At 51.5% G+C, this 57,671-nt stretch carries 50 protein-coding genes and 1 other annotated feature (1 of these 51 running past the window's edge); of the genes, 40 read left to right on the top strand and 10 right to left on the bottom strand.

From position 1 onward, the window contains the following. The 5 genes from ACAN56_RS07040 to ACAN56_RS07060 all read left to right on the top strand — a co-directional run. Positions 1 to 217 (top strand): hypothetical protein (locus tag ACAN56_RS07040; protein WP_379141580.1); only part of this gene is annotated, 217 nt, incomplete at its 5' end. A gap of 251 nt (positions 218 to 468) precedes the next feature. Next, positions 469 to 2,355: a glucose PTS transporter subunit IIA gene (locus ACAN56_RS07045; RefSeq protein ID WP_379141583.1), complete on the top strand. Its 1,887-nt coding sequence runs from the start codon at positions 469 to 471 to the stop codon at positions 2,353 to 2,355. Further along, complete coding sequence (gene ptsP / locus ACAN56_RS07050; RefSeq protein ID WP_038590450.1) at positions 2,352 to 4,118, top strand: phosphoenolpyruvate--protein phosphotransferase; 1,767 nt, start codon at positions 2,352 to 2,354, stop codon at positions 4,116 to 4,118. The genes ACAN56_RS07045 and ptsP overlap by 4 nt, the downstream gene beginning before the upstream one ends. Before the next feature lie 205 nt (positions 4,119 to 4,323). Continuing rightward, complete coding sequence (locus ACAN56_RS07055) at positions 4,324 to 4,845, top strand: sigma-70 family RNA polymerase sigma factor (RefSeq protein WP_379141587.1); 522 nt, start codon at positions 4,324 to 4,326, stop codon at positions 4,843 to 4,845. Then, a complete protein-coding gene (locus ACAN56_RS07060) occupies positions 4,835 to 6,247 on the top strand; it encodes a DUF4179 domain-containing protein (protein ID WP_379141590.1) in 1,413 nt (470 codons plus the stop codon). Before ACAN56_RS07055 ends, ACAN56_RS07060 begins: the two co-directional genes overlap by 11 nt. An 83-nt stretch (positions 6,248 to 6,330) precedes the next feature. On the opposite strand, the gene ACAN56_RS07065 is transcribed toward ACAN56_RS07060, so the two are convergent. Then, on the bottom strand, positions 6,331 to 6,855 hold the full coding sequence (locus ACAN56_RS07065) for a type 1 glutamine amidotransferase domain-containing protein (RefSeq protein ID WP_379141592.1): 525 nt from the start codon (positions 6,853 to 6,855) through the stop codon (positions 6,331 to 6,333). A 213-nt stretch (positions 6,856 to 7,068) separates the two neighbouring features. Between ACAN56_RS07065 and ACAN56_RS07070 the strand changes: the two genes are divergently transcribed. From ACAN56_RS07070 to ACAN56_RS07080, 3 genes are all read left to right on the top strand, one after another. Further along, positions 7,069 to 7,521 carry a hypothetical protein gene (locus ACAN56_RS07070; protein ID WP_038590461.1) on the top strand — a complete coding sequence of 151 codons (453 nt, stop codon included), beginning with the start codon at positions 7,069 to 7,071 and terminating at the stop codon, positions 7,519 to 7,521. Between the two features lie 334 nt (positions 7,522 to 7,855). Beyond that, positions 7,856 to 8,866, top strand: coding sequence for a catabolite control protein A (ccpA, locus tag ACAN56_RS07075; RefSeq protein WP_379141595.1), 1,011 nt, complete (start codon positions 7,856 to 7,858; stop codon positions 8,864 to 8,866). 93 nt (positions 8,867 to 8,959) lie between these two features. Then, positions 8,960 to 9,655 carry a 5'-methylthioadenosine/adenosylhomocysteine nucleosidase gene (locus ACAN56_RS07080; RefSeq protein WP_038590467.1) on the top strand — a complete coding sequence of 232 codons (696 nt, stop codon included), beginning with the start codon at positions 8,960 to 8,962 and terminating at the stop codon, positions 9,653 to 9,655. A gap of 19 nt (positions 9,656 to 9,674) precedes the next feature. On the opposite strand, the gene ACAN56_RS07085 is transcribed toward ACAN56_RS07080, so the two are convergent. Next, entirely contained in the window at positions 9,675 to 10,307 is a 633-nt protein-coding gene (locus ACAN56_RS07085) for a GNAT family N-acetyltransferase (RefSeq protein WP_038590470.1), read from the bottom strand. 161 nt (positions 10,308 to 10,468) lie between these two features. Here ACAN56_RS07085 and acsA point away from each other — a divergent pair, with 161 nt between their 5' ends. Further along, a complete protein-coding gene (acsA, locus tag ACAN56_RS07090) occupies positions 10,469 to 12,193 on the top strand; it encodes an acetate--CoA ligase (RefSeq protein WP_342439760.1) in 1,725 nt (574 codons plus the stop codon). 101 nt (positions 12,194 to 12,294) lie between these two features. On the opposite strand, the gene ACAN56_RS07095 is transcribed toward acsA, so the two are convergent. Further along, the gene (locus ACAN56_RS07095; RefSeq protein ID WP_379141600.1) at positions 12,295 to 15,204 is read right to left on the bottom strand and encodes a transglycosylase domain-containing protein; all 2,910 of its coding nucleotides are present in this window, start codon (positions 15,202 to 15,204) and stop codon (positions 12,295 to 12,297) included. A gap of 137 nt (positions 15,205 to 15,341) precedes the next feature. Continuing rightward, positions 15,342 to 15,597 (top strand) — a binding site (T-box leader). Between the two features lie 68 nt (positions 15,598 to 15,665). On the opposite strand from ACAN56_RS07095, the gene tyrS reads away from it, so the two are divergent. Next, the gene (gene tyrS, locus ACAN56_RS07100) at positions 15,666 to 16,919 is read left to right on the top strand and encodes a tyrosine--tRNA ligase (RefSeq protein ID WP_379141602.1); all 1,254 of its coding nucleotides are present in this window, start codon (positions 15,666 to 15,668) and stop codon (positions 16,917 to 16,919) included. A 22-nt stretch (positions 16,920 to 16,941) separates the two neighbouring features. Here tyrS and ACAN56_RS07105 read toward each other — a convergent pair whose 3' ends face one another. Together ACAN56_RS07105 and rpsD are read right to left on the bottom strand one after the other, a co-directional pair. Further along, positions 16,942 to 17,475 carry a GNAT family N-acetyltransferase gene (locus tag ACAN56_RS07105; RefSeq protein ID WP_379141606.1) on the bottom strand — a complete coding sequence of 178 codons (534 nt, stop codon included), beginning with the start codon at positions 17,473 to 17,475 and terminating at the stop codon, positions 16,942 to 16,944. A 170-nt stretch (positions 17,476 to 17,645) separates the two neighbouring features. Beyond that, entirely contained in the window at positions 17,646 to 18,245 is a 600-nt protein-coding gene (gene rpsD / locus ACAN56_RS07110; protein WP_038590482.1) for a 30S ribosomal protein S4, read from the bottom strand. 391 nt (positions 18,246 to 18,636) lie between these two features. On the opposite strand from rpsD, the gene ACAN56_RS07115 reads away from it, so the two are divergent. The 5 genes from ACAN56_RS07115 to ACAN56_RS07135 all read left to right on the top strand — a co-directional run bounded on the left by ACAN56_RS07115 (position 18,637) and on the right by ACAN56_RS07135 (position 23,694). After that, a complete protein-coding gene (locus ACAN56_RS07115) occupies positions 18,637 to 20,649 on the top strand; it encodes a sensor domain-containing diguanylate cyclase (RefSeq protein ID WP_379141610.1) in 2,013 nt (670 codons plus the stop codon). Between the two features lie 139 nt (positions 20,650 to 20,788). After that, entirely contained in the window at positions 20,789 to 21,679 is an 891-nt protein-coding gene (locus ACAN56_RS07120) for a hypothetical protein (protein WP_379141612.1), read from the top strand. A 98-nt stretch (positions 21,680 to 21,777) separates the two neighbouring features. Then, positions 21,778 to 22,893, top strand: a complete 1,116-nt coding sequence (locus ACAN56_RS07125) for an aminopeptidase (protein WP_038590487.1) — start codon at positions 21,778 to 21,780, stop codon at positions 22,891 to 22,893. A gap of 104 nt (positions 22,894 to 22,997) precedes the next feature. Then, positions 22,998 to 23,243, top strand: coding sequence for an HPr family phosphocarrier protein (locus ACAN56_RS07130; RefSeq protein WP_038590490.1), 246 nt, complete (start codon positions 22,998 to 23,000; stop codon positions 23,241 to 23,243). Between the two features lie 148 nt (positions 23,244 to 23,391). Next, complete coding sequence (locus tag ACAN56_RS07135; protein WP_038590492.1) at positions 23,392 to 23,694, top strand: Fpa/YlaN family protein; 303 nt, start codon at positions 23,392 to 23,394, stop codon at positions 23,692 to 23,694. 104 nt (positions 23,695 to 23,798) lie between these two features. On the opposite strand, the gene cax is transcribed toward ACAN56_RS07135, so the two are convergent. Then, a complete protein-coding gene (gene cax, locus ACAN56_RS07140) occupies positions 23,799 to 24,869 on the bottom strand; it encodes a calcium/proton exchanger (RefSeq protein ID WP_038590495.1) in 1,071 nt (356 codons plus the stop codon). Positions 24,870 to 25,024: 155 nt separating this feature from the next. On the opposite strand from cax, the gene ACAN56_RS07145 reads away from it, so the two are divergent. Next, positions 25,025 to 25,390 (top strand): Asp23/Gls24 family envelope stress response protein, encoded by a 366-nt coding sequence (locus ACAN56_RS07145; protein ID WP_019911482.1) that lies wholly within the window; start codon positions 25,025 to 25,027, stop codon positions 25,388 to 25,390. A 166-nt stretch (positions 25,391 to 25,556) separates the two neighbouring features. Here ACAN56_RS07145 and ftsW read toward each other — a convergent pair whose 3' ends face one another. Together ftsW and ACAN56_RS07155 are read right to left on the bottom strand one after the other, a co-directional pair. Beyond that, positions 25,557 to 26,801 carry a putative lipid II flippase FtsW gene (gene ftsW / locus ACAN56_RS07150; protein WP_052092025.1) on the bottom strand — a complete coding sequence of 415 codons (1,245 nt, stop codon included), beginning with the start codon at positions 26,799 to 26,801 and terminating at the stop codon, positions 25,557 to 25,559. After that, positions 26,798 to 27,145: a YugN family protein gene (locus ACAN56_RS07155; protein ID WP_038590497.1), complete on the bottom strand. Its 348-nt coding sequence runs from the start codon at positions 27,143 to 27,145 to the stop codon at positions 26,798 to 26,800. Before ACAN56_RS07155 ends, ftsW begins: the two co-directional genes overlap by 4 nt. A 239-nt stretch (positions 27,146 to 27,384) precedes the next feature. Here ACAN56_RS07155 and ACAN56_RS07160 point away from each other — a divergent pair, with 239 nt between their 5' ends. From ACAN56_RS07160 to ACAN56_RS07215, 12 genes are all read left to right on the top strand, one after another. Beyond that, on the top strand, positions 27,385 to 28,554 hold the full coding sequence (locus ACAN56_RS07160; protein WP_379141618.1) for a M20 family metallopeptidase: 1,170 nt from the start codon (positions 27,385 to 27,387) through the stop codon (positions 28,552 to 28,554). A 78-nt stretch (positions 28,555 to 28,632) separates the two neighbouring features. Next, positions 28,633 to 29,064: a CBS domain-containing protein gene (locus tag ACAN56_RS07165; RefSeq protein WP_038590501.1), complete on the top strand. Its 432-nt coding sequence runs from the start codon at positions 28,633 to 28,635 to the stop codon at positions 29,062 to 29,064. Positions 29,065 to 29,189: 125 nt separating this feature from the next. Then, on the top strand, positions 29,190 to 30,893 hold the full coding sequence (locus ACAN56_RS07170; RefSeq protein ID WP_379141620.1) for a DNA repair helicase XPB: 1,704 nt from the start codon (positions 29,190 to 29,192) through the stop codon (positions 30,891 to 30,893). Next, a complete protein-coding gene (locus ACAN56_RS07175) occupies positions 30,890 to 32,878 on the top strand; it encodes a helicase-associated domain-containing protein (protein WP_379141622.1) in 1,989 nt (662 codons plus the stop codon). Before ACAN56_RS07170 ends, ACAN56_RS07175 begins: the two co-directional genes overlap by 4 nt. A gap of 46 nt (positions 32,879 to 32,924) precedes the next feature. Continuing rightward, positions 32,925 to 33,365: a YlbF/YmcA family competence regulator gene (locus ACAN56_RS07180; protein ID WP_038590509.1), complete on the top strand. Its 441-nt coding sequence runs from the start codon at positions 32,925 to 32,927 to the stop codon at positions 33,363 to 33,365. A gap of 39 nt (positions 33,366 to 33,404) precedes the next feature. Next, a complete protein-coding gene (locus ACAN56_RS07185) occupies positions 33,405 to 33,668 on the top strand; it encodes a YlbG family protein (RefSeq protein WP_020432997.1) in 264 nt (87 codons plus the stop codon). A 585-nt stretch (positions 33,669 to 34,253) separates the two neighbouring features. After that, a complete protein-coding gene (locus ACAN56_RS07190) occupies positions 34,254 to 35,090 on the top strand; it encodes an EAL domain-containing protein (protein ID WP_379141625.1) in 837 nt (278 codons plus the stop codon). After that, positions 35,071 to 36,039, top strand: a complete 969-nt coding sequence (locus tag ACAN56_RS07195) for a GGDEF domain-containing protein (protein ID WP_379141627.1) — start codon at positions 35,071 to 35,073, stop codon at positions 36,037 to 36,039. Before ACAN56_RS07190 ends, ACAN56_RS07195 begins: the two co-directional genes overlap by 20 nt. Before the next feature lie 115 nt (positions 36,040 to 36,154). Then, complete coding sequence (locus ACAN56_RS07200) at positions 36,155 to 36,592, top strand: hypothetical protein (protein ID WP_076111283.1); 438 nt, start codon at positions 36,155 to 36,157, stop codon at positions 36,590 to 36,592. Between the two features lie 87 nt (positions 36,593 to 36,679). Further along, complete coding sequence (locus tag ACAN56_RS07205) at positions 36,680 to 37,579, top strand: selenium metabolism-associated LysR family transcriptional regulator (RefSeq protein WP_038590524.1); 900 nt, start codon at positions 36,680 to 36,682, stop codon at positions 37,577 to 37,579. A gap of 85 nt (positions 37,580 to 37,664) precedes the next feature. Then, positions 37,665 to 38,234: a GNAT family N-acetyltransferase gene (locus tag ACAN56_RS07210; protein ID WP_379142044.1), complete on the top strand. Its 570-nt coding sequence runs from the start codon at positions 37,665 to 37,667 to the stop codon at positions 38,232 to 38,234. Between the two features lie 22 nt (positions 38,235 to 38,256). Continuing rightward, entirely contained in the window at positions 38,257 to 39,144 is an 888-nt protein-coding gene (locus ACAN56_RS07215) for a PHP domain-containing protein (RefSeq protein WP_379142046.1), read from the top strand. A gap of 192 nt (positions 39,145 to 39,336) precedes the next feature. Here ACAN56_RS07215 and ACAN56_RS07220 read toward each other — a convergent pair whose 3' ends face one another. Beyond that, positions 39,337 to 41,250: an Rqc2 family fibronectin-binding protein gene (locus tag ACAN56_RS07220; protein ID WP_379141630.1), complete on the bottom strand. Its 1,914-nt coding sequence runs from the start codon at positions 41,248 to 41,250 to the stop codon at positions 39,337 to 39,339. 192 nt (positions 41,251 to 41,442) lie between these two features. On the opposite strand from ACAN56_RS07220, the gene ACAN56_RS07225 reads away from it, so the two are divergent. The 5 genes from ACAN56_RS07225 to ACAN56_RS07245 all read left to right on the top strand — a co-directional run bounded on the left by ACAN56_RS07225 (position 41,443) and on the right by ACAN56_RS07245 (position 49,483). After that, a complete protein-coding gene (locus ACAN56_RS07225; protein WP_379141632.1) occupies positions 41,443 to 44,259 on the top strand; it encodes a calcium-translocating P-type ATPase, SERCA-type in 2,817 nt (938 codons plus the stop codon). A gap of 140 nt (positions 44,260 to 44,399) precedes the next feature. Next, on the top strand, positions 44,400 to 45,236 hold the full coding sequence (dapF, locus tag ACAN56_RS07230) for a diaminopimelate epimerase (RefSeq protein ID WP_379141634.1): 837 nt from the start codon (positions 44,400 to 44,402) through the stop codon (positions 45,234 to 45,236). Between the two features lie 270 nt (positions 45,237 to 45,506). Continuing rightward, complete coding sequence (locus tag ACAN56_RS07235) at positions 45,507 to 47,159, top strand: spore germination protein (RefSeq protein ID WP_379141636.1); 1,653 nt, start codon at positions 45,507 to 45,509, stop codon at positions 47,157 to 47,159. After that, complete coding sequence (locus ACAN56_RS07240; RefSeq protein WP_379141638.1) at positions 47,149 to 48,360, top strand: Ger(x)C family spore germination protein; 1,212 nt, start codon at positions 47,149 to 47,151, stop codon at positions 48,358 to 48,360. The genes ACAN56_RS07235 and ACAN56_RS07240 overlap by 11 nt, the downstream gene beginning before the upstream one ends. 22 nt (positions 48,361 to 48,382) lie before the next feature. Further along, positions 48,383 to 49,483, top strand: a complete 1,101-nt coding sequence (locus tag ACAN56_RS07245) for a GerAB/ArcD/ProY family transporter (RefSeq protein ID WP_379141640.1) — start codon at positions 48,383 to 48,385, stop codon at positions 49,481 to 49,483. Here ACAN56_RS07245 and ACAN56_RS07250 read toward each other — a convergent pair. Next, the gene (locus ACAN56_RS07250) at positions 49,456 to 49,713 is read right to left on the bottom strand and encodes a hypothetical protein (protein WP_038590548.1); all 258 of its coding nucleotides are present in this window, start codon (positions 49,711 to 49,713) and stop codon (positions 49,456 to 49,458) included. The two genes, ACAN56_RS07245 and ACAN56_RS07250, sit on opposite strands and share 28 nt — an antisense overlap. Before the next feature lie 384 nt (positions 49,714 to 50,097). Between ACAN56_RS07250 and ACAN56_RS07255 the strand changes: the two genes are divergently transcribed. The 7 genes from ACAN56_RS07255 to priA form a co-directional block, all read left to right on the top strand. After that, positions 50,098 to 51,972, top strand: coding sequence for a bifunctional homocysteine S-methyltransferase/methylenetetrahydrofolate reductase (locus tag ACAN56_RS07255; RefSeq protein ID WP_379141642.1), 1,875 nt, complete (start codon positions 50,098 to 50,100; stop codon positions 51,970 to 51,972). Positions 51,973 to 52,010: 38 nt separating this feature from the next. Then, entirely contained in the window at positions 52,011 to 52,907 is an 897-nt protein-coding gene (locus tag ACAN56_RS07260) for a YicC/YloC family endoribonuclease (protein ID WP_379141644.1), read from the top strand. 51 nt (positions 52,908 to 52,958) lie between these two features. After that, on the top strand, positions 52,959 to 53,219 hold the full coding sequence (gene remA, locus ACAN56_RS07265; protein ID WP_006209218.1) for an extracellular matrix/biofilm regulator RemA: 261 nt from the start codon (positions 52,959 to 52,961) through the stop codon (positions 53,217 to 53,219). Positions 53,220 to 53,237: 18 nt separating this feature from the next. Beyond that, a complete protein-coding gene (gene gmk, locus ACAN56_RS07270) occupies positions 53,238 to 53,807 on the top strand; it encodes a guanylate kinase (protein WP_038590557.1) in 570 nt (189 codons plus the stop codon). Positions 53,808 to 53,861: 54 nt separating this feature from the next. Beyond that, positions 53,862 to 54,062, top strand: coding sequence for a DNA-directed RNA polymerase subunit omega (rpoZ, locus tag ACAN56_RS07275; protein WP_038590559.1), 201 nt, complete (start codon positions 53,862 to 53,864; stop codon positions 54,060 to 54,062). Positions 54,063 to 54,402: 340 nt separating this feature from the next. Then, the gene (coaBC, locus tag ACAN56_RS07280) at positions 54,403 to 55,638 is read left to right on the top strand and encodes a bifunctional phosphopantothenoylcysteine decarboxylase/phosphopantothenate--cysteine ligase CoaBC (protein WP_379141647.1); all 1,236 of its coding nucleotides are present in this window, start codon (positions 54,403 to 54,405) and stop codon (positions 55,636 to 55,638) included. Then, a protein-coding gene (priA, locus tag ACAN56_RS07285; protein WP_038590563.1) for a primosomal protein N' crosses the window boundary here: on the top strand, positions 55,638 to 57,671 show its 5' portion. Its footprint extends 498 nt past the window's final position; only the first 2,034 of its 2,532 coding nucleotides appear in the window; the start codon lies at positions 55,638 to 55,640; its stop codon lies beyond the right edge, outside the window. The genes coaBC and priA overlap by 1 nt, the downstream gene beginning before the upstream one ends.

A 57,671-nucleotide genomic window follows, 5' to 3' on the forward strand; every position in this document is an offset into this window, starting at 1 on the left:
AGCTGGAGTAGCTGGAGTAGCTGGAGTAGCTGGAGTAGCTGGAGTAGCTGGAGTAGCTGGAGTAGCTGGAGTAGCTGGAGTAGCTGGAGTAGCTGGAGTAGCTGGAGTAGCTGGAGTAGCTGGAGTAGCTGGAGTAGCTGGAGTAGCTGGAGTAGCTGGAGTAGCTGGAGTAGCTGAAGTAGCTGAAGTAGCTGAAGTAGCTGGAGTAGCGGAGTAGCTGGAGTAGCTGGAGTAGCTGGAACGATTCCCTATGCCCACGCATGCTCACTAATGATCGTTATAATTCCTTATAGGGCCTACTTCTCTGTTGCCTTCACAGCAGCGAACACCACATCCAGACCACACTAAATTACGAATAAAGTTTCCCATAATCACGGGAACCGTGGTATCCTAATTCTTGCCGCATTCTTTTGACAAAAGCTGTCGCAGCGCGTACCATTCAATATAGAATGAAAGGAGAGGGTCACCTTGAATTGGCTCGGATCATTGCAGCAGTTGGGCAGAGCCATAATGCTTCCTACCATGGTGCTTCCGGCGGCCGCCATCCTGCTTAGTCTGGGCAGCTTACCGTGGTCTGCATGGGGACTTTCTTCGGTATCCGAAGTGACTACATATGCGGGGCAGGGAATATTTTATTTCATGCCTTATTTGTTTGCTGTCGGCGTAGCGTGGGGGTTATCCAATCAGGCCGGACCGGCTGGGCTGGCTGCACTGGCTGGAATGTTCACTTATGACCGGATTGTTACCCATATGGGGAACGGGGATGTTCAGCCTGCTACATTAATCGGAATCATACTCGGGATTGTCGCCGGCGTGGCGCATAACCGGTTTAAAAATATCAAGCTTCCAGAAGCCATACAATTCTTCGGAGGTTCGCGGTTTGTCCTGCTGTTCATGGGCCTGTTCTCAGCCTTATTTGCTTGGGTGATGCTCGGCGTTTCTCCGCTGCTTCAGCAAGGGCTGGACGTGCTTTTCCGGGATATACAGGCGACCGGCGGATATGGCGTGTTCGTCTACGGGGTGCTTTACAGGGTGCTTACGGCCTTTGGCCTCCATCATATTTTAAATAATTTGTTCTGGTTTCAGCTGGGGAGCTTTGCTACTCCTGACGGCAACGCGGTCGTCCAGGGGGATTTGCCGCGGTTTTTTGCGGGAGATCCTACTGCGGGCATCTTTATGGCCGGACTTTTTCCGATCATGATGTTCGCATTGCCGGCGATTGCCTTAGCTATTATTCAGGAAGCGCGGGAGGATTTGAAGCCGAAGATCCGCAAAACTTTTTTGCGTGCCGCAATGGTCTGCTTTTTGACCGGCGTGTCGGAGCAAATTGAGTTCGCTTTCCTGTTCGCTTCGCCATATTTATTCGCGCTGCACGTAGTCATGTCCGGTCTTGCAATGGTGCTGACCTACTCACTTGGCATCCATCATGGATTCTCTTATTCGGCGGGGGTCATTGACTTTATCCTCAACCTGCATCTGTCGCAGCGCGCCTGGCTGCTGATCCCGATCGGGATCGGTTATGGGGTTGTGTATTATAATGTCTTCCGCTGGGCGATCCGCCGTTTCCAGATTCCGACACCGGGGCGTGAGGAAGGCTCTGAACTGGGCGACTGGGCAGGGAATATCCCGTATCAGGCTCCGCTTATTCTGGAGGCGCTGGGGGGCAAAGAGAACATCGTACAAGTTCAGGCTTGCATCACCCGTTTAAGATTAACGGTGCATAATGACCGATTCATTGATACCGGGGCGCTCAAGGGATTGGGCTCGGCCGGAATTATAAAGCTGGGCGGCGGGAACGTGCAGGTGGTATTCGGCACCTACTCAGAGCTGATCCGTGAGGAGATTGACAAGCTGATGCTTCGTGATCTGCCGCAGGTGCTGTTCAGTTCTCCAATGCAGGGCCGAATGATGCCGATTGAGGAAGTGCCGGACCATATTTTTGCCGCGAAGCTGGTTGGGGACGGGGTGGCCTTTTTCCCGGACAAAGGGGAGCTGGTCTCACCCGTGTTTGGCAAGGTGATGCACGTATACCCTACAATGCACGCAGTGGGCATCTCAACGCCCGAAGGGCTGGAAGTGCTTATGCATATCGGGATCGACACTTCACAGCTTAAGGGGCCGTTTGAGGCGCTTGTGCAGGAAGGGGACAGTGTGGAGCCGGGCCAGTTGCTGGTGAGATTCGATCTTACCTTTTTGCGTGAACATGCGGCTTCGCTTGCTACACCGATGGTGATTACCAACCCTGACCGTGTGAAATCCTGGAGCTATGCTCCATTTAAAACTGTGAAAAAGGGGCAATCGTCCGTAATGTCCGTGGTATTACATGAAAGCAATGTTGGAGGGATTGAAGCATGATACAAGGCATAGGCGCTGCAGCAGGTGTTGCCATCGGGAAGGCCTTTGTCTTGCCGAACTGGGAATGGAGCCTGCCGGATACGCAGGTAAATCCGGTGGATCTGGCCAAGGAATTTGAGCGTTTATACGAAGGAATCCGCACCTCGAAAGATGAAATTGAGTTTATCAAAAGAGAATTCAGGGAAGTCGTGGGGCCGGAGGAATCGAGTATTTTTGACGCCCATCTGGCAATTCTGGATGATCCCGTGTTCATGAGTGAAATCCGTGGCATTATCGAACGCCAATACAAGGCGGCTGAAGTGGCGGTCAAGGAAGCCATTGACCATTTTGTAGCGATGTTTGATCTGCTGGACGATGAATATATGAAAGAGCGGGCAGTTGATATCAAGGATGTCGGCAACCGTCTGCTGAAGCATTTGCTGGGTGCACCTGAGGTAACTCTGCCGTCTGATACACAGCCCTATATACTGGTGGCGAAGGAGTTATCTCCCTCTCAGTTGGTTCATTTGAATCCGGTCTATGTGCTGGGAATTGTCACCATGATGGGCGGCAAAACTTCCCATTCCTCCATAATGGCCCGGGCGCTTGGGATTCCGCTGGTGGCTGGCTTGGAGAACAAACTGCCCAATCCGATTCAGACCGGAGATCTGCTGGTGCTCGACGGTGAAACCGGGATTCTGCAGCTTCATCCGGATGAGCTAACGGTAAGAGACTACGCAGCAAGACGCGATAAGCAGCAGCGTAAGAAAGAACAGCTGGAGCTGCTTGCTACAGTGGAGGCCATTACCAAAGACGGTGTATCTCTGCGGCTGGCCGGTAATATCAGCTCGGTCAAAGAGCTGGATATGGCCCTGAAGTACGGAGCGGAGGGGGTTGGTTTGTTCCGTACGGAATTTTTGTACATGGACCGCCATTCCTTTCCGACAGAAGAAGAGCAGTTTGAGGTCTATAAGCTTGTCGCCGAGAAGGTTGGCAGCAACACCGTTGTAATCCGTACCTTGGATATCGGGGGAGACAAGCATCTGGATTATTTCCAGCTTCCTGACGAGCAGAACCCATTCCTGGGCTACCGCGCCATCCGGATCAGTCTCGACCGCAAAGATATGTTCAAAACACAGCTGACTGCGATCCTGCGTGCCAGCCACTACGGCAATGTGAAGATGATGTTCCCGATGATTTCTTCCGTAGAAGAAGTACAAGCTGCCAAAGCAGTGCTGAACGAGGTCAAGGCAGAGCTGGACGAGCAAGGCATTCCGTATAACCGCAATGTACCGGTAGGCATTATGATTGAGGTTCCGGCTGCCGTTATGATCGCGGATCTGCTGGCGGAAGAAGTGGACTTTTTCAGCATTGGGACAAATGATCTGGTGCAATATGTGCTGGCTGTTGACCGGATGAATGAACAGATCGCCCATATGTATCACCCTTATCATCCAGCGGTATTGCGCATGATTCGTATGACAGTGGAAGCTGCACGGCAAGTAGGCATCGGTGTGAGTATCTGCGGTGAAATGGCTGCCGATGAACGGTCTCTGCCGCTCTGGCTGGAGCTGGGAATCAGCGAGCTGAGTATGTCGCCGCAGGCGCTGCTCCGGGTGAAGCACCGTACACTGAACACACTGGCGTCGGAAGCCAGAGAGATGGCCAAAGCATGTTTCCGGCACCGTACCAGTCTACAGACAGAAGAGATGCTAAGCACATTTGCAGGACGGAGCGGCCTATCGCTGAATGCGGGTGTAGATCCGAAAGAGAAGACATCCTAGTCTTTGGCAATCAGAATAATATTCGATAAAGTGAAGGGTCCGGCGAACGCGCCGGGCTTTTTGCGTTACTGGTCTTGAACCGCCATTTATAAAAAAAGTAAAACCGTTTTTCCCTTGGGAGAGTCAGTATAGATGAAAGTATAAAAAGGCGCTTTTTGAGGCTGCTGTATGAGGGAGGCAAAGTAAGCGGAGAATGGAAAATCTAATGGAGTCTGAACGGGTCCAGTTTGGTGATGAGAGTGGACAGGCTTTTATCCGGCTCGTATCAGAGCAGAAGAAAATACTATACGGGATCGCTTTCAGTTACTTCCGCAGTGAGTCAGATGCACTCGAAATGCTGCAGGAAGCTACGTACCGGGCGTGGAGCAAACGGAAAAGTCTCAAAGATCCGGAACGGTTTGCACCTTGGGTGACACGAATTCTGATCAACTGCTGCAACGATGAACTGAAGCGGAGAAAACGGTTAGTTTCCGTAGAGCCTGCGAATGCAGGCAGTACTGGAGTGATGGAAATGACCAGTGACCGCAAGCTGGACATGGAGCAGGCCCTCGACAGTGTGAAATTGAAATACCGTCAGGTGCTTGTACTGAAATATTACCGTGATATGACACTTACAGAGATTGCTGAAGTGCTCGGCAAGCCGGAGGGGACGGTCAAGACCTGGCTGAATAAGGGCTTAAAGCAGCTGCGTGACCAAATGAAAGGGGGACTTGTACATGGCCGGTAGCGAGGAGAATTTGCTGAAGGAATATTTTGACGGGTTGTCTGGGCAGGTAGAGGAGATATCGGAGATCAAATTGAATGCGGCGATACGCAGCGGGATGTCTGGACCCCGAAGTTACCGTATATCTGCAGGCAAGCGGTATTCGATCGGTATAGCAGCGGTATTGGCAATTGTGATATTGTTTGCCTTCCCTTGGATCGGTAAGCAGGCAGAGCCGCAAAATGCCCAGAGTCCGCTGGTATCAGCCCAGAGCAGCAATGCATTTGAGGCATACCGTAAAGTGGCAAGCGGCAATATTACGGTATCGTCGGCAATCGATGCGGGATTAGTACAGCGCATCAGCGGTGCTTCAGCACAGCAGAATGGGTACGTGCTAACGGTGGATGGGATCGCCGCCGACCGCAAGGGAATCCTCATATTGTATTCGCTGCAAAACAATACGAGCCGTAAGTCGCAGGTGAACCGTCTGCAGCTTGCGGGTGAAGGATATTCAGCCGTGAACTATCCTAACGGGTGGTCTCCTAAAGATGTGCAGCCAGGTATTACCCTCGGTTATGAGGTATTGCAGTGGGGTGGCGATTTTAGGTCACTGCCTGATCAGATCACATTCGAACTGAATCTTGGTGAGAAGACAAAAACAGCTACTTCAAGTGGAGTAAAGCCTTTGGCACAACTGTCTGTACCGATCACCCTTGATCACGATAAAATGGCCAAAACAGGAGAACTCATCCATGTAGACCGTACTCTGACCATTGCAGGACAAGAGGTCGATGTCAATGAGGTATACATTTCAACAACCGGTATTTATGTGGAAGAGGAGTATAATCCGCAGAATTCAAAGCAAATCTTCGGACTGCTTAATCCCAGAATGTTATTAGGCAGTGAAGATCAATTTATGAGTCTAAGTTCATTCCGTACACTAGTTGTAGAAGGCAAGAAGAGTCTGGTATTTGCAAATGATAACAATTCCAAGCAGCCGCTCAGACTGCAGATTGACGGAATTCATGCGCTAGCCAAGGATGCAACGGAATTGATTATCGACACAGAAAAGCAGCAGATTATTAAAGCACCCGATAAAAATTTAAAAGTCTCCGTAAACAGTACTGCAGAAGGTTCCACCATGATTCTGGAATATTATACACCGTTGCCAACGACCAGATTTTCTGATTCAATTATTCTGTTATTAGACGATGAGTTTAAGGATGCCTCAGGCCAGGTGTACTCCACTATTATGTCCGATATCAGTATTCCGGCGCGCAAGGAGTCATCAGACAAGGCGGCCTTACCGCCAACATTGTATTATTATGCTTTAGGCAAAGCTAAGCTTCCTCAGCCATTGACATTCACTTTGAACGGCTACCCGAATCCGCTGAAGGAAACGGTATCCCTCTCCATCCGCAAATAGCTGCCTTAACGCGGCAACAAGCCCTGCACCTCGGTAAGTTGAGAGGCAGGGCTTATTATCTTTGTGAAGAGATTGCTTTCAGCTTATTCTCCGGCTAGTGCATCGCAGAAGGCTTTGCCGTAAGGCGGCAGATCCGGCGGCCGGCGGGCAGAGATAATATGCCCGTCAGTAACCACGGGCTCATCTTTCCAGATGGCGCCGGCATTTTCCATGTCATCACGGATACCGGGCGTAGAAGTAACGGTTACGCCTTCCAGGATTTTGGCTGAAATCAGCACCCAGCCTGCATGGCAGATTTGGCCGATCGGCTTCTTGGCTTCATTGAAATCCTGTACCAGCTTTAGTACCGCGCTGTAACGGCGGATCTTATCGGGCGCCCAGCCTCCCGGTACCAGAATGCCGTCGTAATTGGCTGCGCTCAGCTCATCCCAGGAATATTCAGCTGTGGCGGGAACTCCGTATTTGCCGACATAAGTTTTGTCCTTTGTTAGGCCTGCCAGATGCACCTCGGCTCCTTCTTCTCTTACCCGGTATACGGGATACCAGAGCTCCAAATCTTCGAATTCATCGTCTACAAGTGCGATGACCTTTTTACCGGCCAGTCTCATGTTCAGCAGCTCCTTTCAGGAATGTGATTCTTGTCCTGTACATTCTATCAAATTTGAAATATGAAGTCATCTTAAGGCATTGAAAACACTGGATTAATTACCAAATAAATCTTTATATGCAAATCAGCAGGGATTATGGAGAGAGAGGTCGAATATAGCTATTGAAAAGGCGGACTCTCGTGTTGTTTCAATATTATTCCTGAGGTGTGGGAGATGAAAAAAGACAATCTGGTAAAGAAGACATGCGGCTGCGGCGGAGTTATGACTATACATATGCATACATTGATTTATAGCGGTAAGATAAAGATTACCCATGTTCCGGTCTACACCTGCGGAGTATGTGCCCGTTACGAACCCTTGCCCTTTATCAAACGGGATCTGGGCGAATTGATCGGTGAGATGGGGGAGCATCCTGCCAAGCTCCATCTTTCTCTTGCTGACAGAAATGAATGGGCCAATGTGCTGAAGGAAACTTTTTCCACGGGCTTTTTCCACGGCGGTATCTCTGAGCTGGAAGAGAGCATCCGCTCGGCTATTCAAAGCCGTATTGATCTGTTGCTTGATGTCTATCGTGTTGCCGGGGATCTGGCTGACCTGAAATGGATGGAAGAAACGGCTCAAAGATTGTCACAATTGACGTTACAATGTACAAAAAGCGCTAAATGAAAAAGTTTTTCTGCAAAATCATTGAAAATTTTTCACGAATGTTGGATTTTTCACGCGCTTTTTGTTACGATAGTACTAGGTTAGTTGAATTGTGGCTGTGCGGATGAGAACTATTGCTGATTTTCAAACCTCCCTTGCTGCTGATATTTCAGTTTTGCGAGTGGAGAGCTATATTGAAGCATTAGTGAATACAGCCCGCGTCAGGATGATGTGTTCAGCCTTTGAAAGAATTTTGAAAGGAAAATGAAGCGTTATCATTGCACAATTGTACAAAGTGTCGTATCATAATTTTAATTAGTCGAACGATAAAATTTATCGCAATGGAGAGAGTAATTTGACGGTAACCATTTACGATGTAGCTCGAGAAGCAGGCGTATCTATGGCTACGGTATCACGGGTTGTGAATAATAACCCCAATGTGAAACCGCAGACTCGGAAGAAGGTTTTTGAAGCGATTGAGCGTTTGGGCTATCGTCCAAATGCCGTGGCGAGAGGACTCGCCAGCAAGAAAACGACAACTGTTGGGGTTGTCATCCCCGATATCTCAAACTCGATTTTTGCTGAAATTGCACGCGGGATTGAAGATATCGCCAATATGTATCATTACAATATTATCCTGTGTAACGCAGACAAGCGCAAAGAGAAGGAAATCCGGATCATCAACACCCTGCTTGAGAAACAAGTGGACGGGCTGCTCTTCATGGGCGGAACAGTGACGGAAGAACATATCCAAGCCTTCCAGACTTCTGCCGTACCGATTGTTCTTTGCGCAACGCGTGATGAGAAGGGAACCTATCCTTCAGTTGATATCGATCATGAGAATGCTGCATTTGACGCTGTCAACACACTTATCCGCCACGGTCATCGTGAGATTGCAATGATCAGCGGAACGCTGCAGGATCCTGCAAACGGTTATGCACGTTTCCATGGCTATAAGAAAGCACTGGAAGCTGCAGGTATTGAGTATCAGGAGGATCTCGTGCGAATCGGTAATTACCGGTACGAATCCGGTGTCGAAGCCATGAAGTACTTCCTGGGCCTTAAGAAGAAACCAACTGCGATCTTTGCCGCAACAGATGAAATGGCAATTGGCGCCATTCACAGCATACAGGATGAAGGCCTTAAGGTGCCGGATGATTTCTCGATCATCAGTGTGGATAACATCCGCATGGCTTCGATGGTTCGCCCTCTATTAACGACTGTAGCCCAGCCAATGTATGACCTGGGTGCGGTAGCTATGAGACTGCTCACGAAGCTGATGAAGAAGGAAACCGTTGAGAATCCACGCGTCATTCTGCCGCATGAAACGATTCTCCGCTTGTCCGTCAATCATGTAAACAAATAATACAGGCTTACAAGTTGCATATAAGATCATAAAAAGCTCCTTTTGGGGCTTTTTATGCTGTATGCATATATTTAATGATCAGGAGGAGTACCGATGAGTGAAGTGTTCGGATTAATCGGAGCCATGGATGAAGAAATTAAACTGCTGCTGGAGAGTATGGACAATAGGGTGACAACGGTTAAGGCAGGCATAAAGTATTACACAGGAACGGTGTTTGGCAAATCGGCAGTGTTGTGCAAATCAGGGGTAGGCAAAGTTAACGCGGCGGTCACGACGCAAATTCTGCTGGACACCTTCGGCGTCTCGCGGGTATTATTCACAGGAGTAGCCGGTGCAGTTCATCCAGGACTGAACATCGGTGATATCGTGATTTCTTCGCAGTGTATTCAGCATGATATGGATGTATCTGCATTGGGATACCCCAGAGGGGTTATTCCTTATCAGGAGATTTCCGCCTTTCCGGCAGATCAAACACTGGTGCAGCTTGCTGAACAAGCCTGTCATGACCTTAAGCAGCAATCGGTGACCGGAGTTGTGTTGTCCGGTGATCAATTTATAGCCAGTGCGGAGTTGGTCGCCAAGCTGCGGCTGGAGCTGAACGGCGCCTGCGCCGAGATGGAAGGGGCTGCTGTTGCACAGGTGTGTTTCATGAATGAAATCCCCTTTGTCATCCTCCGTTCAATGTCAGATAAGGCTGACGGATCGGCGAATGTCAATTACCACGAATTCACAGTAGAGGCTTCCGAGCGTTCCCATGCCATACTTGAATATATGCTGAAGGCAATGTGATCAGGCAGGGCAGGTTATTCTAGTACATAAAGCGCTGTCTGAAGCGCACTCTGTCAAAGGTTTCCTGAGACGACATCGGAACTTCCCGTCCGATACGGACCATAAGGCAGTTGGCCGGATGAGAGCAGATTTCCGGATCATCCGTAGCATACCATACCATATCTACGGTTTTCATCAGCTTCTCCATCATTTTCCGGTAGGCCCATACATCAAGCCCGCTGCCTTTCAGGTCCCAGTGCCAGTAATATTCCGTGGTGTATACGATGCAGTTCTCCAACTGTTCCCGCTCAAAGGCGGTGGAAATCAACAGCTTGCCAAGCCCGCTCCCTCTATACCCGTTAGCCACCTCTACAGCCCCCAGCTCAATGAGATCCATCATTCCCCCCTGTGACCAAAGCTCCAATTCATCCGGATAGTGAAAGGTTACATAGCCTATAACAGTTTGGTTCTCGACAGCGGCGATCACCCGCCCCTCAGGCAGTCCTGCGATGTCTATGAGCGCTTCCAGCTGTTCGCTTGGTTTGCGGAAGGCATCCAGATCAGGATGCATAAGCAGGCCCTCCAGCAGGCTTGGAGATAAAGGTCCACTGACTGTAATGTTCTTGCTGTTATATACAAAGGTATGGGAAACGCGGATTTTGCGGTGCTCCATGAATGGGCTCCCTTCGCTTAACTAAAATATGGAATGTAACCGCTTGCTGTGATATACTAATTCCGACATAAAAACTTCACATTTAATACATTGACAGGATTTTGATGGAAATCAATCTCGCCCTTAAAGCTTAAATCAAACGAGTAAGGGAGGCAAGAGTAATGGGGCAAGTCCACAGCGAAATTTTGCCGGGCCGCGTGCAAAACGCAAATATGGCGGATTATTCCCAGGCAGTCAGCGAATTCCGGTGGGAGGATGTAGAGAGGGACTTCTCCTGGTATAGTACCGGCAAGGTGAATATGGCCCATGAAGCCGTGGACCGTCATGTGCAGGAAGGCCGTGGGGCGTCAACCGCCTTACTTTACAGCGATTCGTCGAGAGAGGAAAGATATACCTTTTCCGATTTGCAGGAACGCTCGAACCGGTTCGGTAACGTTCTGCGCAAGCACGGCATTGGTAAAGGAGACCGCGTGTTTATTTTTATGCCGCGGAAGCCGGAGCTGTATTTCAGTCTGCTGGGTATTCTTAAGATCGGAGCAGTGGCTGGTCCGCTATTCGAGGCATTTATGGAAACGGCGGTTAAGGACCGGCTTGAGGACAGCGGCGCAGTGGCGCTGGTGACTACACCGGAGCTCCTACACCGGGTGAAGCAGAGTGAGCTGCCGGAACTGCGCCATATTATTGTTGTCGGCGGTGCAACCGATGTGGAGCAGGGGATATTGGGCTTTGAACAAGAGATGGTGGCAGCTTCAGCTGAACTTGAGCCCGAGTGGCTCAGTTTGGATGACGGGCTGATTATGCATTACACCTCGGGTTCCACAGGTAAACCCAAAGGTGTCTATCATGTACAAAGAGCAATGATCCAACACTATTATAGCGGCAAAATCGTACTGGACCTGCAGCCTGACGATGTCTATTGGTGTACGGCTGATCCAGGCTGGGTCACCGGCACTTCTTATGGCATCTTTGCCCCTTGGCTGAACGGAGTAACCAATGTCGTGCGGGGCGGGCGTTTCAGCCCGCAGGACTGGTACAAGACGATTGAGCGTTTCGCCGTTACTGTATGGTACAGTGCCCCTACCGCTTTCCGCATGCTGATGGGAGCAGGGGAGGCTAGCCTGGAGGGCATCGACCTAAGCAGCCTGCGCCATGTGCTGTCCGTAGGGGAGCCGTTAAATCCGGAAGTTGTCCGCTGGGGTGACAAATTCTATCATCAGCGCATTCATGATACGTGGTGGATGACAGAGACAGGCGCGCAGTTAATCTGCAATTACCCGCGGATGGATATTAAGCCGGGTTCCATGGGACGTCCGCTGCCGGGCATTGAAGCAGCGATATTGGACGACAGGGGCAATGTACTGCCGCCTTATTCCATGGGAAATCTTGCGATTCGAACCCCTTGGCCGTCCATGATGGGCGCCATTTGGAACAATAAGGCCAAATACGACGAGTATTTCCGGATTCCCGGATGGTATATCTCGGGTGACTCAGCCTACATGGATGAGGATGGTTATTTTTGGTTCCAGGGCCGGATAGATGATGTAATCAATTCCTCTGGTGAACGGATTGGTCCATTTGAGGTGGAGAGCAAGCTGGTAGAGCATCCGGCGGTAGCCGAGGCTGGGGTCATCGGCAAACCTGATGTGCTGCGGGGAGAGATCATCAAGGCGTTTATTTCCTTACGGGAAGGTTATTATCCGACCACGGAGCTTAAGGAAGAGATCGCCGCTTTTGTCAAAGCCGGTTTATCTGCTCATGCAGCGCCCCGGGAGATCGAATTCAAAGATAAGCTGCCCAAGACACGCTCCGGCAAAATTATGCGCCGGGTGCTGAAAGCCTGGGAGCTGCATCTGCCTGAAGGGGATTTGTCGACCATTGAGGACTAAGCCATGCGGCAGCATAACAAAAAACACCGTTTCCCGCGAATCCGCGGAAACGGTGTTTTTGCTGTTCTGTATGGATCGCCTCAGGCAATCCGCTATTGCGGTTATTGTCCGTTGCCGGTAGCATTTCCTCCGGCAGCGTTACTTCCACTTCCGCTGTCAAGAGGTATCTCCGTTCCGTTCACTGGCGGAACGATGATCATGCCGGGATCTTCGGTGGCACCCGGTATAATCTCCCCTTCCGGCGTTGGTTCTGTCCCCGGCAGTTCTGTCGGAGCAGGCGTCGCTTCGGGAGTCGGGGTAGCACCTCCGGCTACACTGCCGGAAGCTGACTCATGATCGGCCACATCAACGGCAGCCACGTAGAAGGCGGCATTCACACTGGAAGGTGTGCCTGACGAGAAAGCGTTGCCTTCACCGGCTGAAAGCACAAGCTGTTTCTTGAATGGGCCTCCGTTCATGGAACGGTACAGCCGGTAGCCTACAACGTCTGATGAGCTGCTAGGCGTAAAGCTGATTATGGCTTTGCCGCTGTTGTAGGACACGCTTACTTCGCCTGGAGCAGCAGGAGCCGTACCGTCGTCGACACGCGGATCCACCTCGGTCGGGAAATCGGTTTTGGCATCAGCCGGCATATAATATGACAAATCCTTGTGCTCTTTCATTGCAGGGAAAGCGGCGAGCAGCTCCTTGACCAGATCCTGAATCGGCTTCTCGCGTTTCACCACGATCTTCTCCTTCAGGAAATCCTCAGGGGTTCCTTCCAGCGGAATATAATTCACGCCTTTGTATGTGATGTATTTAGCTTTGGATATACCATCATCACTTTCCGTCGGTACATACTTGGCATTGAACATGTCTGTAGTAAACTTGTCGGTTAAAGAGGTAGGCAGCTTGCCGCTGTACGCCGAAACCGTCTTTTTGACGATGCCGTCAGGCTTACTGAACTCTTTCGTTACGAACAGCTCAGGCCGCTTGTCAATAACCGCATTCATGACCTTGGTCCATAACGTCTGGGCCTGCCGTTTCTGGGCATCTCCCTGGAGCGTATTGATCTGCTCCTTATAGCCAACCCACATTCCGAGAGTGACATCCGGTGAATAGCCCATAAACCACACATCGCCGTAATTCTGGGTAGAACCAGTCTTGCCGACAATAGGTACGTCCTTGAAGTGTTTATAATTCTTTCTGACAGTGCTGGCAGTTCCGTCGGTAATGACTGTGCGCAGCATATCCGTCATGAGGTATGCCGTCTGTTTGGAGTAGACCTGCTCCGGATTGACCTTATGCTGGTAAACGACTTTTCCTTCCGAATCGACGATCTTCTCGATCATATAGGCATCGGTAAAAGCGCCATTGTTCGCGATGGAGGAGTAGGCATTGGTCAGTTCCTCGACAGATACACCATAACGCAGACCGCCGATTACGCCGGTTTTTGCACTGTAGTCTTCATCCTGGATGGTCGTAATCCCCAGCTTCTTGGAAAAAGCCCAGGCGTCTTCGATGCCAACCTTCTCATTAAACAGCTTGAGCGCAGGAATGTTCAAAGACTTGTTAAGCGCATAGCGGGCGGTAACCAGACCCTGATAACGGTTGTTGGCATTCTTCGGGATGTGGAATCCCTTGGAACCATCCTTCAATATGATTGGAGCATCGTCGAGGATGCCGGCAGGCTGGATCAGACCCGCATCAAGTGCAGGCAGATAAGCAGCAATCGGCTTCATGGTCGAGCCCGGCTGACGGACCATCTGCGTAGCATAGTTCATCTGTTCAATGTTGAAGTCCCGGCCTTCGATCATCCCCAGGATGGCTCCGGTCTTGTTCTCAATCATCATCCCGGCTGTCTGTTCCTTGCCTCTGGCCTTGCTGTCTTTTGTGAAATTATCACTGTTCTCGGAGATGCTGTGCATAGCGCTGTATACTTTTTTGTCAATCGTAGTGTATACACGGTATCCGCCGGTCATTAGCTTCTGACGGGCTTCCTCCAGAAGCACTGTGTCTTCTGCCGGACTCGTGGTATCTTTCGCTTTTTTCTTGTCTTCGTTGATCGACAGTAGGATCTCTGCCGCCTTGCGTTCGGTTTCCAGCATCAAGTAAGGGAATGTAGCATAGGCCTTCTTAGAATGCGGTGCCAGAGAGCCTTTGATGTCAAAGAGGCGCGCTTCATCATACTGGGAGGAAGTGATTTTGTTCTCCTCCAGCATCCGCCGCAGTACGAGCTGCTGGCGCTCCATGGCTCTGTTAAAGGCCGTCTCGTTGAATTCACCCACTCCGTTAAATGCGGAATACTTGGAAGGAAGCTGGGGCAGACCGGCCAAATAGGCAGCTTGCGCAACATTCAGCTTCTCCAGGTCCTCCACACCGAAGATGCCCTTGGATGCGGCTTTGATACCGAACACATTATAACCGTTGGAGCCGTTCCCAAAGGGAACCTTATTGAGATATGCGGTAATAATTTCCTGTTTGGATAAAAAACGTTCAAGCCGCAGGGAGAGCAGGATTTCCTTCACTTTGCGGTCTTCCGTACGGTCCAGATTCAGAAATACACGTCTTGCGAGCTGCTGGGTAAGCGTACTGCCCCCGGTCTGGACCGATTCGTTGAGCAGCTTCTGCTTGACGGCACGAAGGGTACTGCTGAAATCCACTCCTTTATGGTCATAGAAGTTATTGTCCTCTATAGCGAGGACGGCATCAATCACAAGCTGTGGAATATCGTTGAATTCAATTAGCCTGCGGTCTTCTTCGGTGCGAAGCTGACCGATCGGTTGCCCATCCCGGAAATAGGCAAACCCGGTGACGGCGTTCAAGCTGACTTGCTGCTGAATCAATTCTTCGGTGCGCACAGGATCATCTTTCACAATGGAAGTTATGTAGCCTGCCAAGGCACCACCAGCAAACAGAATGCCTAGTATGCCGAGTATAAACATCCACTTTACGACTGAACCGAACCTGCGGAGCCAGGATCTTCGGGGTGGATGCTGTTTTACGGTCTTCTTTTTGTTCTCCTCAACCATCGACGATAATCCTCCTTTTAACGGAACTATTATAGCACAATTTGGCGTATTTGAATGCGCTTCTGCCTGAAAGTCGAATTCATGAGGTGTTGACTTTTTAAAAGGTCCTATGGTATAAGTTTACTCAATTGGATATTCGAAAAGCGTGGAAAGGCATCAGTAGAAGGAAAGCCATGTGTTTCAGAGAGCCGGTGGGTGGTGCGAACCGGCAGCAGGCCCCTTTGAATTACAGTCTGGAGCTGTCCGGAGGAACTACAAGCGCATTTCGCTTGTTCAGTAGTCCTGGACCGGGTGCAAGCCCGTTATGGCAATGAAGTGAAAGAGAATGCTTGTGCTCCGGCACGGCAAATCTTTAATTAGGGTGGTACCGCGAGCCTCTTACTCGTCCCTTGGGATGAATGAGAGGCTCTTTTTGCGTTCTTTGGATTGATTAGTGTTGAAAAACTGGGAGGAATAAGGAAATGACTTGGGAAGAGCTTTCAATCAGCCAACAGCAGGAAGTCGAGCGTCAGATGGAAGTGATCACGCGCGGTGCCGTGGAAATAGTGCCAGAGGGGGAAATGAAGCGCAAAGTGATCCAATCCGTTGCTGCGGGTATTCCGCTAAACATCAAACTGGGTCTTGATCCGTCGGCGCCGGATATTCATGTGGGACACACTATTGTGATTCATAAGCTGCGCCAGTTCCAGGAGCTCGGGCATCAGGTGCAGCTGGTCATCGGAGATTTCACCGGACGTATCGGGGATCCTACGGGCAAATCCGAGACACGGAGGCAGCTTAGCGAAGAAGATGTGCAGCGTAATGCCGAAACCTACAAGAAGCAGATTTTCAAGATTCTTGACCCGGAGAAAACAAAGATCTTCTGCAACTCGGAATGGCTCAGCCCGTTGTCCTTTTCAGATGTTGTAAATCTGGCGGCAAAAGTAACCGTAGCCCGGATGATGGAACGCGACGATTTCTCCAAACGCTTCCAGGGCGGTCAGGCCATCAGTATTCATGAATTTTTCTACCCGCTGATGCAAGGGATGGATTCCGTTGCTCTTAAGACCGACGTGGAGATTGGAGGCACGGACCAGAAGTTCAATGTGCTGATGGGCCGTACACTGCAGAAGGAATATGGCCTGGAACCGCAAGCTGTTATACTGATGCCGCTGCTGGAAGGAATCGACGGTGTGCAGAAGATGAGCAAGAGTCTGGGGAATTACATCGGCATTGATGAGGAGGCTAATGAAATCTATGGCAAGGCGATGTCCGTGCCGGACGAGGTGATGCTGAAATATTACGAAATGGCTACAGATATCAGCAATCAGGAGCTCGCTGCCTTGAAAGCGGGTCTGGCCGACGGGACGGCCCATCCACGGGATGTCAAAATGCGTCTTTCATATACATTAGTACGAATGTACCATGGAACAGCAGCCGCGGAGGCCGCGCAGCAGCACTTCATTACGGTGTTCCAGCAGCGTGCGCTCCCGGAGGATATTGAGACAATCGGCATACCGGCTAAAGAGCTGTTGAGCGGCACAATTAAGCTGGTCAAGCTGTTAACGCTGCTTGGTTTTGCAGGCTCCAAAGGCGAAGCTAAACGTTCGATCCAGCAGGGCTCAGTGAAGCTGAACGGGGTGAAGCAGGAGGATCCGAACGGGGAAATCCAGCCTCAGGAGGGCGACATTGTCCAGGTAGGCAAGCGGAAGTTTGCCAAATTAACATTAGCTTAGGGGTTATTTTGCATAATGCAGCCTAATCTGCCGAAGCTTTCATTACATAATTCTCTTTAGTTAACTCGTAGTCAACTGAAGATTGCAGTTCCCCGAGCTGATTTCTCCAGGAGTCATGATGAACCGCAACTTTGCGAAAGCCGAGCTTCTCATAGACATGCTGCGCCCTGTAGTTCTTGAGGTTGGTATCCAGAATGATTTTTTGAACCTCCAGCTGCTTAAACAGGGAGCTGATAAGCATAGTAAGAAACGCACTCCCAAATCCTTGATTATGGTGATTGAAATTGCAGATTTTAATACCAATCTCTGCACAGTGCCCGGCTAATATTCTGAAGTTCATTTCCCCAACGGGCACATCATCGATTTCCAGGATCAGGCGATGGTTGCAGCCGGTAGCATTCTGAAGCATCTCCAGAGTCTCTTGGACTGTAGTACCGAGACCTTCAGGATATCCGGCATGGGCCATGATCATTCCATCGTTCCACCAGTTGCACAAGGTTTGCGCATCGTTGGCAGTTGCTTCACGAATGACTAAATTATCTTTTAATAGATGCATTCAGGTTCCTCCGATTCAGTAGTTATCCTGAATTTACCACAGAAGCTAATTCAGAAGGAATGGAAAAGACTTGTTAAATAGAATTATCTCGCCTGGCACAAGAACATGCATACAAAAAAGCCTCCGGAATTCTCCGGAGGCTTTGCTTTGCATTCGCTGTTCGCGAAATCTTAACGGTTGTAGAACTCGACGATTTGTTTCTCATCGATGTCTTGGGAAAGCTCAGCGCGTTCTGGCAAACGGATGTATTTACCTTCGAAAGATCCGTCAGCATATTCCAGGTAAGCTGGAAGGTGGGAGCGGTTTTCCAAAGCTTCTTTGATAGAAGTCATAGCGCGGCTTCTTTCGCGAAGTCCGATAACGTCGCCCACGCTTACACGGTAAGAAGCGATGTCGACTTTTTTGCCGTTAACGGTTACGTGTCCGTGGGATACCAACTGACGTGCACCTGCACGGGAGTTAGCGAAACCAAGACGGTAAACCAGGTTGTCCAAGCGGCTTTCGAGCAGGAACATGAAGTTTTCGCCCGCGATACCTTGGATCTTTTGTGCTTTAGTGAAAAGAGTTTTAAACTGCTTTTCGCCCAAGCCGTACATGTGGCGCAGTTTTTGTTTTTCCAAAAGCTGCATTCCGTAGTTACTTACTTTTCTGCGTTGGTTAGCGCCATGCTGTCCTGGTGGGAAAGGGCGTTTCAGGTCTTTGCCTGTACCGCTAAGGGAAATGCCCAGACGGCGGCTGAGTTTGAATTTAGGTCCGGTGTAACGTGCCATGTTATAGTAGACTCCTTTATAGTTGAAATTTCATTGTAGGGCCTATTTGCGCCGCAATCCGTATCCGTGAAAGCGTCAAATGGTTTCACACTGCCAGGGAAGTTCAGCCGCTGCCCTGGCAGTAACGAAATGCGTAGAGGGTGACACAACGTTACGCCCAATTAAGACTTCTTACAGTCTTGTTCAACAATAAATATTATATGAAAACAACAGTTAAAGTCAAGTGCATCTTTAAGGAGATTTTGTCTATCTTTGTCGTTAGTTCTTTGGTCCTAAAAAAAATCCCTGAAATCAGGAAAATATAATGCAATACAGGAAAAAAGAGAGTAAAATATAGCTAATTAGATGTTATCGGAAGATTAATAATATGAGACGCAAAGGGGATCCGCTTATGTCAGTTCAGGAAGCATACGGCCGCAAAGACACTCGTATGCTGTTGCAGGACACTATGCAGTCAAGCGGAGATATGATAGATCCCGCCGCATGGCTCAGGGAAACGGATATTGTATCCTATGATTTCCCGTATGCAGCCAATTTGATTGCGGAAAGCTTCGCGGACTGGCGTGGACTGGCTGTTCCTCCCTTCGCGGAATCATGGAACTGGGGTCTGCTGGATTTTGAAGGGAAGTGGATTGAACCTTTAGACTCAGATTCCGGCAATATCCGAGAGGAGGGCTGGGATGCGCAATGGGCGGAAGCCGCAGGGCTAAGCCTGCTTTCCGGAGATGCCAATGCCGTCCCGGAGCAGAAGAACGGACAAGCTGTGTACCTTTTGACCTTGCCGGTGTTTACCCGAGGTCAACGGGAAATCTTTGCTCTGCTTGCCTGCTCCATGACTGCCGTGGAGTATGAGCAGGGCGGAAAGAATACGGCTGAAGCAATGGCCATGCATTTCCAGACCTGCTTTTACCGCAGGTTTGAGCATGTTTTTGTATCAGATCTAGCGGGAGTGTACCAGCATGCCGAGCGGGAGAGCATCCGCCGTTCGCTCCTGTTCCAGATTGTCCAGCGGATGCACGACAACATTGATGTCGATGCCGTGCTTACCGAGGTCATTGAGAGTATTGCCGCGATGTATCCGGGTGCCAGACTGGAGCTGTTTATGTCACAGGACCACCGCAGCACGCATCCGCAGGTAAAGCCGCTTCCGCTGCTTTGGGATAGTGATGATGTCTGCGCGCGTGCCTTCAAGGACGGCCGGGTAGCACTGCATGCCGGGCGCGAGGACAGTCAGCATGTGGAGGTCGGCCTCCCGCTCGGAGGGAAGCAAGGCGTATATGGTGTCTTTCATATGATTATGGATAAGCCGGTTTTCTCGGAGGTTGACCTGCGTTTCCTCTCGATGGTTGCCGATACGGCCGGGACAGCGTTTGAGAATGCCAAGCTGTATGAACGCTCCAACCAGCTTATTCGTGAATTGCGTATGAGCAATGAAATGACACAGCGTTTGAACCAAAGCCTGCGGTTGGGTGATATTTTTCAGTATGCCTTTGAAGAGCTGCTGGAGATGTTTGCTGCCGATTATTGCTGCATTCTGCATATGAATGAAGAGAAAGGCGGGCTGGAGGCGATTGCCTGCAATCATCTTCCGCTGCGCAATGAACTTATAGAAGTAGGGCAAGGGCTGGGAGGCAATGTCTACACTACAGGTGAGCCGATCATTTTGTCGGATTATTTAAATACGCCGGGACCCTCTTCGAAGCTCATGGACGCAACTCGCTCGCAGTCGCTGATTGCCACTCCCCTTAATGTAGGCGGAGAAGTACGCGGTGCTATTATGCTTGCCCACCGGGAACCGTATTTCTTTTCCTATGACAGCTTCAGGCTGCTGCAGGCGATGGCGGGCCACATCGGGCTTGCGGTAGGCAACGCCCGGCTGCATGCTGAGGTGCGGTTCCTGGCCAACCGTGATAGTCTCACCGGTCTTTATGCCCGCCATTACCTGGATGAGGAGATCAAGGAGAGGCAGACATCGGACTTCTGCGGCTCTTTGATTGTCGTTGATATTGATCAGTTTAAGACGGTCAACGATACCTACGGCCATCAGAAGGGCGACAAAATTCTGAAGCAGGTGAGCGAGATTGTGAAGTCCTCCATCCGCCAAGGCGATATCGCTGCCAGATGGGGCGGGGAGGAGCTGGCGGTCTATTTGCCGCAGCTGGGGGTGCAGCAGGCTTTTTATGTAGCCGAACGGATCCGCAAGCGGGTAATGGGTGAGACCGAGCCTCGTGTTACCGTATCCTGCGGCATCGCGGAATGGAGTTGGACAGATGAACGGGTGAGTGTAGAGTCGCTGTTCTACAGGGCCGATATGGCACTTTACGAAGCCAAGAACAACGGCCGCAATCAGGTTGTCATCGATACCAAGAAAGTGGATAGTACGGCAAAGAATCCTCTGGCCTGACGGCTGGGATTCTTTTTTTTGAAATACAGATCAAAGTATAAGCCCGGGCAGCAGGGGGAACCTATTATTAATTGTTCACCCGGGTACTTCTATTTGGCCTTGGCTCCGCCTCCGGGTGAATTTGTAGGAGCAACTACACTTGGACCGGAAAGGCTTGAACACGATGAAATTACCTTTATGGCGGCGCGAGGCGATTCTTGCTGTAGTTTTATCTTTATATTGCCTGCTATGCAGCGGCTGTGGTGCCATTTCGGATAAGCCGGCTGACCAGGAGCTGAGTCTCGTTCTGGCCGGGATGGATGGTACAGACGGGGTATCCTTTGAAGGTGCCGCTGCATTACTGCTGGGAGGGAAGCCGGTTGAGCAATCGGCGCTCTATTATGGTGGGAAGGTTGCAGATCACAACAAGGTAAGTCTGTATACTTTGCTGCCGGATGAGAATGGGAAGACCAAGGCAGCGGCTAAAGCTGGTCTGAAAAAGCTTGAACAGAGACAAACTCCCGAGGCATACTACACGCAATTGGAGAAAAAAGACGGGGAATGGACGATGCTGACCGGTGCTCCAGCAGCAAATGCCGGTAATCCGCTTCCTGCGCTCAATCCGCTGCTTCAGCTGGAAGAACTGGAGGGCAATGAGAAAAAGGTAACGAAGCGGGCAGGAGCCGCCAGAGGGACCAAAGAACTTCGGATCGAGCTGACCCCAGGAGAGGCAAGGAAACAGCTGTCTGCCGAACTGGAGAGAGAGATGCTGCTGATCCGTCCGTCCGGTGACAGCAAGCCACAGGAGGCCGCAGGCAAGCCTAAGCAGGTCAATGAGGCAATGATGGCATTATGGGAGCAGAAGGACGAGGAGCTGCGGCAGAGGCTCGAGCAAGCCGAAATTTCATCGGTGTATTATCTGAAGGTGGATGTGAAGCGCAATCTGCCCAAGCGGCTGACCTGGACCCGTAAGGTAAAATATCCAACTGCCGCCGGAAGTGACGCCGAAGAAACTTACATCACCAAAGTTGATTTTTATGGGTTCCGGTGAAGCAGAGCTGACTGACCATGAGATCTTGCGCTCTTTTGCGGGCGTGCTACAATAGAATAGTATGTTTATTTTTAGTGATGAGGAAGGAAGAGAGAAGAATGAAGGATCCAAGAATTCAGAAGCTTGCGGCAAACCTTGTAGGGTATTCCGTAAATGTGCAGCCGGGCGAGAACGTGCTCGTTGAAATGATCGGCAGCGAAAGAGATCTAATTAAAGCTGTTGTGGAGGAAGTCGGCAAAGCCGGAGGCAACGCATTCGTGCAGCTGACGGACCGGACTGTTCTGCGCAGCATGCTTCAATATGCTACCCGTGAGAGTCTGCAGACCTGGGCAGAGATTGATCTGAACCGGATGAAGCAAATGGATTGTTATATCGGTATCCGTGCAGGAGAGAATGTCAATGATCTGGCTGATGTGCCGGAAGAGAATATGAAGCTGTACAATTCCCTATATTCCCACCCGGTACATAGTGAACAACGCGTGAAGCACACCAAATGGGTGGTTCTGCGCTATCCTAATGCGAGCATGGCCCAACTGGCGAATACGACTACGGAAGCATTCGAAGACTTCTACTTCGAGGTGTGCAACCTGGATTATGCCAAAATGGACAAAGCACAGGATGCGCTTGCCGAGCTGATGCGTGCAACCGATAAGGTGCGTATCGCGGGACCGGGAACAGAGCTCACATTCTCCATTAAGGGTATCGGTGCAGAGAAATGCTCCGGCCAAAAAAACATTCCCGACGGCGAGGTTTACAGCGCTCCTGTTCGTGATTCCGTCAACGGCACGATCAGCTACAACGCTGCGACACTTTATAACGGTGTGACTTTTGAAAATGTGAAATTCAAATTCGAGAACGGCAAAATTGTCGAAGCGTCCAGCAATGATACGGTTCGCTTGAACGAAATTCTGGATTCCGACGACGGCGCACGCCATATCGGTGAATTTGCCATTGGCTTCAACCCCTACATTCTGCATCCGATGAAGGACATATTGTTCGATGAAAAAATCGCCGGAAGCTTGCATTTCACCCCGGGCCAGGCTTATGATGTGACTGATAATGGCAACCGCTCGTCCATTCACTGGGATCTGGTGCTGATTCAGCGTCCGGAGTACGGCGGCGGAGAAATCTATTTTGATGATGTGCTGATCCGCAAGGATGGTATCTTCGTTATTCCGGAACTTCAAGGTCTGAACCCGGAAAACCTGAAATAAGATGTAATAAAAAGAAAACACCTTGCGCGAGTAAGCGGATTCAATGTATCATGGAATTGATTAGAAAAGACTTTGTTCCATAATCAAGTTGCGGAGGGATTCCTATGTCCAGTAACAATGCGGCAATCGTGGATATTGCCCAAACGGCAAGCCAGTTCAACTCTTCTATCGTTCTTCAAGCGGACAACAAGTATATTGATGTTAAGAGTATTCTTGGGTTGTTCACTACTCTGGTCTCCAGCCAGAGCTACGAGCTTCATGTTCATGGCACAGATGCCGAAGAAGCGAAAAAAGCAATGAGTGAAGTTTTTGCCAAACACGGTTTGAATTTTACAGTTGTTGCGGAGTAATCTACTATTTCCGAAGACGTCCTGCCCTTGCGGTGGGGCGTTTTTATATATATTAAAAACTGAATTCTTGTATTGGGTTCGGATTTCGACTAATATTAAATTAAATAGCATTTGCAGCTGTAACTTTTGGACATGGGGGGGAAAATGCATGACTTCATCGGATTTGCAGGAACAGCTTAATCTTAAAGCGATCACTCTTCTACAAGAAGATGCCGATAAAATTCAGAAGCTCATCGAAGTGCAGATGGAGAATCTGGCGACTCGTTACTGCCCTCTCTATGAGGAAGTGCTGGATACCCAGATGTACGGCTTCTCCAAAGAGGTCGATTTTGCGGTCAGAGCGGGACTGGTGCCTGAGCAAACGGGCAAGCTTGTGCTGAGCGAGCTGGAACGCAATTTGGCCGTGCTGTACGAAGCTTTGAATAAGAAGGCGGAAGAGCGCGAGCTGTAAGCCAAGTCTCTAACCATTTATAAAAACGCACATGAGGACCGCCGGGCCGCTCATGTGCGTTTTTTGTTTCGTATGAAGTGTAGCAGCTTCTCGCGGGGTCAACCTTATACCAGGTAGAAAGAGACACCCAGAATCATATAAACAACGAGCAGGAGAAGTCCTTCGTACCAGTTGGTCGCACCGTCCTGTATGATCGATTTAGCAATAAACACAGAGACGGCGATGGCGACGATCTCGATGATGGTGAACACAATATCCATCGTATCGCCCATAAAATAGCTGGCAAAGATCAGAACGGGGGCTACGAACAAGGCGATCTGCAGGCTGCTGCCGACGGCGATCTCCACGGCGGCACCGATCTTGTTCTTCATCGCCAGCATGATCGCAGCACTGTGCTCCGCGGCGTTACCGATAATCGCCACAAGGAATGCACCGACGAACAGCTCACTGAACCCGAAACGTTCGGTTAACGTCTCTAGCGTCCCCACCAGCCATTCACTGACAAAAGCGACCATCACTGTAGCCAGTACAAGATAGAGAATGGATTTGTTCTTCGACCAGACGGGCGCATGCTCGTTCGGCAGCTCTTCGTCGCCGTCCACAGTGACATCCTCCAAGTATTTCTTGTGTGTTATCATAGAGAAGACCAGCCAGGCGATATACGCAGCGATAAGCAGCCCGGCGACAACAAGACTTAGCACATCGGTGTCCTTCTCCGTGATGGAGTGGGTGTTGAAGAACATAGCGGGAACAAACAAGGCAATGACGGCCACGATCATCAAGGAACCGTTCAGTCCGGCCAACGTGACATTGAAATTCTGAACCTTGAATTTCATGCCGCCGGCAAAGATGCTGAGCCCGAGAACGAGCAGCAGATTACCGATGATCGAACCGGTGAGAGAGGCTTTAACCATGTCATACAGCCCTTCCTTGACCAGGAAGAAGGCGATGATCAGTTCGGCCGCATTGCCGAAGGTTGCGTTAAGAAAACCTCCGAGCCGCTGACCGGCGTAGTGGGCTACGCTTTCTGTGGCCCTTCCGAGGAAGCCTGCCACAAAAATGACGGCGATGGCAGATACCACGAACTGAAGGGTGTGGTCCCAATTTGCATAGTGACCAATTGCGCTAAGTAGGAAAGTAATGACCATTAGCGAAGGTGAAATCCATTTTTTCAAGTGTGGCACACTCCAGTCTTGTATATGTAGGTTGAATTCATAATTCAATATAACCAAATTGATCCAGTGTGTAAACGGGCATGATAGAAAGTCATTTGCTTTTTAGCCTGTTTTCGAATTACAATAATTGATAATGAGTGTAGGGGGGATATGGCATGGCGGAACAACTTCAATTGGAAATGGGAAACATACGGATATCAAATGATGTCGTCTCGAAAATTGCCGGCTTGGCTGCCTTGGAGACTCCGGGAATTGCGGCCATGTCAGGCGGCTTGTCAGAAGGCTGGGCTAAGCGTCTGAGCGGTAAAAACGTGCAAAAGGGTGTTACCGTTGAAGTGGGACAGCTTGAAGCCGCAGTTGATTTGCGTATTATTGTTCTCTATGAAACTCCGATCCACGAGGTATGCCGGATGCTTCAGCAGAATGTGCGCGAAGCAGTGGAGAGCATGACAGGGCTTCATATTGTTGAGGTTAATGTCAAAGTGGAAGGCGTAGCCTTCAAGAATGACGAAATTTCGTAAGCGGTTATTCCCGTCTCTCCAAGTGAGTCGCGGGGCATGACAAAAAGGCAGTCCGGGAGGTTCTCTCCGGACTGCCTTTTTGTAAATATAATAATTTATATGCTTCACTCTATAAATTATCCTTCCGTTTCAGCTTGATTTAACCAAGAGTTCCTCTTATGTACCCTTAGCGGGCCCGGACACCTCTTACAGTGGTCACGGATTTCGTGACCTCCTCCTTGGCGGGACGGTTGGTTTCTCTCGAAATGCTGAGCATGATTCCCATGCACAGCATGGAAACAAGCAGAGAGGAACCGCCATAGCTGATGAAAGGCAGGGTTACCCCCGTCAACGGAATCGTCTTCGTCACCCCGCCGATGTTGACAAAGGCCTGGATGGCGATCAGCCCCATGACTCCGATGCCAACGAGTGTGCCGAAGGGATCGGTGCACCTGAGCGCAATCAGAATGCCTCGCCAGATAAAGTACAGATACAGCAGGAGAAAGATGGAGGTTCCAACAAACCCCAGTTCCTCCCCGATTATCGCAAATATAAAGTCAGTATACGGATATGGCAGGTAATGAAGCTTCTGCACGCTTTGTCCAAATCCGGAGCCTGTAGTTCCGCCTTCTCCGAGGGCAATCAAAGACTGCATGATATTATAGCCGCTGTCTGAAGCATCTTGAGCCGGATCCAGGAAGGCTGAAATCCGGTCTTTTCTGTAATCATTGGCGGCTATGTTCTCACTTGTAGGCGGGGACAAGGAATCAATTGCTGTCTTTGCCCCCATGACAAGTCCAACCCCCAGCACTAGCAAGGCGATTGAACCGAGAATATGCTTCATACTGGCCCCCCCGGCATAAATGACAAGCCCGCTGGTAGCCACCAGAATAAGACAGGAGCCCAGATCCGGCTGCATCATAATTAGACCGGCCACAATTCCCACAATGACCATCACCGGAATATAACCGGTGCGCAAATCCCTTAGCCGCTCGCCTTTTTTGGAAATGAGTGCAGATAAATAAAGGATAATTGAGAGTTTGGCCAGTTCGGTAGGCTGGATGCCCAGCTTCCCGATGCTCAGCCAGCTTTTTGCACCGTTGATACGCTCCGTAAAAGCCACTACAAGCAGCAGAATCAAGGTAAGGATGAAGATGGGCACGTACCATTTTTTGAATTTGCTGTAATGGATATTCATGACCGTAAACATGACGATGGTTCCCAGTATGACAAAGACAACTTGTTTTTTTACAAAATACAACGAATCATTGCCGAATTTTTGACTGGCCAGAGTGAGACTGGAGCTGGCGCTGAAAACCATAACCAGTCCAAAGCCGACAAGGAGCAAAGTGAGAATAAGCAGTTGGAAGTCGGGTGTTCCTCTTTTGGGCAGGCTGACTTTTTTGGTTGTCTTTCCCTTTACGCTACTCAAGCTTCCAACAGCTCTTTCAGTTCAAGTATCCGCTTAGCGGCAGTGTCCAGTACAGGCTGCGGCACAGGGGATGTATACTCCAGGCCATGGGGAAAGGTTGCTTTGCCCAAGTAAACGGCTTCAATGGCAAGTATGGTATCCGGCTTCTCCAGCTTTCCTTCGACAGCGCGCGTATTGATCCGCAGGAAGTATTCTCCGCCGTTCTGCTGATCTTCGATCTTACAGTCGTAAGTGGCGCGATAGTATTCCCATTGCCAGCGGATGAACCCGGCCTTGGCCGCGCTTTCGTCCAGATAGAGAAGATCGCTTTTCAATCCTACGAGGCCCGTGTTCTCAAATATCATAGCGCACATATCCCCTTTATGAAGTATAATGATTATTTCTGATCGCAATTATAGACGTCTACCTCATGATAGTATGTTTCCCAAGGTTGCGCAAGGGCAGGCGGGGCCTGGAGATACCCACTTTTTTGCGTTTCTGCTACAATAAAAGAAATATAGCTCTTTGCGGCCGGGATATGAAGATGCGGAGCGCTTGCTGTCTTGGCCGGAGCGGGTTATCGGGAGAAGGGAATGGAGCAAATATGGACAGGTTAGCAATCGAACAACTGCTTCCGGAAATGGTGAAATGGCGCCGCCATCTGCACCGTCATCCGGAATTGTCATACCAGGAGAAGGAGACGTCAGCTTATGTAGCGGCCAGATTGGCCGAATTCGGAATTGAGGTCAGAAGAAGCGGAGCCGGTTATGGACTGACAGGAATCCTTAAGGGAACGCGGCCAGGCAAAGCAGTGGTCCTGCGCGCGGATATGGATGCCCTGAATATCACGGAGGAGAACAGCAGCGAGTATGCCTCACAGAATACAGGGGTCATGCATGCCTGCGGCCACGACGGGCATACAGCCATGCTGCTCGCCGCTGCTTCGTATTACAGCACCCGCCGTGAAGAGATCACAGGAGAACTGCGGTTTCTATTCCAGCCGGCGGAAGAAATTTGCCCCGGCGGAGCTCAGGGCATGATTGCCGAAGGTGTGCTGGAGGGGGCAGATGCTATATATGGCCTGCATCTGTGGACTCCGCTTCCACTGGGCACCATCGGTAGTGCCCCCGGACCGCTAATGGCTTCTGCCGATGAGTTTTTTATTGATATTACCGGCAAAGGCGGACACGGCGGCATGCCCCATCGCACCATCGACAGCATTGTGGCCGGTGCAGCGCTTGTCACTGCACTGCAAAGCATTGTCAGCCGTTCCGTTGATCCGCTATGTCCCGCTGTTGTCAGCGTGGGAACGATCCAGGGAGGCTCTGCCCAGAATATCATCGCGGAACGCTGCCGGATAACCGGAACAGTACGCGCATTTGATGAGGAGACGCGTTACTTAATCCGGCGGAGAATCGAAGAGCTTACAGCCTCTATAGCCGCAGCATATGGTGCGGAATCCAAGATCGACTACCTCATGGGTTACCCGCCGCTGGTCAATCATGAAGCGGAATTCAACCGTTTTTTCCGGGTGGCTCCTGAGGCACTGGGTGATTCCGCAGATGTTATCCTTATGGAGAAGCTTATGCCGGCGGAGGATTTCTCGTATTATGTCAAAGAGATTCCCGGCTGTTTCATCTTTGTGGGTGCAGGCAATCCGGATAAAGGGGCGGTTTATCCGCATCACCACAGCAAATTCGATTTTGACGAAGAGGCCATGCTGCATGGCGCCAAGCTGCTGGTGGCAATGGCTGATTCTTGTCTGAACGAATAATCTTTTATCGTATAATTTGAAGACATTGAGGAAACCCTACTCCCGTATAACATAGCGACATGACAGGAGGAAGGCTTCTTGAAGACAGTCAAAGAGGTAATGACCACGCATACTGCGACGGTTACACTGCTGGATAATGTATATGAGGTTGCCGTCAAAATGAGAGACTATGACACCGGATTTGTTCCCGTAGTTGATTCTAATGATGGAGAAACATTGATTGGCGTAATTACAGACCGGGATCTTGTGCTTAGAGGTTATGCGGACAAGCATTCCGGATCAACCTCCGTGGAAACGGTGATGAGCAAAGAGGTCATCACTGTTTCCGAATCTGCATCTGTGGACGAGGCGGCTGAACTCATGGCTTCAGCACAAGTCCGCCGCCTGCCGGTGGTTCAGGGGAAGAAGCTGATCGGCATCGTATCGCTCGGCGATTTGGCGGTGAAGCGTATCTTCGCGGACGAAGCGGGAGAAGCGCTAAGCGAAATCTCGCAGCGGCAGCTGCATTGATAAGAATACAAGGGAAGCTCATGTCCGCTGGCGCGGAGATGGGCTTTTTCCGCTATCCTGCGGGGAGGATACGGGATACATAACCCAACTCAGGTTGAACATGACATAAGCACAGGAGGGATTCGATGAATGGAACAGGGCCCTGCATCACCCGGAAAGATCGGACAATCCTGCTGGATTGCGCTCATCCCAGGTTCGAGGCCGCAAGAATAGCACTGGCGGATTACGCGGAGCTGGTCAAAAGCCCAACCGCTTACCACACCTACCGGATTACACCATTGTCGCTCTGGAATGCCGCCGCTTCCGGTCATACAGCGGAGAACATTATTTCCAGCCTGAAAAAGCTCTCCCGCTGGGGGCTTCCTGCCGAACTGGAGCAGGAGATTGGTGAGCTGATGTCCCGGTACGGCAGCTTGGAACTGTATGCTCATATGGGGGATCCCCGCTATATTATTTTACGTGCCAATCAACCCGGACTGCTGGATGAATTGGAAGTGAACCAGTCCTTACAGGCTTTGGGTCTGCGGAGGCACCTCCCCCAGGAAAGCGTCTGTCCCGCTGAACAGCGCGGGATACTGAAGCAAGAGCTGACCAGGCTGGGCTATCCTGTGCTGGATTATGCCGGTTATCGTGAAGGGCAAACTTTAAGTCTGGCCTGGAGGGGAGCAGAGGGGCTGGAACTGGAACCGGAAGCATCATTCGGGCTTCGGGATTATCAGAAGGAAGCTGTCCGTATGTTTCGGGGGATTGGGGGCACGGGAGGCAGCGGTGTTGTCGTTCTGCCCTGCGGTGCGGGCAAGACGGTTGTAGGTCTTGCTGTGTTGGAAGATCTGCAATGCGAGACGCTGATTCTGACTTCAAGCTCTACCTCCGTAGGACAATGGCGTGATGAACTGCTGCGGTGGACGAATCTGGATGCAAATGCCGTAGGGGAGTATACCGGTGAGAAAAGAGAAGTACGTCCAATCACTGTGGCAACTTATCAAATACTGACGTTTCGCCGGGCCAAAGACGGACCGTTTCTGCATATGAATCTGTTTAATGAACGGAACTGGGGACTGATCATTTATGACGAGGTCCATTTGCTTCCGGCTCCTGTATTCCGGGCTACGGCGGATATACAGGCGACCCGCCGTCTGGGGCTTACCGCCACGCTTGTCAGAGAAGATGGGCGGGAAGGGGATGTATTCTCCCTCATCGGTCCGAAATGTTATGATCTGCCCTGGAAGTCTCTGGAGAAAGAGGGCTGGATCGCCGCTGTGGATTGCATAGAGATGTTGATACCCATGAACTCCGGTTTAAGGAGCAAATATATCTATGCTGGCGGAAAAGAGCAGTTTCGGCTTGCTGCCGGGAATCCGGCCAAGGCAGCAGCTGCCGCCAAGATCATTAAGTCCCATACCGGTGCTGCTGTACTGGTCATCGGCCAATACCTGGATCAGCTGGAGCAGCTGGCCGAAAGCCTGCAGGCACCCTTGATCACTGGGAAAACGCCACAGCGGGAAAGAAGCCAATTGTATGCTGCCTTCAATGAAGGGCAGCTGCGGGTGCTGGTGGTCTCCAAGGTGGCCAATTTTGCCGTGAATCTTCCGGATGCCTCGGTGGCGATCGAGGTTTCGGGAGCCTTTGGTTCACGGCAGGAGGAAGCCCAGCGGTTGGGCCGGATTCTGCGCCCGAAGCCGGGTGAGAATAAAGCGTATTTCTATACACTTGTCTCGGAAGACAGCAGAGAACAGGATTTTGCTCTGCGGCGGCGGCTGTTTCTGACTGAGCAAGGCTACGATTACGCCGTCAGAGGCGTGGACACGCAAGAGGAGGCGGTTTTATGAACGGGTTATCGCCCGAAGCGCAGGAAGTGCTGAAAATGATATGCGCGGTCCATGCGGCCCAGCCCTTTGCGGTGGAGAAGGCAGACAGCTTGCGTCCTGCCACCCTGTGCCGCGCCGAGCAGCAGCTTGCACTGAAGGAGCTTCGTCAGGCTGGAATGCTGGAGCTGCGGCAGAAAATATGGGGGGAGAAGCTGTATCAGATTCCCGTGCGGCAGCTCGCAGCTATCCACCAGCATTTCTTCTCCATGAGCCCGCTGCCAGTGGCTGGCGACAAGGTAACACTCAAGCTTGCCGCAGGCAGCGGATTGCCGGGTGAGCTGTTTCGTGCATTGGTGTTCACAGCGCGTGAAGGATTGCCTCTGACTGCCAAAGGTGTGATCCACAAGAAGAATATCAGCCGTCTGGCAGCACTGCTCTCTTTGCGCGAAGAGCATTTACGGGGTTTGATTCCCGGAGATGCTTATGCTGAGCCCCAGCCTCTGACAGCCATGGTTATGGTTGATCTTATGCTCATGCTTGGACTGATTAGCCGGCAGAGTGAGGCTTATATGCTGGAGATGGAAAGGCTGGATCAGTGGTTTGCGCTCAATGAGCCGCAGATGAACGATATTTTGTATAACCTGATCTTAAACCGCTACGGCTTGCAGGAGCCTGTCAGGCAGCATTTTCGATACTGTATTTCCGCTGGAGAGTTCGCGCCTGGTCAATGGTTCTCCCTGCCGGATATTCTGGACAGGTTGCATAAGTTAAAGCTTGCGGCAGATTATCCTGAAACAGGAGTGGAGGCCTCCTGTCTGGCATGGTTTAGCTGTCTGGCCGGGTTTGGCTGGTGCGAGCTGGGGTATAGTGATTACGGGGACTGGTGCTTCCGCTGGACGGACTCCAAGCCTACGCCCGATCCAGGCGGGGAAGCAGGAGACGGCTGCGTGAATCTGTTCACTGTGGATAGGCCAGCTCCCGGCTCCGGGACAGTGGAAGACCTGAATGCTCCAGTGCCCGTGGAGAAGCAGATATTACAAGATTCCTCCCTTCAGTCGTTTATTGTTCAGCCGGATTTCGAGGTGCTGGTGCCGCCGGAAGTGCCATACACTATCCGCTGGACGCTTGGCGGTTGCGCGGAGCTGCTGCATAGTGATGATCTGTGGAGCTTCAGGCTGACCCGGGAAAGGCTGGAGCATGCCGCTGAACAGGGACTGTCGCCAGAGACGGCGATTTCCTGGCTGGCTGCCCATGCACAAGGGGGATTGCCGGAACAGGTGGACCTATCTTTAAGACAGTGGGCAAAGGGGATTGGCCGAACGGTATTCTCCGAGGTGATTCTGCTATCCTGCAGCAGTGAGGCAGATGGAGCGGATATTGCCGCCCATCCCCGGCTTGGCAGCAGCCTCACCTGTGTAGGCCCGCTTCATTTTATCGTGCAGGGTGATCAGGTGGAGCAGGTGCGCAAGGAGCTTGCGGCAGCCGGAATGGCCCCGCCGCGGATCATCGGCGGCAGGGAAGGCAGCGCGAAGCAAAAACTATTTGATCTAGGCGATCCCGGCCTGCCATTAGCTGACTTCGTTCTCCCGGCCCCGGACCCCAAGCGGGGAATCCTTGGCGGGGAAGCTGTTTATCAGCCCTTACCGCTGTCCTCAGCTGAAGTGGAAGAGAGCAATTGGACCGGTGAAGAAAAGGTTCCGCAAATGTGGATCAAGGAATGGCGGAAGTATCACGGCTCCACGGCCCAAAAGGTGATGGAGCAGGCGCTGAAGTGGGGGATTAAAGTCCGGCTTTCCATAAGAGATGAGGTTTGCGACTTTATTCCCGGGCGGATCAGCGGACATCCATGGAGAGTCTCCGGATGCCTGCTGGATTCCGATTCACAGATTCGTGATGCGGAAATGGAACTGGACCCGGGAGATTGGGATGAAATGAAGCTGCTGATTCCTGCGGAGCTGAGAAATTCTTCTTCTGCTGGAGCAAGTGGTTATGTTATGATAAGGTAGTCTACTGTGTACGGTAGAACATTAACGTAGAAAAGAGTTGAAGTTCATGAGCGTAGCGGAGTTGAATACGGTCGATATGGCCGAAGTGCTGACATACGCCTATGAATTAGGCGACATGATTAACCAATCGGCCGAAGTGTCGGATTACTTATACTGGAAAGGCCGGGTAGATTGCAACCCGGAAATCCAGGCCATGGTCAAACAGCTGCAGAACAAGAAGGAGCTGTTCGAAGAGACACAGCGGTTCGGACATTTTCACCCGAACTATCATTCGGCCAAGGATGAGGTATCGCGGGTGGAGCAGGAACTTGAACAATTCGAGGAAGTTGCCCGCTTCAAGCTGGCCGAGAAGACGCTGGACGATATTCTTCATTCCATGTCGGAAGCGATTGCGTTCTCTGTATCGGAGAGCATCAAGGTTCCAAGCAATGACCCGAATCCTAAGGGCGGCGGATGCGGCAGCGGAGGCAAATGCTCCTGCGGATAAGCGCCTCTGAGAGGGAGAGAAAGAAAGGCGGATGAGCTAATGTTTGCGGAACGGACAGGATATATCGTATGGGTTAGCGACGTTAAGGCGGCGCGTAATCTGGAAAAATATGGAACACTGCATTATGTATCGCGGAAGATGCATTATGCGGTCATGTATGTGAATGCGGAACGCGCCGAGGAAGTTATGAAGAATGTCCGCAGACTTTCCTACGTGCGCAAGATTGAAAGATCTTACCGCAATGAGTTGAAGACGGAATACACCAGTAACGGACCGGACAAGTCCCGTTATTACGGATTGTAATTCCTGAAGCTGAAACTCTAGAAGGATGACAGGCGCCGCTGGCGCCTGTTTTTTTATGCGCCTGTTTTGGCTTTCCTCTTAAACCTTTGCCTGCATTGCAGGCAGAGGTTTTTTTGTTGGCGGGCTATATCAGTTGAACTAAAGAACTAGCTAGAGGCTAAAGCAGCGGAGGGGAATTTTGGAACTGTAGGAGCGATAGCGACCGCCTGAAAGCTTTCCGAAGGAAAGCTCGCTTCGAAAGCATAAGCAGTCTACGGATTTCAACCGCAAATAGCGGTATAAATCAAGAAATCTGTAGACAACAGCGGCCGGAAGTCCAAACATTCACCGCAGTTGCGTTCTATGCCGGCCCGGTAAATCTAAAGTTCAACTTATATAGCTTGAAGACTTTAGCGGTCATATTAAAAGGGAAATGGAGCGTATAGGACGGTCACTTTATCGCTGCTTAATATTTCCTGTTTATACTCGGAAGAGAGTGACAAAATTCACGTAGAAAAGCATATAGGTGATATGATGACTAAACCGTGGGCAATGCCCCCAAAATTATCGGTGATTTCCCAATACCTTCAGCATCTCAATGGAAGGATGAGAGGTGAGATCAAGGAACTGGGAAGATTGACCGCCTTCCTGGATATTATGAATAACAAACGGCTGGATACTTTTTTTCAACCGATACTGCAGCTGTCTTCCGGACGGACCATCGGACATGAGGCACTGAACAGGCCTCCTGGCTCGGTACATTTCCCGACTACAGAGCATTTCTATGAGTTTGCCGGACGGACAGAGCAGATGTTCCGCTTCGAGCAGGATTGCCGCAGGCTGTCGCTTTCACGGTATGTGGAGAGGCTTCCGAAATCAGGTGTGGAAAGTGAACGGCTTGTCTTCATCAATGTGCATCCGGGGGTGTTGAATGATGCCCGCCATAAAAGCGGAGAAACCTTGGGACTGCTGCAGGAGCTCGGTTTGTCACCTGAGCGGATTGTCTTTGAGCTGACCGAAAGACAGGCTGTACAGGATTATGTAGGCTTTGAAAAAGTGCTGTCCCATTACCGTGAGCAGGGCTTCCGGATTGCTGTCGATGATGCCGGCTCCGGGTATAACAGCTTGAAGACACTGGTGTATTTAAAGCCGGAATTCATCAAGCTGGACAAGTCTTTGATCCACGGCATTCAGGGCAACCGGGAACAGCAGGAACTTTTGGAGCTGGTCCGGGAATACGCCGAGCGTTCATCGACCCGGGTGATCGCCGAGGGAATTGAGACAGCCGGGGAGCTGCAATTTTTGCAGCAGGCGGGGATTGAATTCGGTCAAGGGTACGCTCTGGGCAGGCCCGTCCATCGTCCAGTGCATGGATCGTTCCCCTCCGATATCATTAAAGTTCCGGTGAGAGGAGGCTACAAGCATGTTTCTTCAGATCGGTGAAATCGCGGAGCAAATTCCGGAGATTTCCCCTCAGCATAAATGCGAATACGTGGATCAAATATTCAAAAGCAATCCCCAGCTCCAAGGAGTGGCGGTAACCGAAAACGGGCATCCGGTAGCATTAATTATGAGAATCCGATTTTACCAGCAGATAGGCACTTTATACGGTTATACGCTGTATATGGGAAGAGCGGTTTCGCTCGTGATGGACAGAAATCCGCTTGCCGTAGAGTACAAAACACCGATCACCGAGGTCAGCAGGCTGGCAATGAACAGAAATGAAGAGAATCTTTATGATTATGTGATCGTTATCCATGAAGGTGTAATGTTCGGAGCCGTGAGTGTAAGGGATTTGCTGCTTAATTTTGCCGAGATTCAGGCTGTAGCCGCCAGTTATCTGAACCCACTTACCGGTTTGCCGGGTAATCTGAGCATCAATGAATGGATGGTGAAATCACTGCTGCAGGAGCAATTCAGCGTACTTTATATTGACCTTGACCATTTCAAAGCTTATAACGACACCTATGGATTTAAGGAAGGGGACCGGATGATTCAGGCGACTGCGGAAATTTTAAAGCACTGTGCGCTGCGTCTGGAGGGCTTTTTAGGGCATATCGGCGGGGATGACTTTATCATTTTCATCAATAATTATGATTATGAGGATTGCTGCAGGATCATCATCAGGGAATTTGAGACAGCGGTGAAGGGCTTTTATCATACTGGCCATCTTGCGCAGCAGTATGTGTTGACTGAAAGCCGCTCAGGAGTGATGGAGGAAATTCCGCTCGTCTCGATTTCCATCGCCATAGTGACCAACCGCTTCCAGCGTTTTGATTCCATCGAAGCCATTTCGGGTGAGGCGGCGCGGATCAAGAAAAAATGCAAAATGATCAAAGGCAGCAGTCTTGTGGATGACGCAGACAGAATTGCAAGCGGGTCCGGCAACTAACACTGGTATTCCGCATTCGCTGACTAGGGGCGTGCTTGAACAACCCGCGTCAATGCGGTAAGATTGACAACAATAAGAGAGCATGCCAAGACCCTTTCGGTGGAGTGTGATGATAATGCATGGCAAGGGGATGGAATGGTGGGGGGCGTTTGAACCCTTCCACATCATGCTGAATGACTACAGGGTCGCTGATATTGTGATTACCAATCATGCCAAGAGCCGCTATCTGGACCGGATTAACCCGGAAAGCAGTGACAGCGGACAACTCAGTGCATGGATGTGGCAATGCCTGAAGCAAAACCGGATCAAACCTTACCAGCAAAAGGAGCATAACGCGTATTTGATTGACGAGGATACGTTAGTCATTGCCGAATTTAAGGAGCTGGAAGATGTAACGAGCCTCTCCGGGCGTCCGCTGTATGTTATGGTAATCGTATCTTATCTGGGGCGGATCTCCGCGACTCCCCAACTGCGTGACCTGCAAGCTTATTATTCGCGTCTGCGCAACTCACGCCGCATGAAGCTGATGAAGAAGCGCCGCAAACGCAAATAATGCACAGCAATTACAAAGAAGGTATGCGGCGGGTGGCTGCATGCCTTTTTTAGAATAATTTATGATCTATAAAGGGGCTTTGAGTGCATGAATTTTCATCAGCTTCATATTTTTTATACGGTATCTGAACGGGGCAGCTTCTCTGCTGCAGCCCAGACACTGCATATGACGCAGCCGGCGGTAACGATGCAGGTACAGGCATTGGAAGACTATTTCGGAGCCAAGCTGTTCGACCGTTCGAGTAAAAAAATTGTGCTCTCCGAGGCCGGCCGGACGCTTATGCCCTTCGCGCTGCGCAGTATTCAGCTGATGCGGGAGACAGACCAGGCGATGTCGGCTTTTACCCATATGCTGGAGGGACGGCTGCAGCTCGGGGCAAGCCTGACGATTGGAGAATATGTACTGCCGCGTCTGCTGGGTCCTTTTGGCAAAGCGTATCCGAATATTTCGATCATGATGAAAGTGATGAATACGTCGCAGATCATGGAGGAAATTCACAAACACCAGCTAAATTTTGGGCTGATCGAGGCGCCGGTGTCCCATCCCGACATGGAGATTGAACCGGTCATGGGCGATGAGCTCAAGCTGATTGTTCCCAGTGAGCATCCGCTTGCAGACAGGGATGAAGTTACACTAGAGGAAGCGCTGGAGTATCCGTTTGTGCTGCGCGAACAGGGCTCGGGAACACGCCGGGTGATGGAAGAACAGCTGATAGCCAAGGGGCTGGATCCGGCCGCGATGCGAGTCGTAATGGAGCTGGGTAGCACAGGTGCGGTAAAATCAGCGGTGGAGGCCGGGCTGGGTCTGACCATAATCTCAGCCTCCTCGGTTAAGCATGAGGTGACGCTGGGGCTGCTGAAGATTGTGAATCTGTCAGATACTTCTTTTAAGAGACAATTCTATGCGATTCATCTAAAATCAACGCTGCTGCCGATCTCTGCGGTTACGTTTCTGACCTTTTTGCGCCAGCACGCGAACGACCGGTAGGCGATTAGGATGGTACTGAGGATTTCTTAGGTATGAGTTTTACGCTGAGAGGCAGGCTAAAATAGTGGGATAGGGGAGTCTGATGATGGTCATTTTGCTGCACGGTGAGAAGGTTGTCTTGCGGGACCTGAGGGAAGAGGATATCCGCAAAATCTATTATTTCTATTATGAGGCAGAAGATCGCGAGTTTCTGCAATGGGATGGTCCCTACGAACCGCTGGAGCAAGTAAGTTATGCACAATTTGCGGAAAAATATAACGGGATGCTGGCACTTGTAGGTACAGATAAACCGCGGAACCGTTTGATTATCGAGATTGATGGCGAGATTAAGGGAAGTGTGGGCAGATACTGGGTTTCGGAAGTCACGAATTGGTTTGAAATCGGAATTGCTATTTATGACTCCCGTTATTGGTCTGGAGGATACGGTACCGAAGCCTTCAGCATGTGGATGGAATATCTGTTCAATTCGCTGGATACGGTCCGTCTCGGCATCGGCACCTGGTCCGGCAACGTCCGGATGATGGGGTTGGCCGCCAAATGCGGGATGGTGGAGGAAGCCCGTGTCCGCAAAGCGCGGATTGTGCGGGGCGAATATTATGATGCCATAAAGATGGGGATTCTTCGTGAAGAGTGGCAGTCTGCAGGCACATTATAAACTTGGGACAAGGAGTGGCATGATGGAGAACGATGTGGAAGCGAGCAACCCTATAGATGGTGCTAAACAAGGATTACAGGGCCGATGTGATTTACATACCCATACACAGGCTTCGGACGGGATGCAGCCACCGGCGGAAAATGTGCGGATTGCCCGTCATAAAGGGCTGGCCGCAGTAGCGATTACCGACCATGATACGGTAAGCGGCGTTGCCGAAGCGCTGGAAGCGGGCCTGAAGTACGGGATTACTGTTGTACCCGGCGTAGAAATCAGCACCCGTGCAGAAGGTAAGGAGATTCATGTGCTTGGATATTATATCGATACACAGCAGGAACTGTTTCTCTCGCGGCTTGCAGAGCAAAGGGACACCCGTGCCAAGCGCAATGCGTCTATTATCGGCAAGCTGCGCGGACTCGGCATCAATATTACGCTGGACAATGTTATTGCAGGGATCGGCCGCGAATTGAAGCCTGATGAAAGTATCGGGCGGCCCCATATCGCTGATGAACTCGTACGGCTGGGCGCGGCAGCGGATATGCGCGAGGCCTTTGATAAATATTTGGCAACTGGTGCGGCGGCATATGTCTCTCCCCCGCGGATTACGCCTGAGCTGGCCTGTGAGTGGATTATTGAAGCCGGAGGCACTCCAGTGCTGGCTCACCCCGGCATCTACGGTGATGATGAGCTGGTGCGCGGTATTCTGACCCGAAGCTCTCTGCGGGGCATTGAGGTCTATCATTCCGACCATACTCCCGCCGATGAGGAGCGTTATCTGGCGATGGCCGAACAATTCGGCCTGGTTGTTACCGGCGGTTCGGATTTTCATGGTGCGCGGCAGGGTGTGATCTTCCACGGTGATCTGGGAAGCGTTACGGTTTCTGCCGATGTGCTGGAGCGGCTGAAGGGATAGAGAGTTAAGTACGCCTGCTTAATCCAATTAACCACAGGGGTCAATACAATAGCTGAAAGTAATAGTTATGAACATTGACGATTTGAAACACCGGAAAAGTTAAAGAACCTTCAAGCACGAGACGATGTTTCGTCAGGCTTGGAGGTTCTTTGGTCTGTCCGGATATTTGAAATAACGAAGAAGGGCCCGGAGCTAGCTTCTCAAAGCATTCGGCAGACTTTTGATCCGCGCCTCATCCGGTGTGACAAACAGAGTCTTCTGGTGATCGTAAATGACGAAGCCGGGCTTTGCACCGCTTGGCTTGCGGACATGGCGGATCAGGGTGCAGTCCACTGGCACGCTGCTTGACTGCTTGGCCTGACTGAAGTAGGCGGCAAGCTGAGCCGCTTCCTCTAGGGTGGCATCGCCGAATTCCTCGCTGCGGATCACGACATGCGAGCCGGGGATATCTTTTGTGTGCAGCCAAGTGTCATTGGCAGAAGCCAGCCGGTTCGTGACGTATTCGTTCTGCAGGTTGTTTTTGCCGACATAGATGTCCACGCCCTCGGAGGAGGTAAACACCTGTAAGGTAGGACGGGTGGTTTTCTTCTTCTTTTTGCCCTTTTTGCTGCGGTCGCGCATGTAACCCTGGCTGACAAGCTCATCGCGGATTTCCTCGATATCATTGAGGGAGGCGTGGGCCAGCTGCTGCAGCAGTGTTTCCATATAAGCAATTTCCTCATGGGTTTTGATCAGCTGCTCACCGATGACCCGCAGGCTGTTCTTGTATTTGTTGTATTTCTTGAAGTAACGCTGCGCGTTGTCCGAAGGCGTCAGCAGCGGATCAAGCGGAATGGTCGTCTCCGCCTGGTTCTCATCGTAATAGTTCACCAGCCGTGCTTCCTTGTCGCCCTTGGACACGGCATACAGTGACGCAAACAGCAGCTCGCCCCAAATCCGGTAACGGTCGGCATCTTCCGCTTCTTCCTGGTCTTTCTGGAGATTGGCGAGCTTTTTAATATTTTTGCTCCGCTCATTGCCCAGGAAGCGAATCAGATCGCTGACGCGCTGCTTCACGGTATCCCGCTCCGCTTTATCCCCGTAATAGTCTTCCATACAAACGCTGATCGAGCTGTAATGCTTCAAGCTTTCATCCGGCAATGCCAGCGGAATTGCCGAGAAAACGGGTTTGCCTTTGGCATTCGTCCCTATAACCGGTGAAAACCGGAATTCCCGCACCGGAGCCAGTACCTGATTAAAGGCCTCCCACAACAGGAGCGGATTCCCGCTGCTGTCGTCAGAAGCATCATCCTGCTGATCGCGTCCGGGCTCCGCGGCTTCGGAACCGCCGGCGCTGCGCTGCCGCACAATTTCTCCGGCAATCAGCGGACTCATACCGCTGAAGGCATGCACCATCCATCCGATTGGATCGGCTGTTGGCGATGGACCGCCTGAACCATCCGCTTTGGGCTCTTCCAGAGACCGCAGCAGGTCCGCAATCTCGCCCTCAATAATTTCTTCGGGCTCTTCTTCCTCCTGGGTGCCTGCCAGCAGTGCTGCTTCTTCTGCCGTGGAGAACAAAGTAACAAAATCCTCTTTGCCGATCTCCAGCGGATTCAGCTTGTGCTGCTGCGGCGGATCCAGATAGGCGATGCCGGGCATGACATTCCGGTAGCTGCTGATCGATGGGGTAACGTGATGAATACCGTCGATGATCGTGCCCGTGGAGAGATCGGTCAGAATGATATTGCTGTGCCGTCCCATGAGCTCAATAATAATTTTTTTGGCCGAAACGTCTCCCAGCTCATCCCGTGTCTTGATGTTTATATGAATGATGCGTTCCATACCGACCTGGGTGATGCTCTCAATCGTGCCGCCTTCGCAGTGCTTGCGCATCAGCATGCAGAACATCGGTGCTTCCGCAGGATTAACCGTGTTCCGGTCCGTCAGATGCAGTCGCGGGTAGGTCGGATTGGCCGACAGCAGCAGCTTGCCTCCGCCGCCTGTGCCGCGCAGGATGAAGATAAGGTCGTGAGCGTTTGGTTGATATATTTTGCCGACGCGTGCACCGATGAAAGGCCCAAGCTCATGCACGATCGCTCTTGTAACGATGCCGTCTAATGCCATGATAATGTTCTCCTGTCGCATAATAATAAATTTCTCTTCTCTATGATGCCATACTTTAACACATTCGCGCAAAAGGAGAAGCTTCGAAGCTGTGATAATTTGGGACGACCATGAATAGACTTTGTCATGAACAGGTGGAAAAGCTGTGCGCCGCCGGAAGTCAAGAAACGACCGGGAGGGGAAAGAATAGTCATGGAACAAAAAAGTTGGCACCGGTTCGGTGCGGAGGAACTGCAGAGGATGCTGAACATTCATCCTGGAGTAGGCCTAAGCGGAGAGGAGGCGGAGGAGAGACGCAAAGAGAGCGGGTATAACGAGCTTTCGGAGGGGAAGACAATTTCTCCGATCACCTTGCTGCTGAATCAGTTTAAGGATTTTATGGTGCTTGTGCTGATGGGAGCGACGCTGGTATCCGGACTTTTAGGTGAATATCTGGATGCAATTACGATCATCGCCATTATTTTGCTCAACGGAGTTCTGGGTTTTGTCCAGGAATTCCGTGCCGAGCGTTCACTCCGCGCACTCAAGCAGCTCTCGGCACCTTCTGCCAAAGTACTGCGGGGCGGAAAACAGGAAGTTATACCGGCAAAAATGCTGGTGCCCGGCGACATCGTTCTGCTGGAAAGCGGCGACCGGATTCCAGCTGACATCCGCTGGCTGGAGTGCAGCGCACTTTATGCCGAGGAATCTGCACTGACCGGTGAATCGCTGCCTGTCTCTAAGCACGCGGAACCGATTCATGCCGAGGAGATTCCCTTGGGGGACCAGAAAAATATCGGCTTCATGGGGACGATGGTAACACGGGGCACAGGTAGGGCAGTTGTAGTCCGTACAGGGATGGATACCGAGATGGGCAAAATTGCCGATCTGATCCAGAACACTGAATCGCAGGAAACGCCGCTGCAGCACCGCCTAGAGCAGCTTGGGAAGATCCTGATCTACGTTTCGCTCGGTCTGACCATTGTCGTCGTCGTTGCTGGCATTCTGCACGGTCAGCCCGCTACAGCGATGTTCCTGGCAGGCGTCAGTCTTGCAGTTGCAGCCATTCCGGAAGGTCTGCCGGCGATTGTCACCATCGCGCTCGCACTTGGCGTGCAGCGGATGATCAAACGCAAAGCGATCGTCCGCAAGCTCCCTTCGGTGGAGACTCTCGGATGCGCCTCCGTAATCTGCTCTGACAAGACAGGCACCCTGACCCAGAACAAGATGACGGTAACGCGGCTGTGGACCGGAGGACGCAGTCTGGACGTGACGGGCGAAGGTTATGCTCCCAGCGGACAAGTGATGGAGAAGGGGCGTGCCGTTGACCTCAAACATGATCAAAGCCTGCGGCGCATGCTTCAGGTCGGGGCTTTATGCAGCAATGCCGAAATTGTTGAGTCTCTGTCCAGTGACAGCCGAGGGAAACGCAAGGGAAAGGATAAGGGTGAAACGGACAAGGCGGCAGACACCCAGTCGGTATGGGAGCTCAAGGGCGACCCTACCGAAGGCGCATTAGTCGCTTTATCCGCGAAGATGGGGCTTACTGCCCAGTCGCTTGCTGTAACGTATGCCAGAGAGAAGGAGTTTCCTTTCGATTCTGAGCGCAAGCTGATGTCTGTGATCGTGGGGCATCCCGGCGGACGTATGATCTGCACCAAGGGAGCGCCGGATGTGCTGCTGAGCAACTGCGCCTATATGCTGTGGGAAGGCGGGGTTGTCCCTTGTACGCCGACTTTGCGCCAGAAGGTGCTGGAAGCGAACGAGGAGATGGCTTCCGGAGCGTTGCGTGTATTAGGGATGGCTTACCGTGAGCTGCGATCAGGCGAAGCAGCAGACAGTGAAAAAGAAGCGGAATCCCAGCTGATATTTGTCGGACTTGCCGGAATGATCGATCCTCCGCGCCGTGAAGTGCGCGACGCGATCAGCATTACCCGACGGGCAGGAATCAAGACGGTGATGATTACCGGTGACCACGGAACTACCGCCGAAGCCATTGCCCATCAGCTAGGTATTCTGCAGCGGGGTGGAACCGTTCTGACCGGCTCCCAGCTAACGCGGATGACTGATGATGAGCTGGATAAGGTGTCAGACTCTGTATATGTATACGCCCGCGTCTCCCCTGAGCATAAGCTGCGGATCGTCAAATCTCTGCAGCGGCGGGGCCATGTTGTGGCTATGACCGGAGACGGTGTGAATGACGCTCCGGCAATTAAAGCGGCGGACATCGGGATTTCCATGGGCATCACCGGCACCGATGTCACTAAAGAAGCATCAGCGCTTATTCTCGGAGATGATAATTTCTCAACGATCGTGGCAGCTATAGAAGAAGGGCGGAATATTTACGAGAATATCCGCAAATTTATCCGTTACCTGCTGGCTTCCAATGTCGGAGAGATCCTGACCATGTTCTTCGCTATGATGCTGGGGCTGCCGCTGCCGCTGGTGCCAATCCAGATTCTCTGGGTCAATCTGGTCACCGACGGACTGCCTGCGATGGCGCTGGGCGTGGATCAGCCGGAGAAGGATTTGATGGAGCACAAGCCGCGCGGAGCGAAGGAGAATATTTTTGCCCGCCGCCTGGGCTGGAAAATCATCAGCCGGGGCCTGCTGATCGGTCTGTGCACCCTGGGTGCCTTCTGGTTGACGCTGCGTATTGATCCAGGCAGCCCGCAGCAGCTCATCCGCGCACAGTCGGTTGCTTTTGCCACACTGGTTATGGCTCAGCTTATTCATGTATTCGACTGCCGCAGTTCCCGTTCGGTGTTCCACCGCAATCCTTTCCAGAATAAATATCTGGTGCTCGCCGTGTTGTCATCCGTTGTGCTCATGCTGGCTGTTATGTATCTGCCGCCGCTGCAGCCGGTATTTAAGACCGTACCGCTTAGCTTCCGCGAATGGTGCCTGGTGCTGGTCACCGCCGGTATCCCTACCTTCCTTATGGGAGCGGGCAGCGTGTGGGGCGGCAAGAAGAACCGCAGCCGCAGCGGAGGCCGGACGATGATAAAAAGTACAAAAATTTCAGCATAAAGTCAATAGCTTAAGACCACTCCTTAAGGTATGCTAGTCTCACAGAAGCCTAAACATCGCGTAAGCTTCCGAAGCAATTTTTGTACGATGCTTGTTCGGAAGATGTGAATGCTAACAAACTTTTAGGAGTGGGATTTTTAATGGAATTTACAAAAATGCACGGACTTGGAAATGATTTTATTATCGTATTCGGTGAGCAGGAGCTACCGGGCAATGCTTCCGAGCTTTCAGTTACGTTGTGCAACCGGTTCTTCGGCATCGGAGCCGACGGTCTTGTCTACATTCTTCCGTCGGAGCGCGGAGACTATATGATGCGCATTATGAATTCGGACGGCTCAGAAGCGGAGCAATGCGGAAATGCAATCCGCTGCGTCTCCAAATATGTATATGAGCAGGGTCTCGTCAGCTCGGAGCAGATTGTGATTGAAACCATCGGGGCCGGTGAACAAAAGGTATCCCTGCAGGTGAAGAACGGCGTGGTGGAGACGGTTACGGTCGATATGGGAGAACCTGTATTGTCGGGCCCGCAGATTCCGGTAGCGATAGATGCCGAGCCTGTGCTGGACCAGCCCATCGAGGCAGACGGAACGGAATTCAAGTTCACGGCCGTATCCATGGGCAATCCGCACTGTGTAATCTATGTGGAGGACGCCGTGTCGTTTGATCTTGCGACCTGGGGGCCGAAGCTTGAGGTGCACCCGCTTTTCCCGAGAAAAGTGAATGTGGAATTCGCGACAGTGCTAAACCGCAGCCATGTCGATATGCGTGTCTGGGAACGCGGCGCCGGACCGACACTGGCCTGCGGTACCGGAGCCTGCGCAACGCTGGTCTCATCGGTACTGAATGGCCATACAGACCGCTCGGCCACGATCAGCCTGAAGGGCGGCGATCTGTTTATCGAGTGGAATGAGAATGACAACCATGTCTATATGACCGGACCTGCCCAGGTTGTATATACCGGCTCGGTAGAAGTTTAATCCTGCAGGGATTTCGGTATCCAAACTGAATAAGGTGTGCATTACAAAAGGATGACCTCAAGCTGCCCGCTTGCAGGTCATCTTTTTTTGCAAATATAAGCATTTATATGCTTCACCCTATAAATTATCCTTCTAGTTCCCGCTGAAACGGATACCGTCCTTTTGAGGACGGTATCCGTTTCCACTTGTTGTTCCAGAATGGCATCATATCCGAATAATGGCAGAGTTAACCGTGAATAATAAGAAACAGTAGGAGAGAGGGGGAGCCGGGTGAACTCGAAGCGATATCTTACAAGAAACGGGGCAAAGGATGCCCGCGAGCAGCGTTTAGGCAGCGGCGGTCCGAAACTGTCAGAAAATCTTGGCCAGAGCATAGAGAACATAATGACGGAGCTTGGTAACAGCCCTGATCTCAAAGTCCGCCAGATCCAAATTGGCGGAGTCCACCCTGTTCAAGCCGCGGCTGTTCATCTGAGCGGGCTCGCAGATACCGTCGCAGTCAATGAATTTGTGGTGGGGTCACTGCTCGATAATACCGCAGGGCTTACGGATAGCATGGACGAAACTGACAGAGGGGTGGACTTGCCAGCACGGATCCTAAGCTCTGCTCTGGAAATAGGTGAAGCGGACTTCAAAGAGGAATGGAACGAAATCATGCTGGCCGTGCTTTCCGGAGATACGGCGATTCTGGTGGAAGGTTACACATCAGCTATTGTGTGTGAGACCAGAGGCGGCGAACAGCGCTCTGTCACTGAGCCGTCTTCGCAGCTCGTTGTCCGCGGGCCCAAAGATGGCTTCGTAGAGTCCGTGGGAACTAATATCGCGCTGATCCGCCGGAGAATCAAGTCCCCCAAGCTGAGGCTGGAGTATATGAAAATCGGCTCGGAAACCCAAACCCATGTGGCCATCATGTATATGAAGGAAATCGCCGGTGAGGATTTGGTGCAGGAGGTCAGAGACCGCCTGCATAAGATCGCCATTGATGAGGTGCTGGAGTCCGGATTCCTGGAGGAGCTGATTCAGGACAAGACCTTTACGCCCTTTCCGACAATATACAATACTGAACGGCCCGATGTGGCAGCGGGTAATCTGCTGGAAGGCAGAGTTGTAGTGATCGTGGACGGTACACCCTTTGTGCTGATTCTGCCGGCGGTGTTTACTCAATTTTTTCAGTCGGCGGAGGATTATTCCCAACGGTTCGATATTGCGATACTGATGCGGATCGTCCGTTACATGAGCTTTGTCGTTCTGCTTCTCGGCCCTTCTATCTATATCGCTTTGACCACTTATCATTATGAGATGATCCCGACAACCCTGCTGATCAATCTGCTGGCCCAGCGGGAAAATGTACCTTTTCCGGCTTTTGTAGAGGCCATGCTGATGGAGAGCGCATTTGAAATACTACGTGAGGCGGGCGTGCGGATGCCACGTGTTATCGGACAGACGGTCTCGGTCGTCGGTGCGCTGATTCTTGGCTCGGCAGTTGTGGAAGCTGGAATTATTACCCCGATTATGGTTATTGTCATTGCATTAACAGGGATTGCGAGCTTCGCCATTCCTGCTTACAACATGGCGATTGCCGGACGGATTATCCGCTTCGGCTTTCTGCTGCTGGCCGCCATGTTCGGCTTCTATGGCATTACCCTTGGTTTAATTGTGCTGGTAGCACATATGAACAGTCTGCGTTCCTTCGGCATTCCCTATTTGTCGCCGTTTGTTCCGCTCTCTATAAAAGGGCAGAAAGATACGATTCTGCGGTTGCCCTTGTGGCTGATGAGACCAAGCAAATCCCCGCAGCAGATGCGGGCGGAACTGCCGGACTACATGAGAGTCACGACAGGCCATGATTCTGAACTCGCCCCTCTGATCCTTAAGGATAACGCTGCTATGCCGGTCGATGAAGGAGGGCGAAATGAAGATTAAGCCTTCCTGTCTGATCTTATTGTCCATTCTGCAGATTATGCTGCCGCTTGTTCTCACCGGCTGCTGGGACAGTGTCGAGCTGAACAGGAGGGCCATCGTCTCCGGCGTGGCCATTGACAGAGGTCCCTCGGAGAAAGAGAAGTATCGGCTGTCCTTTCAGGTGATTGTCTCGGAGGAAATCTCCGGAGAGAATACCCGGAGTACTTCACCGGTGTCTTTGTATACAGGCAGCGGCCGTACGATGTTCGAGGCACTGGCCAACGCTTCGCGGCAAACTGCGAGATTTCTGTCGCTTGCCCATGTCCGGGTGCTTGTCATCTCGGAGGAGTTTGCCCGTGAGGGAATTAAGGACATGCTGGATGTGCTGGAACGGGAGAGCGATACACGGCTCACCAGCCTGATGTTCATTTCCAGAGGCCAGCCGGCGAGCGACCTAATGTCAACGATGACTGTGTTCAGCAAAATCCCCGCCAATGATCTGGTGGAAAAGCTGGATACCACCTCGAAGCAGTTCGGTTACAACTTCAGGGTGGAGGTGGATGATGTCGTCAGGGGGATTCAGACCGTAGGAGGAGGTCCGATTATTAACGGGGTGTTTACCACAGGGGACAGGAATTCCGCAGACACCAACGATAACATGAAGACGATTGCTCCGAGCGCTATTCTGAGAGTGTCTGGTATGGCGGCGTTTAGGGATGATAAGTTGAAGGGTTGGCTGGATGGCAACGCTGCGCTCGGTACCGTACTTTTGCATAACAAAATTAAAGAGGTGCCTGTAATAGTAAAGAGCCCGGCGGGCGGCTATATTTCCTTCAATGTATACAAATCCCAGGTTCATCTGGAGGTCCAGGCGAAGGATCCGGAGCATCCTGTAATTACTATTAAAATAACCCAGCAGGCCGCGCTTAAGGAATCGGCTAACGTGCTTAATCTTACCTCTCCCCAGGTATTGGAAGAGCTTTCGGGCCGGCTGACCGATGAGACGAGAAAACAGATTAAGTCAGCGGTATCGGCAGCCAGGGAGCTAAAGAGTGATTATCTCGGCTTTGGAGAGGCGGTAGAACGGAGGAGTCCGCGCGGCTGGAAAAAGGTCAGAGATCACTGGGAGGATGTATTTGCGCATTGTGAGGTCAGAATCGAGGCGGATGCTGTGATCAGACATACGGATATGAGGAGCAATTCTTTTCAGGTCAATAAGTAATGCGAAACAAAGGGGGGGCATGATGGGAACCATCAAAATTGGTCTAACCCAGTTTTTCAGCTTGACCTTGCTGTTTGAGCTGGGGACGGCGCTTGTCGTTAATTTGGGAATGGAGTCGGGGAGGGATGCCTGGCTCTCAATTCTGGTCGGCTGTCTGGCAGGAATTGTCGTGTTTGCGGGCTACGCTTATCTGTACCGGAAACACCCGGAGCTGCCTTTTACAGCTTATACCCGGAAACTGCTGGGCAAAACGCTGGGAGTACCGGTTGCGGTGTTGTACATCATTTTATATATCAACCTGGCAGCGCGGGATTTGCGTGACGGCAGCACGATGCTGGCCATGGCGACCATGCATAATACCCCGATGTTTATTCTCAGCAGTCTGATGATTTTATCGGGAGCCTATGTCCTGCATAAGGGTATAGAGGTGCTGACCAGAACTTCACTTGTTTTTGCCGCTATCGTCCTGATCATCGGTGTGTTCAGTACAATTATGCTGGTATTGTCAGGCTCGATTAACCTGCACCGCCTGCTTCCCATGCTGGAGGACGGGATCAAGCCGGTACTGGGCTCAGTTGCACATCAGAACTTTATGTTTCCTTTTGGCGAAATGATCAGTTTTACAATGCTGATGCCCTACTTGTCCAATGTAAAAAAAGGCCCATGGATTATTGCCGCAGCCATGCTGGTATCCGCGCTGCTGCTGAGCTTTACCATGGCGCTTAATATATCGGTGCTGGGTGCAGATATCGTTCGGCGCTCGCCGCTACCGCTGATGCCGACGATCAGCAAAATTTCCATTTCCGATTTTATTCAGCGGGTTGATATTTTTGTGGTTATGGTGCTGATTATCGGCGTGTTTTTCAAAATGTCCGTGTTTTTTGCCGCTGCCTTGATTGGAATATCCGAGCTGTTCAGTATCCCTTACCGGAAAATGATCTATCCTTGCGCGCTGATTATCCTGTTCACCTCTATCCTGGACGCCCGCAGCTTTATCGAACATCTGGATGAAGGCGGAAGGCTGCTGTATATGGTATATCCTCTGTTTATAGTGGTTATCCCAGCCATTCTGATTATAATCACGGCGTTGAAGAGCTATTTCTCGGCCCCCCGCCCGGGCTGACTGCCGCGAACCCAATAGATTAGGTCTGGAACCAGCAGACACAGCAGCATGATTGCCGCAGCCAGCTTCTCCGAGGCGGAATAGAGCAGGTAGTTCATGATATATCTGATGTTGCCCATCCCATAGCCGAACAGCCAGTCGCCAAAATATAAGTAAAGCAAAGAAAGTGTGGATAACAACAGGATTACAGCGTATTTGCGCAGCAGCAGCCTTCTTGTTCTTTTTTTCAAGGTAGGTTCCTCCTTATATAAGAATAAAGCTACATAGATTGAACATAAAACCTTGAGATAAGGGAAAGGAGCAACGGAGGGGGATTTTGGAACTGGAGGAGCGGTAGTGTCCGCCTTTGTCTTCGGATTTCTACCGCTAATAGCGGTATTGATCAAGAAATCTGAAGACAACAGCGGCCGGAAGTCCAAATATTCACCGTAGTTGCGACTGTTCCTGTACTCTAAAACCATAAGTTCAATCTATATAGTATGAATCATTTCATTCCTTGCCATGCAAAGGCAGTGATGGAGCGGTTAGGCTTTAGGGCTTTGAATGCTTATCATCCAACCCGATTTATGTTACATTAGTATGAAACTAATGACAGTTTAGGGGAGGTTCTTGCGGTGAAGCCGGATTTGCGCTCTGCGTGGAATACGAATGTTTTGGTCGGGGACGGAGCCATGGGAACCTTTTTATATCAAAAAGGGTTTCCTGTCGGCATTTCCTACGAGGAATTGAATCTGACCTCTCCGGGGGTCATTGAAGACGTGCATCGCAGCTATATTGAAGCTGGAGCCGTGCTGCTGGAGAGCAATACGTTCTCTGCCAATTATGACAGGCTGTCCAAATACGGATTGGAATCAAAGGTTGGGGAAATCAACCGTGCAGGTGTGCGGATTGCCCGGCAAGCTGCCGGTGAAGCAGGATATGTAGTCGGTGCGGTAGGCTCCATTCGTGCCGGCAAACGGGCAAATCTTTCTTCGTCGGAGCTGAAGCGTTATTTCACGGAGCAGATCACCGCACTGCTGGAAGAGCAGCCGGACGGCATCATGCTGGAAACCTTCTACGATGTGGAAGAGCTGCATTTGGCACTGCGGACGGTGCGGAAGCTCAGCGGGCTGCCGGTCATCTGCCAGCTTGCTGTAGATGAAACGGCGCGAACGCTGGATGGATTGACATTGCCGGAAGCCTTCCGCATTTTGGAACAGGACGGAGCGGATGTGATCGGCTTCAATTGCCGGACCGGTCCCAACGGCATCAAGCGTGCGTTGAAGACGCTTCAGGGCAGTCTGACACTTCCGGCGTCGGTATATCCCAATGCCGGAGTAGCGGATTATGTGGACGGGCAGTACCGCTATGGCGCCACACCGGATTATTTCGGCCAAATGGCTCCTGTGTTTGCCGGGCTGGGCAGCCGGATCATCGGCGGCTGCTGCGGGACTACTCCGCAGCATATCGCCGAAATCTCGGCTGCACTGCGTGATTATGCTCCGCAGCCGCTGCCAGAACCGACTCAGAAGAAGAGCACGGAGCGGATTGTGGTGCAGGAACATCTCGACGAGGATGAAGGCCGCAGCGGCGGCGAACCGACACTTGTCGATCTGGTCAAGGAGCGCCACACCGTTATTGTAGAGCTTGACCCTCCCCGTGATCTGGACATCGCCAAGTTTATGAGAGGTGCAGATGCGCTGCGCAGAGCAGGTGCAGATGCGCTGACCCTTGCGGATAATTCACTCGCCGTAACACGGATGAGCAACATGGCTCTCGGGCATCTGGTTCAGGCCCGCACAGGACTCCGGCCACTGGTGCACGTGGCCTGCCGTGACCGTAATCTGATCGGGACCCAGTCGCATCTCATGGGTTTTGATGCGCTTGGCATCGACCATGTGCTGGCGGTGACCGGAGATCCGGCCCGTTTCGGGGATCTGCCGGGGTCCAGCTCGATCTATGATCTTACTTCCTTTGAGATCATCCGGATGATTAAGCAATTGAACGACGGGATCGCTTTCTCCGGCAAGCCGCTGAAGCAGAAGGCGAAATTTGTGATCGGAGCCGCATTTAATCCCAATGTCAAACATTTGGACAAGGCGGTGGAGCGGCTGGAGAAGAAGATCGCTTCCGGCGCGGATTATATTATGACCCAGCCGGTGTATGATCCTGAGCTGATCGCCCGTATCGCCAAAGCGACCGAGCATCTGGATATTCCGATATTCCTCGGGATCATGCCACTGGCAAGCGGCCGAAATGCAGAATACCTGCATAACGAGGTTCCCGGTATTCAGCTCTCCGCAGAGGTGCGCAGCCGGATGCAGGGCCTTGAAGGAGAGGTTGGCCGGGCTGAAGGCGTGGCCATCGCCAAAGAGCTGCTGGACGCGGCGACAGAGCATTTTAACGGCATCTATCTGATGACTCCATTCATGTTCTACGAGATGAGCGTCCAGCTGCTGGAGTACATTTGGGAGAAACAAGGGCGCAAATTGTCCCCCTTGTTTCGCTAGTAATAATCAATTACAATAGTGTAATGGATGTGATTCCGTTGTCATTTAGCATGACCGGATACGGTCAATCATCCCTGCAATTCGGCGGTTACAAGATTACGTTCGAAGTCAAATCGGTGAATAACCGTTACTGCGAAGTTGTGCTGCGGATGCCCCGGGATTGGACGGGTTATGAGGATATGCTGCGAAGAAAGGTTCTGCATCATATCAAACGGGGACGGGTAGATGTCGTCATTAATAGAGAAATCACTGAAGAGACAGCCTCCGTTCAGATGCTGAACCGCCCGGCGGTCAAGTCCTATCTGAAAGCCGCGAAAGCGCTGAAGGACGAGTTCGGATTTACGGGCGAGTTGACTTTACGTGATATACTTTCTATGCCCGGTGTAATGGAGCTCAAGGAGGAGGCAGCCGCCACAGGATTTGCATCCTTTGAAGAGTACTCCGGGATGCTTGAACTGGGGCTGGAGCAAAGCCTTCAATCCCTGCTGGAAATGCGCGCCCGGGAAGGCGGTTATCTTGCCGCTGACCTAACGCGCCGGCTAGGGCATCTGGAGGAGCTGCACGCTGAAATGGCCGCACTTGCTCCTGCAGTAGTAGTTGAATACCGTGATAAGCTGCGGTTGCGGCTGAACGCGCTGAATGACGGGACTTTCCCTTTTGAGGAGCATAAATTCGGAATGGAAATTGCTACCTTTGCCGACCGCTGTAACATTGATGAGGAGCTTACCCGGCTGTACAGTCATTTTGAACAATGCAGAGCTTTGCTGAAGGGAAGCGAGCCGGCAGGACGCAAACTGGACTTTCTCATTCAGGAGATGAACAGGGAGACGAATACAATCGGGTCGAAGTGCAACCATCTGACTCTAGTGAATCTCACGCTTGATATGAAAGCTGAGCTGGAGAAGATACGCGAGCAAGCAGCGAACTTAGAATAACAGGTAGTTCAATTAAGCAAAGATGTAACTTATGGGGGGAACAACCGGAACATGGCAATCAAATTAATCAACATCGGCTTTGGAAATATCGTATCGGCCAACCGCATTATTTCCATTGTCAGCCCGGAATCTGCACCAATTAAACGTATTATCCAGGAGGCCAGAGACCGGCATATGCTGATCGATGCGACTTACGGCCGCCGGACGCGGGCCGTCATTATTACAGACAGCGATCATGTCATTCTGTCGGCCGTTCAGCCGGAGACTGTGGCACACCGCTTATCCAGCAAAGATGACGATAACGACGAATAACAACAAATGGAGTGTACTATGTCAAAAGGATTGCTGATCATATTGTCCGGCCCTTCCGGCGTTGGTAAAGGTACCGTCTGTACCGCGCTGCGGCCGAAGATGCCCGAGCTTATCTATTCCGTTTCCGCCACCACACGCAGTCCGCGTGAGGGTGAGGAGAACGGCGTCAATTATTTTTTCAAGAGCAGAGAGCAGTTCACGGCAATGATAGAAGCGGACCAGCTGCTGGAGTATGCGGAGTACGTAGGCAATTATTACGGTACTCCGCGTGATTTTGTGGAGAGAACACTCGAGAGCGGAAGAGATATTATTCTGGAGATCGAGGTTCAGGGAGCTCTCAAAGTCAAAGACAAATTCCCGGAAGGCATCTTTGTGTTCCTTCTTCCTCCATCCATGGACGAATTGAAGGACCGCATCCGCGGTCGCGGTACGGAGCATCCTGATGTGATTAACCACCGCATGTCCGTAGCAGAAGATGAGATTGGTCTGATCCGGCATTATGACTATGCCGTAGTGAATGATGAGATTGATCTGGCCTGTAAGCGAATAGAAAGCATTATTATCGCCGAACATTGTAAGGTAAGATGATATGCACAGCAAGATTGATCATGTTTAACAGTAAAAGATGAAGAGGTGTCTTACGTGCTATATCCATCTATTGATGAAATGATGACCAAAGTCGACAGCAAGTATTCGCTGGTTGTCGCAGCTGCCCGCCGGGCAAGAGCTCTCCGTGAAGGCGGCAAGACTGATATCAAGTCGCCAAGATCCCACAAGTTTGTTGGCGTTGCCCTGGAAGAAATTTATGAAGACCGCATCATTGTAACACGCGGCGAAGAATAGTCCGGATAGCTTGCCATGCCTACTGTAGAAACGGACACCGCCTTTGTATAAGGCGGCGCTACCGTTTCTTCTTAGGTTAAGGGGCTGACAGCGCATGAACCTAGTGACCCATAGCCCGTACCGGGCTGTTCCTGACAACCGGAAGGTTGTTATTTTTTTAAAGAGATAAGGCTAGAGGATTTACGCTATATTATCCTTATATTATTGCAGAAACGGATGCCGTCTCGAGATAGGCCGACGCAGCCGTTTCTTCTTGCCCGAAATATTAGAATTTCAAGTTTTCTTCATTTTATATCCGAACTATAGAGCTTTGGCGCAGGAAAGGAACAGGGGGGAGATCATGTTGAACAACATCAAGGGTAAAACGATTATTCTTGGCATTACAGGGGGGATTGCTGCATACAAGGCAGCGGATTTGACCAGCAAGCTTACACAAAGAGGAGCCGAAGTCCATGTCATTATGACAGCCTCGGCTAAACAGTTCATTACTGAGCTGACACTGCAGTCACTCTCGAAGCAGCGGGTATACAGCGATACCTTCCAGGAACGCGACCCGTCATCGATATCGCATATTGACCTTGCCGACGCAGCCGACCTTGTCCTGATCGCACCGGCTACGGCCAATATCATCGCCAAAATGGCGCATGGCCTTGCCGATGATATGTTGTCCACCACACTGCTGGCCGCGACCGCTCCGATTATGGTCGCACCGGCAATGAACGTCCATATGTACCAGCATCCGGCGGTAATCAGCAATATGAATACTCTTGCCGGGCGTGGTGTGCAGTTTATTGAACCGGGTGAAGGGCTGCTGGCCTGCGGTTATGTAGGCAAAGGCAGGCTTGAGGAGCCGGCGACGATTGTGAGCTGTGTGGATGCTTTCTTCGCTCTTCAGAACAGCGCTGCATCCGGTCCGCTGGCCGGTAAAAAAGTTATTGTGACGGCTGGAGGTACGGTGGAGCGGATTGATCCGGTCCGTTATATCTCCAATGACTCCTCAGGCAAAATGGGCTTTGCCCTGGCCCGTGCTGCGCGTGCTATGGGTGCGGAGGTAACCTTGATTGCTGCGCGTACGGATGAGAAGCCCCCGCAGGACCCGGACATCAAAGTGGTACGGGTAGAGTCGGCCCAGGAGATGTATGAGGCGGTTTCCGGCCGGTGGAAGGCATGCGATATACTGATCAAGGCCGCTGCTGTAGCAGATTACCGTCCTAAGCAGAGTGCCCCATCCAAGATCAAAAAAAGCGGAGAAACAATGACGCTTGAACTGGTTAAGACAACCGACATCCTGGAGAGTCTGGGGAAAATGAAGGACAAGCAGTTCCTGATCGGATTTGCCGCCGAGACAGGAAACGCCGAAGCCTTCGCGAAGGACAAGCTGGTCCGCAAAAATTTGGACCTTATTGTGGCTAACGATGTGGCTGCGGAAGGGGCCGGATTTGGCACGGATACCAATATTGTCTCTATTTATGGGGCCGAAGGCCTTGTGCTGGATCTTCCCCTGGTAAGTAAAGATGAAGTGGCGCGCCGCTTGCTGGGACTCGCAGCAGAGCGTATCGCTGGAGCTGCTTTATAATGGATATAGCCAAGGTCATTGTCGATGTTCCCGTGCGCAGCACTGACCGGCCATTTGATTATTTGATTCCCGCTGACCTGAAACTGTGGATTGAAGTGGGCAGCAGAGTGGCTGTTCCTTTTGGTCACCGGACTGTACAGGGTTTTGTTGTCTCACTGGAGTCGGGAGAGACCGGCTCGGGCCCTTCCCTTAAGCCCATCCAAGAAGTGCTTGATCTGCTCCCGCCTTTGTCGCCAGAGCTTGTAGAACTTGGGGACTGGATGAGTCAAAGATATGCCTGCAGACGGATCTCCGCCTTGCAGGCTATGCTTCCGACTGCCCTTAAGGGCAAAGCCGAGCGTCTGATCTCCCTCGGAGAAGCGGCAGAGGAAGCAGGGAGCCCTGAGGATGAACTGTTTCCGCTGTTTCTGGATACGGACCAGGAGGAGCAGCAGATCACCGATTTTGTCAGACGTGCCGGGGAGGTCTCCATGAAACAATTGACCCGGACGTTTCCAGATGCGGCGGAGACGGTGAAGTTCATGCTGCGGCGGGGAGTGTTGTCCGAGAGCCAGTCGATTAAGGATAAAATGGGCAAAAAGAAGCTGAAGGCCGTAGATTTGGCGATAGGCGTTGCCGCAGCCCGCGAATCACTGGGCAGCTTCCCGGCACGTTCAGCACGGCAGAAGGAAGTGCTGTCCTTCCTGGTCGACATGGAGCCGATGCTACCCATGCCAATGAAGGATCTTTTGTCGGTGCTGCAGGTTACAGCCGGTACCGTGAAGTCGCTGGAAGACAAGGGCTTCATTGAGATCAGCGAAATTGAAGTGTACCGTGATCCCTACCGGGGACGCGATTTCAAACCGAGCACTCCGCTGCCGCTGACTGGCGAACAGGAATCCGTATATAAACGGATTGTCCGGACGGTGGATGAGCAGCGGCATGAAGTGTTTTTGCTGCACGGGGTAACCGGGAGCGGAAAGACGGAAATTTACCTGCAGTGCATCCAGCGGGTAGTGGACCAGGGCAGGCAGGCGGTGGTGCTGGTTCCCGAGATCGCGCTCACTCCGCAGATGGTTGAGCGGTTTAAGGGCCGGTTCGGAAGCGGAGTGGCGGTGATGCACAGCCGCTTGTCTGTCGGAGAAAGATACGACGAATGGCGCAAAATCCGTGAGGGCAAAGCGGCAGTTGCCGTCGGAGCACGTTCAGCGGTATTCGCGCCATTCGCCAATCTTGGACTGATTATTATGGACGAGGAGCATGAAGGCTCCTATAAGCAGGAGGAGAATCCGAAGTACCATGCCCGCGATGTGGCTGTCCGCAGGGCAGAGCAAGGCGGGGCTGCAGTAATTCTTGGCTCAGCCACTCCTTCTTTGGAGAGCTATCATGCTTCCCGGGCACAAAGCGATATTCACTTCTCTCCAGTTCTGCTAGAGATGCCGAGCCGTGCGCTTGGCAATGAACTGCCGAAGGTGCATGTGGTAGACATGCGCGATGAACTCAAGGAAGGCAACCGCTCCATGTTCAGCCGCAGGCTGCACGCTGCGCTTGAGAGCAGGCTGGAACGCGGGGAGCAGACAGTGCTGCTGCTGAACCGCAGAGGGTTTTCCACCTTTGTGATGTGCCGGAGCTGCGGTTATGTCGCCGGCTGTCCGGAATGCGACATCTCGCTGACCTATCATGCCCGCAGCGACAATTTGCGCTGCCATTACTGTGGCCATGCGGAACCTTCGCCGAAGGTATGCCCTGAATGCGGAAGTGAGCATATCCGCTTCTTCGGGACAGGCACACAGCGGGTGGAAGAAGAATTAGGCAAACTTTTCCCCGGTATCCGCGTAATCCGGATGGATGTGGATACAACGACGGAAAAGGGCTCGCATGAGAAGCTGCTGAACCAGTTTAGGGACAAAAAGGCGGATGTGCTGCTCGGAACGCAGATGGTGGCGAAGGGGCTGGATTTCCCAGATGTTACACTCGTCGGAGTTATTACGGCGGATTCCGCGCTCAACTTGCCCGATTTCCGCGCGGCGGAGAAGACGTTTCAACTGCTTACC

Source organism: Paenibacillus paludis (assembly GCF_042610515.1).
In the GTDB taxonomy this organism is placed as follows: domain Bacteria; phylum Bacillota; class Bacilli; order Paenibacillales; family Paenibacillaceae; genus Paenibacillus_AQ.

Coding starts and splice junctions, on each gene's coding strand:
- ptsP (WP_038590450.1), top strand. CDS start 2,352: ATGATACAAGGCATAGGCGCTGCAGCAGGTGTTGCCATCGGGAAGGCC.
- ACAN56_RS07055 (WP_379141587.1), top strand. CDS start 4,324: ATGGAGTCTGAACGGGTCCAGTTTGGTGATGAGAGTGGACAGGCTTTT.
- ACAN56_RS07060 (WP_379141590.1), top strand. CDS start 4,835: ATGGCCGGTAGCGAGGAGAATTTGCTGAAGGAATATTTTGACGGGTTG.
- ACAN56_RS07065 (WP_379141592.1), bottom strand. CDS start 6,855: ATGAGACTGGCCGGTAAAAAGGTCATCGCACTTGTAGACGATGAATTC.
- ACAN56_RS07070 (WP_038590461.1), top strand. CDS start 7,069: ATGAAAAAAGACAATCTGGTAAAGAAGACATGCGGCTGCGGCGGAGTT.
- ACAN56_RS07080 (WP_038590467.1), top strand. CDS start 8,960: ATGAGTGAAGTGTTCGGATTAATCGGAGCCATGGATGAAGAAATTAAA.
- ACAN56_RS07085 (WP_038590470.1), bottom strand. CDS start 10,307: ATGGAGCACCGCAAAATCCGCGTTTCCCATACCTTTGTATATAACAGC.
- acsA (WP_342439760.1), top strand. CDS start 10,469: ATGGGGCAAGTCCACAGCGAAATTTTGCCGGGCCGCGTGCAAAACGCA.
- ACAN56_RS07095 (WP_379141600.1), bottom strand. CDS start 15,204: ATGGTTGAGGAGAACAAAAAGAAGACCGTAAAACAGCATCCACCCCGA.
- tyrS (WP_379141602.1), top strand. CDS start 15,666: ATGACTTGGGAAGAGCTTTCAATCAGCCAACAGCAGGAAGTCGAGCGT.
- ACAN56_RS07105 (WP_379141606.1), bottom strand. CDS start 17,475: ATGCATCTATTAAAAGATAATTTAGTCATTCGTGAAGCAACTGCCAAC.
- rpsD (WP_038590482.1), bottom strand. CDS start 18,245: ATGGCACGTTACACCGGACCTAAATTCAAACTCAGCCGCCGTCTGGGC.
- ACAN56_RS07115 (WP_379141610.1), top strand. CDS start 18,637: ATGTCAGTTCAGGAAGCATACGGCCGCAAAGACACTCGTATGCTGTTG.
- ACAN56_RS07125 (WP_038590487.1), top strand. CDS start 21,778: ATGAAGGATCCAAGAATTCAGAAGCTTGCGGCAAACCTTGTAGGGTAT.
- ACAN56_RS07130 (WP_038590490.1), top strand. CDS start 22,998: ATGTCCAGTAACAATGCGGCAATCGTGGATATTGCCCAAACGGCAAGC.
- ACAN56_RS07135 (WP_038590492.1), top strand. CDS start 23,392: ATGACTTCATCGGATTTGCAGGAACAGCTTAATCTTAAAGCGATCACT.
- ACAN56_RS07145 (WP_019911482.1), top strand. CDS start 25,025: ATGGCGGAACAACTTCAATTGGAAATGGGAAACATACGGATATCAAAT.
- ACAN56_RS07155 (WP_038590497.1), bottom strand. CDS start 27,145: ATGATATTTGAGAACACGGGCCTCGTAGGATTGAAAAGCGATCTTCTC.
- ACAN56_RS07160 (WP_379141618.1), top strand. CDS start 27,385: ATGGACAGGTTAGCAATCGAACAACTGCTTCCGGAAATGGTGAAATGG.
- ACAN56_RS07170 (WP_379141620.1), top strand. CDS start 29,190: ATGAATGGAACAGGGCCCTGCATCACCCGGAAAGATCGGACAATCCTG.
- ACAN56_RS07175 (WP_379141622.1), top strand. CDS start 30,890: ATGAACGGGTTATCGCCCGAAGCGCAGGAAGTGCTGAAAATGATATGC.
- ACAN56_RS07180 (WP_038590509.1), top strand. CDS start 32,925: ATGAGCGTAGCGGAGTTGAATACGGTCGATATGGCCGAAGTGCTGACA.
- ACAN56_RS07185 (WP_020432997.1), top strand. CDS start 33,405: ATGTTTGCGGAACGGACAGGATATATCGTATGGGTTAGCGACGTTAAG.
- ACAN56_RS07190 (WP_379141625.1), top strand. CDS start 34,254: ATGAGAGGTGAGATCAAGGAACTGGGAAGATTGACCGCCTTCCTGGAT.
- ACAN56_RS07195 (WP_379141627.1), top strand. CDS start 35,071: ATGTTTCTTCAGATCGGTGAAATCGCGGAGCAAATTCCGGAGATTTCC.
- ACAN56_RS07200 (WP_076111283.1), top strand. CDS start 36,155: ATGCATGGCAAGGGGATGGAATGGTGGGGGGCGTTTGAACCCTTCCAC.
- ACAN56_RS07205 (WP_038590524.1), top strand. CDS start 36,680: ATGAATTTTCATCAGCTTCATATTTTTTATACGGTATCTGAACGGGGC.
- ACAN56_RS07210 (WP_379142044.1), top strand. CDS start 37,665: ATGGTCATTTTGCTGCACGGTGAGAAGGTTGTCTTGCGGGACCTGAGG.
- ACAN56_RS07215 (WP_379142046.1), top strand. CDS start 38,257: ATGGAGAACGATGTGGAAGCGAGCAACCCTATAGATGGTGCTAAACAA.
- ACAN56_RS07220 (WP_379141630.1), bottom strand. CDS start 41,250: ATGGCATTAGACGGCATCGTTACAAGAGCGATCGTGCATGAGCTTGGG.
- ACAN56_RS07225 (WP_379141632.1), top strand. CDS start 41,443: ATGGAACAAAAAAGTTGGCACCGGTTCGGTGCGGAGGAACTGCAGAGG.
- dapF (WP_379141634.1), top strand. CDS start 44,400: ATGGAATTTACAAAAATGCACGGACTTGGAAATGATTTTATTATCGTA.
- ACAN56_RS07240 (WP_379141638.1), top strand. CDS start 47,149: ATGAAGATTAAGCCTTCCTGTCTGATCTTATTGTCCATTCTGCAGATT.
- ACAN56_RS07245 (WP_379141640.1), top strand. CDS start 48,383: ATGGGAACCATCAAAATTGGTCTAACCCAGTTTTTCAGCTTGACCTTG.
- remA (WP_006209218.1), top strand. CDS start 52,959: ATGGCAATCAAATTAATCAACATCGGCTTTGGAAATATCGTATCGGCC.
- gmk (WP_038590557.1), top strand. CDS start 53,238: ATGTCAAAAGGATTGCTGATCATATTGTCCGGCCCTTCCGGCGTTGGT.
- coaBC (WP_379141647.1), top strand. CDS start 54,403: ATGTTGAACAACATCAAGGGTAAAACGATTATTCTTGGCATTACAGGG.